Below are 57671 nucleotides of genomic sequence, written 5' to 3' on the forward strand. Positions count from 1 at the left end.
TCCGCCAAGTATCCGATGTATGTGGTGCGTGCTATGGGCGGGGTGCTCTACCTCACCGGTGCGATCATCATGTGCTACAACCTCGTCATGACCGTGCGTCGCAGCCCCGTGAAAGCGGTTGAGCCTGCTGCCGTGCCGGCCGAATAAGGGAGGGTTTCGACTATGGCTCTCATTGATAAGCATAAGATCATCGAAACCAACGGGACTCTTCTCATGGTTGGCGCCCTTCTGGTCGTCACCGTGGGCGGGATCGTCGAGATCGCTCCGCTGTTCTACCTGGAAAACACCATCGAGGATGTGGAGGGCGTGCGCCCCTACTCCCCGCTGGAGCTCACCGGTCGGGAAATCTACGTGCGTGAAGGCTGTTATGTCTGTCACTCGCAGATGATCCGCCCGATGCGCGACGAGGTGGAGCGTTACGGTCACTACTCGCTGGCAGCGGAATCGAAATACGATCACCCGTTCCAGTGGGGCTCCAAACGGACCGGTCCTGACCTTGCCCGTGTGGGCGGTCGTTATTCGGACGCGTGGCATGTGGATCACCTCACCAACCCGCAATCTGTTGTCCCGGAATCGGTTATGCCGAAATACGGGTTCCTCTCCGATCGTTACATCGATGCCGAATATATCGAGGATCTGATGTCGACTCACCGGATCGTGGGTGTGCCTTACACCGACGAGATGATCGAGGTCGCGAAAGAAGACTTTGCAGCGCAGGCTGACCCGTGGGCCGACACCGATGGCCTTATGGAACGCTACCCCGGCGCTGTCGTGTCCAACTTCGACGGTCAAGACGGTATCACCGAGATGGATGCCCTCATCGCCTATATGCAGATGCTCGGAACGCTGGTCGACTTCTCGACCTTTACGCCCGACGCGTCTCGCTGAGGAGACACGAGATGGATTATCACATCCTTCGCGAATTTGCCGACAGCTGGGTGCTCTTGGCCATGTTCCTGTTCTTTGTGGGCGTCGTGTTCTGGGCGTTTCGCCCGGGCTCCCGCAAAGAACATCGTGACACGGCCGACATCATCTTCCGGCATGAAGACAAACCCGCCGAAAAGGAGGCGAGGACATGAGCAATAAGAAAGACGTGGAAACCACGGGCCACTCGTGGGACGGGATCGAAGAACTGAACAACCCGCTTCCCCGTTGGTGGCTTTACACCTTCTATCTCTGCATCATCTGGGGCATCGCCTACACCATCGCCATGCCCGCATGGCCGCTGGTCAAAGGCGCCACTGCCGGGATGCTCGGCTGGTCGACCCGCGCCGAGGTGGCCGGCAAGATCGCCTCTTTCGAGGAGATGAACGCAGCTGTGAACGCAGAGCTCGCAGCCGCCGACATCACCGCGATCGAGGTGGGCTCCGACGTACACAACTATGGTGTGAACATGGGCGCTGCCGTGTTCCGGGCCAACTGTTCGCAGTGTCACGGCTCCGGGGCTGCTGGCAACGTGGGCTACCCGAACCTGTTGGACAACGACTGGCTCTGGGGTGGCACCATCGACGAGGTTGCCTATACCGTTCAGCACGGCGTTCGTAACGAAACCGACGAAGCCCGCTACTCCGAGATGCCGAAATTCGGCGCCGACGAGTTGCTGACCGAAGAGGAAATCGATCAGGCCGTGGCCTTCGCCATGTCCCTGTCCGACCCCGAAGGCGACGGTACCAACCTCGTGGGCGGCACCTATGATGTCGACCTTGCGGCCGCTGGTGCAGAAGTCTTCGAGATCAACTGTTCCTCCTGCCACGGCGAAGACGGCACCGGCGACATCTACCAAGGTGCGCCGAACCTGACCGACGCCATCTGGCTCTATGGTGGCGATCATGACGCAGTCTATGAAACGGTCTTCAACGCCCGTTTCGGCGTGATGCCCGCTTGGGGTCAGCGTCTGACGCAAGCCGAAGTCAACGCAGCCGCACTCTACGTCCACCAGCTGGGCGGCGGTCAATAACACCGGCATCCGGGCGGCAACGTCCGGGTTGCGGCACCGGCCCTTGATCCTGTTCGCGCGTTTCTTCGGGGTCGGTGTCCACAAATTTTGAAAGCCGCGGCACGTCAGCGCCGCGGCTTTTTCTATCGATGTTCTGTTCGCGTCGGCAGGTGTGAGGCAGGATGTCGCATGAAAAAGGCGTGTTTTTAATGCATCTTTGTCCAAGGGTCACAAAAGTTTGATTCACATCAAGGCTCTGTACAGCCCTCGCCCGCAATAAGGTGCAAACGCGAACAGTGTGAAAAGGCAATGCTCCATGAGCTCTACCGACACCCCCCCCGAAGAAAAACTTTACGCCTCTCGCGAGCCGGTGTTCCCGCGTCGTGTGAAGGGTAAGTTTCGGAATCTCAAATGGATCATCATGGCGATCACGCTGGGAATTTATTACCTCTCGCCGTGGATCCGGTGGAACCGTGGGCCTGAGCTGCCGGATCAGGCGATCCTGATCGATCTGGCCAACCGTCGCTTTTTCTTCTTCTGGATCGAGATTTGGCCGCATGAATTCTATTTCATTGCCGGTCTGTTGATCATGGCGGGGCTTGGTCTTTTCCTGTTCACCTCCGCTGCCGGGCGTGTGTGGTGTGGCTATGCCTGCCCGCAAACCGTCTGGACGGACCTTTTCATTTTGGTTGAACGCTGGATCGAAGGCGACCGCAACGCGCGTTTGCGTCTGCATCGCCAAAAGAAATGGGATTTGCGCAAAGTCCGCCTGCGGGTGGTCAAGTATATAACTTGGATTCTCATCGGTCTGGCGACCGGCGGGGCTTGGGTGTTCTATTTCACCGATGCGCCGACGCTTTTGGTCGATTTGGTGACCGGAAATGCGCATCCGATCGCCTATTTGACCATGGCGATCCTGACCGCTACGACCGTCTTTTTCGGCGCTATCGCGCGCGAACAAATCTGTATCTATGCGTGCCCTTGGCCGCGGATTCAGGCTGCGATGATGGACGAAGACACACTCGTTGTTGGCTATCGTCACTGGCGAGGGGAGCCGCGCGGCAAACATCGCAAGGGCGCAGGCGCCGAGAACCTTGGCGATTGTATTGATTGTATGGCCTGTGTGAACGTTTGCCCGATGGGCATCGACATTCGCGACGGCCAGCAACTTGAGTGCATCACCTGCGCGCTCTGCATCGACGCTTGCGACGAGATGATGGACAAGATCGGCAAGCCGCGGGGTCTGATCGACTACATGGCGCTGACCGACGAGCCGCGCGAGATCGCCGGCCAAGAGCCGAAACCCGTCTGGAAGCACATCTTCCGCCCGCGCACCATTCTTTACACCGTGCTCTGGTCCGGCGTTGGCGTGGCGCTTTTGTTCGCGCTGTTCATCCGTGCCGATATTGATATGACCGTGGCGCCGGTGCGTAACCCGACCTACGTCCTGCAATCCGATGGTGCGATCCGCAACATTTACGACCTGCGTCTGCGCAACAAACATGGCGAAACCCGCGAGTTCCGTGTTAGTGTCACCGGCAACGACGCTCTGACGGTGACGTTGCAGGATTCCGACACGGATGCCGGCGATACCATCCCGGTGAACGCCGACGAAATGCGGATCGTGCGCGCCTATGTCGAAGCACCCGCAGGGTCAAAACCCGCGATGTCTGACCGCACGGAGTTCACCTTCTGGGTCGAAGACGACGTGTCCAACGAGCGCGTTTCCGTGGACTCGGTATTCAATGGGCGAGGACAGTAAAACATGGCACGCGAAATCACTGGAAAAGAGATTACTGGCAAACACGTCCTCATCATCACTGTATCGGCCTTTGCCGTCATCATTGGTGTGAACATCTTCATGGCCGTGCAGGCCGTGAAGACCTTTCCGGGCCTCGAGACCGCAAACTCTTATGGCGTCTCCCAGACCTTCAATCGTGACAAAGAGGCACAGGAATCCCTGGGGTGGACCGTCGAAGCGGTGGACGATCAGGAGAACCTGTTCGTCTATATCCGCGATGCGGAGGGCAACCCTGTCGAAGTCGCTGAAATCAGCGGCACCTTGGGGCGCGCGACCACCGTGGTGGACGATCAAGATCCAGAGTTCGTGTTCAACGGCGAGGCATATGTGGCCAAAACGGGCATGCTGGCCGAGGGCAACTGGAACTACCGCATGGTCGCCAAGGCGGCTGATGGCACGCATTTCACCCAGCGCGTCGTCATTCATGTGAAGCGCTGAGCGCGGGAGACCAAGCATGTCTGAGGTCCAAATCTCGGCCTGTCCGGCCTGTGTCGCCGCTCCCGCCGCCGAAGAGGCGGCGCATGCGCGCGATGTGCGTGACACGCGTTTCGTTCTGTCCCTGCCTGCGATCTACTGCGCGGCCTGTATTTCGGGCGTCGAGCGCGAGTTGACGAAACAGCCGGGGGTGCGCGCCGCGCGGGTCAACCTGACCCTGAAACGCGCGCAGATCGAAGCTGACGAAGACGTCTCCGTCGACACATTGATAGGCGCGCTGACCCGCGCGGGCTATGAGGCCTATGAACTGGACGCGGGCGCGATTTCGGCGACCGAGACGGACAAGAAAGGCCGCGCCATCCTGACCCGCATCGCAGTCTCCGGCTTTGCGATGATGAATGTGATGCTTCTATCCGTCGCGGTCTGGTCCGGTGCCTCCGATGTCACCCGCGACCTGTTCCACTGGATTTCCGCAGCCATTGCGTTGCCCGCTATTGCCTATGCCGCGCAACCGTTCTTCGGCTCGGCCTGGACCGCGCTGCGGGCCAAGCGCCTCAATATGGATGTGCCGATTTCACTCGCGATCCTTTTGGCGGGTGGCATGTCTCTCTTCGAGACGATGGAATCCGGGCGTCACGCCTATTTCGATGCGGCGCTTTCGCTGACGTTCTTCCTTTTGGCCGGGCGCTATCTCGATTACCGCACCCGCTCCGTGGCCCGCTCCGCTGCCGAAGAACTTGCCGCCCTCGAAGTGCCCCGCGCCACCTTGGCCGATGGCACGGTGGTGTCGATCACCGATCTGGCCAAGGGCGCTTTGGTGCGTGTCGTGCCCGGCGCTCGCGTGCCGGTGGACGGCATCGTCGTCGAAGGCGCCTCCGAGCTGGACCGTTCCCTTTTGACCGGCGAAAGCCTTCCGGTTGAGGCGGGCGTCGATACCATCGTCTCGGCAGGTGAGGTGAATTTGACCGGCCCTCTAGTGGTGAAAGTGACCGCCGCAGGCGAAGATAGTTCACTGCACCGCATGGCCGATCTCGTCGCCATGGCGGAAACCTCGCGCAACAGATACACCTCTCTCGCCGACCGCGCGGCGCAGATTTATGCGCCTGTCGTGCATCTCTTGGCGCTGTTTGCTTTTGTCGGCTGGATGATCGGCACCGGTGATGTGCGTCATTCTTTGAACATCGCGGTTGCGGTTCTCATCATCACCTGTCCCTGTGCCTTGGGTCTCGCTGTGCCTGCTGTGACCACAGCTGCCTCAGGGCGTCTGTTCCGGTCCGGTATGTTGATCAAATCCGCCACAGCGCTTGAGCGTCTCGCCGAGGTGGACACGGTGGTTTTCGACAAGACCGGCACTCTGACCGAGGGCAAGCCGGAGCTGTCGAACCTCTCCGAAATCCCGCCGCTCGCACGCGGCGTGGCGATGGCCTTGGCTGCGGGATCTGCGCATCCTTTGTCCGCGGCGCTTTATGATGCCACACGTGCCGCCGACGTGACCCCGGCCAACGTGACCAATATCGTTGAGGTGCCGGGGCAGGGTGTCGAGGGCAAATTGAACGGCGAAACTGTGCGCCTTGGCCGTGCAGCTTGGCTCGGCGCTGCGGCGCTGTCGCAGACCGCCACCTACCTCAAGATCGGCGAGGACGCGCCCGTTGCCTTTGCCTTCGTCGATCACCTGCGTGATGGCGCCGCCGAGGCGGTCGCCGCGTTGAAACGTCAGGGCAAGGATGTGGTCCTGCTCTCTGGCGATGCGCCCGCTGCCGTGGCCGACATTGCCCGGCGGATCGGGATCGAAGCCTGGGATGCGGAATGCCTGCCGGAGACCAAAGCGCTGCGGGTGGGCGAATTGACCCGCTCCGGCCGCAAGGTTCTGATGGTTGGCGATGGCCTCAACGACACCGCAGCACTTGCCGCCGCCCATGTGTCGATCTCGCCGGCCTCTGCTTTGGAGGCGACGCGGGTCGTCTCCGACATGGTGCTTCTGGGCAAAACGCTTGAACCTCTGGGCGAGGCCACGCAGGTCGCTGTCTCCGCCACCAAGCGGATCAAGGAAAACTTCAACATCGCGACGCTCTACAACCTGATCGCTGTGCCGATTGCTCTGGCCGGTTTCGCTACGCCTCTGGCGGCGGCCTTGGCCATGTCGTTCAGTTCGATCACCGTGTCGCTCAACGCACTTCGCCTCAGAGGAAAATCATGAACGTACTCGTCTATCTCATCCCGATTTCGATCTTTCTCGGCGGGCTTGGGCTTGCGGGGTTTTTCTGGTCGATCCGCTCGCGCCAATATGACGACCCGGACGGCGATGCGAACCGCATCCTCACCGGCGATTATGACGATCACCCAAAGCCCTGAACGACCTCACTCTCGCGCCAGTTCGGCGAGTTCGGCAACCGTTGGGCCCATCGCCTCGACAATGACCGACACGCCTGTCGCATTCGGGTGGATGCCGTCCGGCTGCATATGGGTGTCGAGCACCTGTTCCCAAGGCGCCAAATCGGTCAGAGGTTTCAGAAACCCTTCGAAATGGAGGGTGCCGAACTCTTCGGCCAGCTCCGGATAGATTGCATCGAATTGTGCCTTATAGTCGGCGCCGTAATTGCCGGGGGCCTGCATGCCGACCAGAAGGACGGGAATGTCTTTCGCCTCTGCGGCCTGCAAAATTCCGGTGAGATTGGCGCGCGACAGCTCCGGCGACAGCCCGCGTAATAGGTCATTGCCGCCGAGGGCCACGATCATCCCGTCGATATCCGGCGTCAAACTCCAATCGACCCGGCTCAGTCCCCCCGCCGTCGTGTCGCCAGACACGCCCGCGTTAACGATGGTCGCCTCCGCCTCATGCGCATCAAGCCAACGTTGCAACTGCGCCGTGAACCCGTCTTGTTGAATGAGTCCGTAACCCTGTGTCAGACTGTCGCCGAGAGCCACGATGCGCACAGGTTCGGCGGCAGCCATCGCGGGCAGGCCAATCAAGACAATCTTGACCAAGATACGTGAGAGATGGTTGCCGAGGCGGCGTGTGGCCCCATATGTGTCACAGATCAATAAGATATCTCCTCAAGGACCCAACATGACAGAGCCGATCATCGCCACCCAAGACATCCAGCTGTCTCTGGATGGCAATGCGGGGCCAGTCGACATTTTGCGCGGCATTTCACTGGAGGTCAAACGTGGCGAGACGCTTGGGCTTGTTGGGCCGTCTGGGTCCGGCAAGTCATCGCTCCTCATGGTTTTGGGTGGGCTGGAACGGGCCAGCGGCGGTCGGGTGTCGGTGCTCGGGCGCGATCTGAGCGCGATGAACGAGGATCAACTGGCGCAGTTTCGCAGAGATCATATGGGGGTGGTGTTCCAGTCTTTCCACCTCATTCCGACGATGACGGCTTTGGAAAATGTGGCGATCCCGCTGGAGCTTGCGGGCGTGGCTGATGCCTTCGAGCGCGCGCGGGCGGAGTTGGAGGCCGTGGGGCTCGGTGCGCGGGCAGATCATTACCCGGCGCAAATGTCGGGCGGCGAACAGCAGCGTGTCGCCTTGGCGCGGGCCTCTGCGCCGCGTCCGGAATTGCTTTTGGCGGATGAGCCGACCGGCAATCTCGACGGCACGACGGGCGAGGCGATCATGGAGCTGTTGATGGGCTTGCGGGATCGTCATGGGGCAACCTTGGTCATGGTGACGCATTCCCCGGACCTCGCGGCGCGCTGTGACCGTGTTGTTCGGTTGCGCGACGGTCGGCTTGATGCGGAGCCACAGGCGTGAGCACGCGGCTGGCATGGACCATCGCCCGGCGCGAATTGCGTGCGGGCGTCAAAGGGTTTCGGGTTCTGATCCTCAGCCTTCTGTTAGGCGTTGCGGCAATCGCGGCGGTGACCTCCGTGCGCGACGGGATTTCCAGAGGCCTCGCACGCGAAGGGGCGGCGCTCTTGGGCGGCGATGCGGAGATGGAATTCACCTATCGCTTTGCCACCGAGGACGAGCGCGCCTGGATGGAAGATCACTCTCTGGCGCTTTCCGAGATTGCTGATTTCCGCTCGATGCTGGGCGCGGGGGAGGAACGCGCGCTGACGCAGGTGAAAGCCGTCGATGGCGCCTATCCCCTGATCGGCACGGTTGGGCTTTCGCCGGATATTCCGCTGTCTGAGGCGCTGGCCGGTCAGGACGGTGTGCCCGGCATTGTGCTGGATCGCATGTTATTCGAACGGCTGGGCCTTGAGATCGGCGACCGAGTGACCTTGGCCGATGTGCCCTTTGTCGTCATGGCCGAGCTGACCCGCGAACCGGATGGAGCGGGCGCGGGGTTCTCGCTTGGGCCGCGCAGCATCACCTCTTTGAGTTCCTTGCAAGGCTCTGGCCTTTTGGCGCCTGGCACCCTGTTCGAAAGCGCTTACCGGCTCGACCTGCCGGACAACACGGATCTCGATGCCCTCAAAGCCCGTGCCGAGGTCGAGGTTGCTTCCGGCGGTTTTCGGTGGCGCGATTCCCGCAACGGTGCCCCCGGCGTGAACCGATTCGTGGATCGGCTCGGCTCCTTTCTGGTGCTCGTCGGTCTGGCGGGGTTGGCGGTCGGCGGCGTCGGTGTTTCTGCCGCTGTGCGCGCCTATCTGGATCGCAAAATCTCGGTCATCGCCACGTTGAAAACCCTTGGCGCCGAGCGGCGCACCATTTTTCTCACCTATGCGTTTCAGATCGGCACATTGTCGGGGTTTGCCATTCTGGGCGGGCTCATCATAGGTGCGTTACTTCCGCTGATCGCTTTCCCGATCATCCGCACGCTTCTGCCGGTGCCGGTCGAGGCGACGCCGCATCTCATGCCTCTCGTTGAGGCCGCGCTCTACGGCCTCTTCGCCAGCGCGATTTTTGTGCTATGGCCTTTGGCACGGGCCGAACGTATTCGTCCGGCGGCCCTCTATCGCGATGCGTTTTTCGGCCTGAAGGGCTGGCCGCGTTGGCCTTATCTTGTGGCGATTGTCCTGCTGATTGCCTCACTCGTAGGTGTGGCCGTCAGTTTTTCCGACAGCAAAAGTCTTGTGCTCTGGGCCTTCGCTGGGCTGGCCGTCGCCTTCGTGTTTCTCGTGTTGGCGGGCCGTGCCCTAACCGCGATTGCGCGCCGTCTGTCTCGTTGGCGTGGTGCGCCTTTGCCCCTGCGTCTCGCTCTCGGTTCCATCGGCGGACCTGGGGGCGAAGCGGTGTCTGTCGTGCTCTCTCTTGGGCTCGGGCTCACGGTGCTCTCCGCCATCGGTCAGATCGACGCCAATATGCGCGGCGCCATTGCGCAGGAATTGCCGGAACGCGCGCCGTCCTATTATGTCGTCGATATTCAACCGGATCAGATCGACGGCCTCACCGCGCGGGTCACAGGTGATCCCGGCGTCACCCGGTTCGAAAGTGCGCCGATGCTCAGAGGTCTGATCACCCAGATCAACGGTCGCGATGCCCAAGAGGTCGCAGGTCCTCACTGGGTGCTGCGCGGAGATCGGGGCATCACCTATGCTGAGACACCGCCCGACAACACCGAGGTGACCGACGGTGCATGGTGGCGCGCAGAAGACAGCACGCCGCAGATCAGTTTTGCTGCCGAAGAAGCTGCAGAAATGGGATTGAAGCTCGGCGATGAGATGACGGTCAACATCCTCGGGCGCGACATCACCGGGACGATCACCTCGTTTCGGAATGTGGACTTTTCCGGCGCGGGCATGGGCTTTGTCTTGACCATGAATCCTGTCGCCCTCGCCGGTGCGCCGCACACATGGATCGCGACGATCTATGCCGAAGAGGAAGCCGAAGCGCCGCTGATCCGCGATCTTGCGCGCGCCTATCCGAACATCACCACGATCCGTGTGCGCGATGCCATCGACCGTGTGGTCTCTGTGCTTCAAAGCATCGCGAGCGCCACGACCTTGGGGGCAATCGCGACGCTGGTGACCGGTGCCGTGGTCTTGATCGGCACGGCTGCGGCGGGCGAAGAGCGTCGGCGCTATGAGGCGGCGGTGTTGAAAACCCTAGGCGCACGGCGGGCGCGGATTTTGACAAGTTTTGCGTTGCGCGCGTTGATCCTTGGTTTGGGTGCTGGTTTGGTTGCCTTGGTCTCTGGCGCGACGGCGGCTTGGGCGGTGCTTCATTTCGTGATGGAGGCCGGTTTCACCCTGTCTCTTGGTGCGGCGCTTTGGATCATAATCGGCGGCATTTTTGTGACGTCTTTGACGTCGCTCTTGTTCTCATGGCGCGCCATGCGGGTGCGCCCCGCACGTGTGTTGCGGAGTGCAGAGAGTTAAACCACGGGCTTAATGCGCGGGGACAAGCGCCTTGGCCACGGCATTGGCGATCACCTGTTCCTCGTCCGTTGGCATAACGAAGACAGGCGTGGCGCCTTTGGAAATCAGGGTGGCGTTTCGGGCGTTGGCTTCGACATCGGGTTCGATGCCCAAAAAGCCTAGCCGGTCGATGATCTGGAGGCGAATATTGGGAGAATTTTCTCCGATGCCGCCACAGAAGACGAGCGCATCAATGCCCGAAAGCGTCGCCGCCATGGCGCCAATCTCGCGCCGCACGCGGTAGACGAAATACTCGACTGCATCCTTGGCGCCCTGTTCGTCCGAGGCTTCGAGAACCTGCATGTCATGGCTGATGCCCGACAGGCCCAAGAGCCCGGATTCGTAATAAAGCATGTGGGTCAACTCATTTGCCGTCATCCCCTCTGTCTCCATGAGATACAAAAGGATGCCGGGGTCGAGGTGGCCCGAGCGGGTGGACATCGGGATGCCATCCAGGGGCGAAAACCCCATGGATGACGAGATCGACACCCCGTTGTTGACCGCGCAAATTGACGCGCCACTGCCAAGGTGACACATGATGATCCGCTTGCCGTGCAATTCGGGATGGTCGCGGACAAGTTGATGCGAGACGTAATCGTAGCTCAGCCCGTGAAAACCGTAGCGTTTCACGCCCTGTTGGTAATATTTGCGCGGGATGGCGTAGATGTCGTTTTCCCAAGGGTGGTTGCGGTGAAAGGCCGTGTCGAAACAGCCGATTTGCAGCGCATAGGGAAAGGCCTCTTTGGCCGCATCGACCGCCGACAGGTTGTGCGGTTGGTGTAGAGGGGCCAGCGGATTGAAGGTCGCGAGATCAGCCAGCACGTCTTGGGTCAATTCCGTGGGGGTGGCGCGCAGGGGGCCGCCATGGACGATCCGGTGCCCGACGCCCGCGACGTCTTGGCCATCGAGCAGAGGTGTGATTTCGGCCAAAATGACCTCAAGTGCTTGGGTTTGATCCCCCGCATCAATGAGTTTCGTTTCCGTCGGCCCGCCGGATTTGAATTTGAAACTGGGGGTCGATCCGATGCCCTGCACCAGACCTTGCGCCAGACAATCCGGCGTTTCGCCAGAGGTGTAGAGCGCGAATTTAACCGAAGAAGAGCCCGCGTTGATCGTGAGAATGCGTTGACCCATCAGGTGATCTCCCGCGCACGTTTCGCGTGAAGGGCAGCGACGGCACAGGAGGCCAGTCGCGATTTGTCGCTGTCGGAGCGCGAGTTCAACACGATTGGACACCGCGCGCCGATCACCACACCGGCAGCTTCGGCGTGCGCGATGAATGTCAATTCTTTGGCGAGCATATTGCCGCTTTCAAGGTTCGGCACGACGAGGATTTCGGCATGTCCTGCGACAACACCTCTGAGCCCTTTGGTCTTGGCTGCGGTCAGGCTGACTGCATTGTCCATGGCGAGCGGGCCGTCCACGATCCCGCCTTTGATCTGGTCACGATCCGCCATTTTCGAGAGCGCCGCCGCATCCAAGGTGGATGGGATTTTAGGATTGACGGTTTCGACGGCGGAAAGGACGCCCACTTTCGGGGTGTCGATGCCGAGGCTGATCGCCAGATCGATCGCGTTTTGCACAATGTCGACTTTGGTCGGCAGGTCCGGCGCGATGTTGATGGCGGCGTCCGAGACCATCAGAAGATGATCGAGACCGGGCACATCCATCACGAAAATATGGCTGAGCCGACGCCCGGTTTTGAGGCCGCCATTCGAACTGAGGATGGGGCGCAAGAGATCGTCGGTGTGCAGGTGGCCTTTCATGATCGCGCTGGCGCGGGCTGCGCGCACCATGGTGACGGCCAGTTGCGCTGCCTCGCGATGTGTTGTGCAATGGATCAATTCGATGCCATCGAGAGACAGCCCAAGTTCTTTGGCTGTGCTGCGGATCTTATCCTGGTCGCCCAAGAGGATAGGGGTGATCAGCTTGTGGTCCGCCGCCATCATGGCGCCACGCAGCGAGTTCGGTTCTTCCGGGGCGACCACGGCCATACGCGTGGCGGGGAGATCAGCGGTCATTTCAAGCAATTTGTCGAAATGACGATGGCTTTCGACCGTTAGCCCCGGGACATCATGAATATCGAAACTTTCATGTGTTTCGGGGGCGATCACCTCGGCTTCGCCTTCGACCAAGAGGGTGCCGTCGGCGAGAGAGACCGTGGTTTCGAAAATCGCACTTCGCGCATCGCCCTTGTGGATCAGTTTGACCCGAGCGATCAACTCATCGCCTGCATGCGCGCGTCCAAGAAATTTAAGATTTTGCGATTTGTAGAGGGTTCCAGGGCCAGGCAGGTTGTTGCCCAGCACTGCGGAAATGAGAGAGCCGACCCAGAAAGACGGTGCGACGGCTTCAGGTTTGCCATCTTTGTCGCCATCTTCGCGTGGCAGGTGCATCGGGTTCAGGTTGCCGGAGGCATGGGCGAATACGTAGAGATCATCCGCGGCGCAAAGGCGTCGGACTTCGGCCTCCATTCCGACCTGAAGCTGATCGAAGGGGACATTCTGGAATACGGTCACGTGCAATCCTTGCTGTGCTGGAATGATCGGTTAGGGCTAAATGCATCCATACGACCCTTATCTTCCTTGAGGCATATCAAGGTTTTACCAGTTTTTATGGCCACATGACATATCTTGATTTTCCTTGTCGCATCTGAACTCGCCTGGGGGCAAAAGGTGGGCATCTGCGTAGTTTGGCATCACCTTTTGCCCCGGGTAAGATCATGATGCCAAAGACACAGGCGCTTCTGCATTATCCACGAGCGATTGCTCGTCGGAGGTGTCGCTTAAAACAAACTGCGCAACAATGTCGTTGAGGGTAGACGCCTCATTTGCAAGCGAGAAACTGGCAGCAGTGGTCTGCTCGAACATGGCTGCATTTTGTTGTGTGGTTTGATCGAGATTGGCGACGGCGCTGTTGATCTCGGAAATCCCCGCAGATTGCTGTTCCGCAGAGGTGGCGATTTCCGCCATATGTGTCGAAATGACGGACACATCCTGAACAATGGAACGCAGCGCTTCGCCCGTTTGGTCGACAAGTGTGACGCCACGACCGACTTCCTGACCGGAGACAGAAATCAGGGAATTGATCTCTCGGGCCGCTTCTGAAGAGCGTTGCGCCACTGCGCGGACCTCAGAGGCCACGACTGCAAAACCCCGACCGGCATCTCCTGCGCGCGCCGCTTCGACCCCGGCATTGAGCGCCAGAAGGTTCGTTTGGAACGCGATATCGTCGATTACTGAGATGATTTTCGAGATCTTCTCGGAGGAATCCGAGATTGCGTCCATCGCGGAGATTGCTTGCTGCACGACAGAGCTTGCGTTTTGTGCATTTGCCTTTGCGCCGCTCACCGTGTCGTTGGCGGAGGCTGCACCATCGGCGGCGGATTTGACGGCGGCGGTCAACTCTGTCAGCGCCGACGCTGTTTCTCCCAACATGGAGGCGGCGCGTTCGGTCCGTTGGGACAGATCATTCGCAGCATTCGAAATTTCGCTTGAGTTGGTGTGGATCGTCTGTGACGTCCCCGATAGTTGTTCGACCACAGAGCGCAGGGACAGGACGGCAGCATTGTAGTCCTGACGCAGCTGCTCATAGCCATCGGGGAAGACATGATCGATCGTCAGGCGCACGTCCCCCTTTGACAGGCGGCGCAGGCCATCCGCCAAGGCATCGACCACCATGGTTTGTTCGGCATGACGGGCTTTGCGCTCTGCTTCGGCGGCGTCTTCAAGCTTCCGGCGATCGGCTTCTGAACGGGCTTCCTGCTCTCTTTCTCGGCGCTCTTGTTCGAGTGCGCGTTGTTGTTCCGCCGCTTCGCGCGCACGTTCGTCTTCGGCGGCTCGGGCCTTTGCTTCGACTTCTTTTTGTTTGCGTTGGGCGGTTTCTGCCTCCATGCGCTCTTTCTCAACCAAATTGTTACGGAACACGCTTAAGGCGGAGAACAGTCGAGCAATCTCACCGTAGCGACCTCCAACCCGTTTTATTTCGGTCATTTCCCCGACGGCAAGGCGTTCGGTGCTCGTCGTCACCGCGCTTAGCGGTCGCATGATGAAGAGATAGGTCAGAATAGGGGCGGCCAGAACGACCGCAATGGCAAAGGCGGTGATGCCGCTCATGGTGTTCGAGGCATTTTGCGCGGTGGACATCAACACTTGGCTTGCGTTTGAGATGTCCGCAATCGAGTCGCCGGAAATCTGGACTACGATGTCGGAAATGTTCAGAAGATCCTCTGACACGGCGGAGGTGGCCAGAAATCCTTCGCTTCGGGCCGTCAGAGTTCTGAGGCGGGTGGCAAGGAGTCCGGTTTCTGGATCTACCTGCGTCAATATCGAAGACAAGATGCCATGAAGTTCTTTTGGAAGCTCGGCGATATCCGCCTCGAGCTTTGGCGTGATTTCATCGATTTCGAACTGAAGCGCCTGAATATAGCCGCTGTTGTTGGAGGCTGCCCCTTGCATGGCCTTGATCAGAACGGTTTTGATGGTCGTGTCAAAGCGCGCCAAATCGGTGATGCGGCGCACGTCGGTGTCCAAAAGACCCTTGAGCACCGCCTCATTTGTGTTCAACGCATCGGCACTTTCCTTGTCCAAGGTGGCCAATGTTTGCTCGACAATGCGAGACACTTCGGCATCGAGATCGTTTTGTGCCGCGTGCAATAGTCGAGCACGTATTTTCATCTCGGATGGAGAAAGGCTCAGAAATTCTGTGGGGAAAGCCATCGCATCGCGTAGCGTGCCGACATAGGCCTTCGCCACTTTGTTGTCCGCCATCTCATTCAAAATCGTGTCGATCCGCGCCTGTCCTGCAAGGGCCTTTTCATGAAGTTCGGAGCGCAAACCGACATCATTGGTCTCGAGCAAGGACTGCGTCAAACCGACAGACAGATTGAGCTCGGCTTTCATCATCAGAGCGAGTTTGAGCGCATCGACATCGCGTTTGAGCAGTTGGCTCAGGTTGCGGCTTGATTTCGAGGTCGCGGTGTTGCCCGCAAGGAGGAGCGAAAACGACGCGCTCTCGATCCGGCTCTGCAAATCGTCACCGAGGGTGCGCGCATCCTGGCTCAATTGTGCGAGTGCCTGCATGTTCAGTTTCTGCGCCGCAAGCTCCTGTTCGCGCGCCTGTTCTAGAGTGGTGAGGTTGGTCACGAGCGTTGTCATCTCGTCCTCAAGCCCCGGATATTTCGTGTGATCAACCTCTTCCATGTGACGCTGGAGATGTGCGTTGGCTTCGTTGACCTCATCCAATGCGCCCTGAATTGCTAAATGGGAGTTCGTGATCAGCAAGGTGTTCACGGTGTCCTTGAGAGACGAGACGGAATTGGAAATTTCAGAGGCGGTTTCCAGCGGCGGCAAGGATGACGTCACCAGAGTTTCGGCCTCGTCATTGATCGTGGAAATCAAAGATCCAGAGACGAGTATGGCCGCCAGGGTCGTGCCCACCAAGGCAAATAGAATCCCGAAAATTTTCGCGGCGACAGAGCCGAAAATGTTGCCAATACGATTTTTCAAGTCATGCGTTGTCGTCATCTGATCCAACACTTTCCAGTCGTTATGTTCATTTTGGTTGGCGGTCCGGGCATCGAACCAAGCGTGTGGAGGATGGCAGCAAGCTCCTAATTTTGTGTTTAGAGCTGCTTTGCGCGCTTAAATCGCAGGCAGAGGCTGGGATTCGCACCATTGCGCCACGCGGCGTGGGCTTTTGGTGGCGCGCATCAAAGCGTCAATGGGGCGCTTTGAGTGGCTAAAAAATGAGCACATTATGCTGTGGGTGCATTTGCGACCTGTTCGCTTGTATACAGTCTTGTGTGCGCGTTTGAACCAACTCCAGACTTCATGTGCGGCGCGTGATGAGCCTCCGGCCTCAGGGTTTCAGATGGATCACCACACGTTGCGGGGACATGTGCGAAAGGCTCTCTGGCCTGAGCACAGAAGATGTAAATCTTTAACGCTGCATAAGGGGGCTGTTGGCGTTTTATCCATAAAAAACAAAAAGATGGATATCTCATTCGTGAGGGGCGCTACAGCTCTGCGGCTTCCAACAAGGGAACATGGAAGTGAAAACTCAACTCAAAGCCACACTGGCCTCTGCTCTGTTTGCAAGCACCGCAATTGCCTCTGGGGCCATGGCCGCCGACTGCCCAGTGAAAGTGGGCGTGCTGCACTCGCTGTCGGGCACGATGGCCATTTCGGAAACCACCTTGAAAGACACCATGCTGATGCTCGTCGAGCAACAGAACGCCAAAGGTGGTGTTTTGGGCTGTGAGATCGAAGCCGTCGTGGTCGACCCGGCCTCCGACTGGCCGTTGTTCGCGGAGAAGGCGCGTGAGCTGCTGACCGTGCATGACGTCGATGTCATGTTTGGCAACTGGACCTCCGTGTCGCGCAAATCCGTCCTGCCGGTTATCGAAGAACTGAACGGCCTTCTGTTCTACCCGGTGCAGTACGAAGGTGAGGAATCGTCGAAGAACGTGTTCTACACCGGCGCCGCGCCGAACCAGCAGGCGATCCCTGCCACCGACTATTTCCTCGATGAGCTTGGTGTTGAGAAGTTCGCTCTGCTCGGCACGGACTACGTTTATCCGCGCACCACGAACAACATCCTCGAAGCCTATCTGAAAGACAAAGGCATCGCGGAAGAAGATATCTTCGTGAACTACACCCCCTTCGGCCATTCCGACTGGTCCAAGATCGTGGCCGACGTCGTGGCACTTGGCGCCGATGGTAAAAAGGTGGGTGTGATCTCAACCATCAACGGTGACGCGAACATCGGTTTCTACAAAGAACTCGCCGCTGCGGGCGTTTCTGCGGATGATATTCCGGTTGTGGCCTTCTCCGTGGGCGAAGAGGAACTCTCCGGTCTCGACACTTCCAACCTCGTCGGTCACCTCGCCGCTTGGAACTATTTCATGTCCGCCGACACCGAAGAGAATGCCTCCTTCATCGAGGCTTGGCATGCGTTCATTGGGGATGACGCCCGTGTGACCAACGACCCGATGGAAGCCCACTACATCGGCTTCAACATGTGGGTGAATGCCGTCGAAGCCGCCGGTTCCACCGATGTCGATGCCGTGCGCGCCGAGATGTATGGTCAGGAATTCCCGAACCTCACGGGCGGCACCGCCATCATGAACGTGAACCATCACCTCTCGAAACCGGTGCTGATCGGTGAGATTCTCGAAGACGGTCAGTTCGACATCATTTCCCAGACCGAAGAGGTACCGGGCGATGCATGGACCGATTACCTGCCGGAAAGCGCTGTGCTGGTCTCCGATTGGAAAGACCTCGGTTGCGGCATGTACAACACCGAGACAGAAACCTGCGTTCAGCTCAAATCCAACTACTAAGCTGACCTGAACGATCCGGAAGGGCGGCCTGCGCCGCCCTTCTTCCTCCCTCTTGGGCTTCTCAGCTCTCTTTCGAAAGACGTTTCATGCTTCGCAGCTTTCTCGCAGCTTGCCTGCTGTTGCTGTCCTGTCTCTCCTCCGCTCAGGCACAGGACCGAACCATTCAAGATGTGCTGCAAGAGCACGCCGAAATCATTGCTCAATCCTCACGCCGCACCATCGGTCCGGCAATTGATGCCATCGCGGGCTCCGGTCTGCCCGCGGCGCAGGATGTGCTGCAAGCGTGGCAAGCCAAGGACATGTGGCAACGGGAAAGCGACGGGCTGTTCTTCAAGGCCGAGAGGATCGACAGCTCGACCTATGATCTCATCGATTTTGCCACGGGCGAAAGCGTGGGCAGTGCCAGTAAAGACGATCTCGAGCAGCTGAAGCCGAACTCCGGCATCCGCGCCATGATCGGCGCGGCTTTGGTACAGTTCCAACTGAACGACCCCGATCCCGAGCGCCGCCGCGAGGCGCTTTTGGCCATTCAGCGCGACGGCGAGGCCTCTCACCTCCCTCCGCTGCGGGCCTCGATTGAGGGCGAGACCGATCCTGAGATCAAAGCGCTCAAGGAAACCACCGAGCGGCTTTTGACCATTTCCTACGACTCGAATGAGACCGCGCGGGTTCAGGCCATCGAAGGCTTCAAAGGCTCGCTTTCACTGGATGCGCGGGCGGCCCTCAATCCGGTTCTGACGACGAAAATCGTCTCTGCAGATGGTCTCTCGGAGAGTGCCAATATCAAACGTGAACTCCGAGCCGGGTCGCGTGATCTGTCTGTCGAAGAGGCTTATGACCTCTTGGTGTCTGCCGGTCTAATTGAAACTCAGCCCAGTTTGGCTGAGCGCAAATCCGCGCTGGAGAGCAATATTGAAAACGGCGCTGTTGCAGGCGTGCCGCTGGCCGAATTGAGCACACAAGCGGCTCGCGACCGTGCCTACGCGAGTCTGGCGCAAGAGGGCGTTGTGCCTGCGTTCGATCCGAATTTCACGATGGAAGAGGCCGTCACGGGCGCGCGCTTTGCTGAGGTCTACGACGAGCCCTCAGAGGCCGTCACCGATGCAGCTGAGGCGACGCTCACCTCAATCAACCGTGCTGTCGGGCTGAACCAGTTTTTCGATCTGTCTCTCGATGGTCTGTCTCTCGCCTCGATCTATTTCCTCGCCGCTATCGGCTTGGCGATCACCTTCGGCGTCATGGGCGTGATCAACATGGCGCATGGCGAATTCATCATGATGGGTGCCTACACTGGCTATGTCGTGCAGCAGATCGTGCCGGATTATACCGTCTCCATCATCCTCGCGATCCCATTGGCCTTTGCCGTCACCTTTGCCGCAGGTGTGGCGATGGAACGGCTGATCATTCGCTGGCTTTATAACCGGCCTTTGGAGACGCTTTTGGCGACCTTCGGCGTCTCAATCGCGCTGCAACAACTTGCCAAGAACATCTTCGGCACGCAGGCCCGCCCTCTGACCTCTCCCGGTTGGCTCGACGGTGCGCTGTCCTTCAACGACGTTGTGTCGATCTCCTATATCCGCATCGCGATCTTCATCCTCGCGCTGATCTTCTTGGGCGTTTTCCTCTTCATCATGAAAAAAACCCGCCTCGGTCTTGAGACCCGCGCAGTGACACAAAACCCGCGTATGGCGGCCTCAATGGGGATCAACCCCGACAAGGTGAACATGCTGACCTTCGGCCTCGGGTCGGGCATCGCCGGCATCGCTGGGGTGGCGATCGGGCTCTATGCGAAAGTGACCTCCGAGCTGGGCTCCGACTATATCGTCCAAAGCTTCATGACCGTGGTCGTCGGTGGCGTTGGCAACATCTGGGGCACGCTCTTGGGCGCCACCATGATCGGCTTCCTGCAAAAGGGCATCGAATGGTTCAACCCGTCGAACACACTGGCGGCGCAGACCTACATGATCGTCTTCATCATCATTTTCATTCAGTTCCGACCCAAGGGCATCATCGCCCTCAAGGGCCGGGCCGCCGGCGATTAAGAGGGATTGATCCATGGAAATCTTCAAGAAAAACCCCTCCCTCCCGGTGTTCATCGCGGCTCTCGCAATCTTCACGCTCGCGGTCACCTTCATGTCGGAGGCCTACGGCACCGGCGCGCTCTCGACCTCTTTCGTCAAGACATTGGGCAAGACGCTTTGCCTCGCTCTGGTGGCTATCGCGATGGATCTGGTCTGGGGCTACACGGGCATCCTCTCCTTGGGCCATTTCGCGTTTTTCGGGCTGGGCGGCTATATGATCGGCATGTGGCTGATGTATGCACGCACCGAGATCATCGTGATCGAAAGCATGGCCAATGCGCCCATTCCACCAACGCCGTCGGAAATCTCGGACGCCATCGGGACGCAGATTTTCGGTGTCGTCGGCTCTTCGGATTTTCCGCTGATTTGGACGTTTGCGCATAGTTTCTGGGCGCAGATCGCTTTGGTCGTGTTGGTTCCCGGCATCCTCGCGCTGGTCTTCGGCTGGCTGGCCTTCCGCTCGCGGGTCACGGGCGTCTACCTGTCGATCCTGACCCAGGCGATGACCCTCGCTTTGTCGCTCTACCTCTTCCAGAACGACAGCGGCTTGCGCGGCAACAACGGCTTGTCCGGCCTGCAAAACCTGCCCGGCGCGGATGCGATCTCGCAGGACAATATTTCGATCTGGTTCTTCTGGGCCTCGGCCTTCGCGCTTCTGCTCACCTATCTGATCGCCGCCTTCATTGTGTCCGGTAAGTTCGGCTCCGTCATTCGCGGTATCCGAGATGACGAGGCACGGGTGCGGTTCTTGGGCTACTCGGTCGAAGGCTTCAAACTCTTCGTCTTTACCCTCACCGCCGTGATCGCGGCCATCGGCGGCGCGCTCTATTATCCGCAAGCGGGCATCATCAACCCCGCCGAGATCGCGCCCATCGCCTCCATCTATCTCGCGGTCTGGGTCGCCATCGGCGGGCGTGGCCGCATCTACGGCGCGGTGATCGGCGCCGGGTTCGTATCGCTCGTCTCGACCTATTTCACAGGCGGGCAAGCGCCCGACATCAACCTCGGGTTCTATACGATCAAATGGGTTGATTGGTGGCTGGTGCTTCTGGGCCTGTCCTTCGTTTTGGTCACCCTGTTCGCACCGAAAGGCATCGGCGGGTTGTTCGACCTGATCACGCATCGCATGTCGCCGACCCGGCACGGCCTGCCGCTTGGTCCGGATAAAGGCAGCTTGCGCGAAGAGGAGGCAGAGAAATGAGCAATACAGGCACACTTCTGGAAGTCTCCGGCATTTCCGTCTCTTTCGATGGGTTTAAGGCGATCAACAATCTGTCCTTCGAGATCGGTCCCGCAGAAATGCGCGCCATCATCGGACCCAACGGGGCGGGCAAGACGACCTTTATGGACATCGTGACCGGCAAGACGAAACCTGATGAGGGCAAGGTCTTGTGGGGCGAGCTGTCGCGCAATCTCATCGGCATGAATGAGGCCAAGATCGCCCGCGCCGGGATCGGGCGGAAATTCCAGCGCCCGACGGTGTTCGAGGACCAGACCGTGTTCGAAAACCTGCTGATGGCGGTCAAGAACGACCGCAATCCGCTCAAGGTTCTGTTCTTTCGACCGAAGTTCAAGGATTTGGCAAAGGTCGAGGAACTGGCCGCCGAGATCGGTCTCTCCGATCAGTTGGAGCGCAAATCCGGCGAGCTGTCGCACGGGCAAAAGCAATGGCTGGAGATCGGCATGCTCTTAGCGCAGGATCCTAAGCTTTTGCTGGTCGATGAACCCGCCGCCGGGATGACCTTGGGCGAGCGCGAACACACGACTGACATCCTGAAAGAGGCCGCAAAAACCCGCGCCGTGGTGGTGGTCGAACACGATATGGAGTTCGTTCGGCGCCTCGACTGCAAGGTCACTGTGTTGCATGAGGGGTCGGTTCTGGCCGAAGGCTCTTTGGATCATGTGACGCAAAACCAAGACGTGATTGACGTCTATTTGGGTCGATAAGGAGAGAATACCATGCTTGATGTGAAAAACCTCTCTCTCCACTATGGCGGCTCGCAAATCCTTTATGACGTGGACATTTCGGCCGAGGCCGGAAAGGTCACATGTGTCATGGGCACAAACGGCGTTGGCAAAACTTCATTGCTCAAGGCAATCTCCGGCACCCATCCGCGGTCTGGTGGCTCGATGATGCTCGATGGCGAGGATGTCGGGCGCGCGCCTGCGCATGATCTGGCCAAGAAAGGCCTCGCGGTGGTGCCGCAGGGGCGGATGATCTTTCCGCTTTTGACCGTGCGGGAGAATCTTGAGAGCGGGTTCACCTGTTTGCCGAAGTCCGAACATTTCATCCCCGATGAAATCTTCGAGCTGTTTCCGATCCTCAAGGAGTTCATGAACCGGCGCGGCGGCGACCTTTCGGGCGGTCAGCAACAGCAGTTGGCCATTGCCCGCGCGTTGATCATCAAGCCAAAGCTATTGCTGCTCGATGAGCCGACTGAGGGGATTCAGCCCAATATCATCCAACAAATCGGCCGCGTGATCTCGCTTTTGCGGGACCGTGGCGACATGGCGATTGTGCTGGTCGAACAGTATTTCGAGTTCGCTTACGACCTTGCCGATAGCCTTGTTTTCATGGAGCGGGGGCGTGTGACCTCGACCCACGACAAGGCCGATATTTCTAAGGAAGAGGCCGCTAAAGTCTTCCGTATCGCCTGAAAAATCCCACTCCAATCAATGGTTTCCATTTTGGCGCTGCAGCAAATTTGCCGCAGCGCCAAAATGGACTAATTGATAAAAACGCATTGCCGAAACCGGTTTCGGGGTTTCTTGTGATGGAGAGGAGGCGAATCACGTGAGGTCAGACGTAAAACCGGATCGACGCTCCCGCGACAATGCGCGGGTGACGATTACCGATCTTTCTCAGGCGCTCAGCCTGACGAAGGGAACGGTCTCCCGTGCTTTGAACGGCTACCCGGATATTTCTGAAACCACCCGCATTCGCGTCATTCGTGCCGCTCAAGCTATGGGCTATCGCCCGATGAGCCAGGCGCAGGCGATCAAGACCGGGCGCAGCTGTTCTTTGGGTCTTGTGATCGAGCTTTCCGAACATGACGCCCATGCGCCGTTTCTAGCCGAATTCCTTGCAGGCCTGACCCAAGCCGCTTCCGCTGAGGGTTGGACGCTCACCATCGCGACCTCTGAGAGCGAAGGTGATACCTTGCGGATCATGCGCGACCTGATTTTGCACCGCAAAGCCGACGGGTTCATCTTGCCGCGTGTGCTGTGGGACGATCCGCGGATCGCCTTTCTGGATCGCGAAAATGCGCCTTATATTTGCTACGGGCGCAGCAAAAATCACGCTGATACTTCTTATTTTGATGCTCTAAGTGAGAAGTCCATGGCCGAGGCCGTGACCTGGTTGGCCCAATTGGGGCATGAGCGGATTGCTTACATCGGCTCCGCCAGCCATTACGCCTATTCGCATCTGCGCCGCGACGGCTATCGCGCCGGTCTGATACAAGAAGGCTTGGATTTTGATCCCGCCTTGATGATCGAAGAGGTGCTGGACCCGGAAGAAGCCGCCAAGGCCACGCGTCAGCTGTTGGCGATGGAGCAACCGCCCACCGCAATTCTCTGCGCCACCGACACTCTGGCGCGCGGGGTTTATGATGTCGCCCATGCGCTGGATCTCAAGATCGGGTCGGATCTGTCGATCATCGGCTATGACGGCTCGCCCGAGGCGCAGGCGATGTGGCCGCGTCTCGCAACCTTTGCTGTCGACAATCGAAAAGCCGGCGCGGCTTTGGGCGCGATGCTGATGGCGCGGGTGCGCGATCTCAACGCGCCGCTTCAACAAGACCTTATTGCCGCAGAATTTCGTCCGGGGGGCTCTACGGGCCGCCCGGACAAGACGTCAGAAGAACTGGCGCACCATGTGATCCGCCTGTCGGCCGATACCATTCGTAACGATTAAATGCATCAACTCAGGGAGAGAGCGATGACACTCAAGAAACACATCCTTCTGACAACGGCGGCGACCGCGCTCGCGTTGACCAGCTTTGCGGCGAGCGCCGACACGTTGCGGTTCTGGACCACCGAGGAACAGCCGGATCGTTTGGCGAAACAAGAAGAGATGGCCAAGGCGTTTGAAGAGCAAACTGGCACGGCTGTTGAGGTGATCCCGGTGACCGAGGCCGAGCTTGGCACGCGGGCCACCGCCGCCTTTGCTGCGGGTGATTTGCCGGATGTGATCTATCACACGTTGCAATATGCGCTGCCTTGGGCTGAGGCGGGGATCCTTGATATGGATGCCGCCACCGATGTGATCGAAGAGCTGGGTGTCGACACCTTCGCCCCTGGCGCTCTGGGCATGGCGGCGATGGATGATGGCTATGCCTCCGTGCCGGTCGATGGCTGGACCCAGATGATCGTCTATCGCAAGGACCTCTTCGACGAGGCAGGTCTTGAGGCACCGACCTCCTATGCCGCTGTCGAAGCCGCACTTGAAAAGCTCCACAACCCGCCGGAAATGTATGGCTTCGTTGCCGCGACCAAGGTGGACGAAAACTTTATGTCGCAGGTATTGGAACATGTTTTCCTCGCCAATGGTGTGAGCCCTGTGAACGAGGGCGGTTTTGCTCCGCTTGATGAAGCGAAAACCACCGAAGTGCTTGATTTCTATAAAGCTATAGCCGAAGCCTCGCCTCCGGGTGATCTCTATTGGGACCAGTCCCGCACGCTCTACTTCTCTGGCAATGCGGCGATGATCATCTGGTCGCCCTTTATCCTTGATGAGTTGGCCGGTCTACGCGACAGCGCTCCGCCCACGATCAACGATGATCCGACCTCCGGCGAACTGGCCTCGAAAACCGGCATTGTGACGACCTTCTCCGGTCCGTCCAACCCGGACGGCGCGGCCTGGGGCGACATCCGCTATTTCGGCATCACGTCGGATGCGGATACCGACGCTGCAGAGCAATTCGTGATGTATTCCATGGATGAGGGCTATACCCAGACGCTGTCCATCGCACCTGAGGGCAAGTTCCCGGTGCGTCGTGGCACGGCTGATGATCCTGAGCTGTTCTCAAAGGCATGGGCCGAGCTTCCCGCCGGCGTCGACCGCAAAGCGCCGCTGGGTGAGCTTTATGCGCAGGACATGATCGACGAGATCGTTGGTGGCCTTGACGTGGCGCAGCGTTGGGGTGTGACCGAAGGTCAACTGACGCTCGCGTCCAAGATGATCAACTCTCAGGTCATCAACCGCGTGGTGCGCGAATATATCGACGGTGAAATCGACGCGGCCGCTGCCGTGGCCGAGATGAACGCCGAACTGGGCGCGATCGAATAAGCGCTTATCGGGGGTGCGGCTCACGCACCCCCTCTCTTTCAGAACAGACAGGGAGTTTTCCATGTCGGACATCGGACCTCCGCGCGGGGCCGGGCCTTTGGCCCGTTCCGAAGCGCGCCTCGCTTGGGGGCTTTTGACCCCTACGATTTTAGCCGTTTCACTGGTCGTAATTCTGCCGCTTCTGGCGATCTTCTGGATTTCCGTGAAACCCGTCTCACTGTCGGATTTGCGGGCACCGGAAACGGTTGTGCGCGAAGACCTGCGTGGGCGCCCTGCGGCACCGGGCGACGAGGCGACGCTCCGATACCGGCTGCGCAACTCGTCTCCGAGTTCCGAAATCACTGGCGTGACCTTGGAAGACAGCTGGCCCGAGGGTCTCGCGCTCGCGGGTGAGTTGGACCCGCGTTGTCAGATCGCCGAGGGGATTTTGTCCTGTGATCTGGGCGATTGGGAGGGCGGCTATCGTGAGACGCTGAATATCCCTGTCGTGACCGAGCAGGCGTGGTTCGATACGGATGGCGATGTCGAGGACACGCCGGTTGAAGTCGATGGCAAAGCCTCTTTCGTGCTCACCAATGGTGAATTTACATTGAAGAATTTTGTGTCCGTATTTGACGGCGGCGAGTTCTTTAACGTCCTTGGAGTAACCCTATTTTACACGGTCTTCGGCACGGTGGGGGCGCTGGTCATGGGGCTTTTCGCCTCCATGTTGCTCAATCACTCCTTCAAGGGCCAAGGCATTCTGCGCGGGCTTTACCTTTTTCCCTATGTGGCGCCGGTGATTGCGGTGGCCTTCGCATGGATTTTGCTCTTCGATCCCTTCTCCGGCTCCGCCAACGCGCTTTTGGTGCAGATGGGGGTGACGGATCAGGCGATCAACTTCTTTGGCGAGCGGCCTTTGGCATTGATCATGGTGACGCTTTTCGAGATCTGGCGCTATTTCCCGCTGTCTTTCTTGTTCATCCTCGCCCGGATGCAGTCGATCTCGACCGATATGTATGAGGCGGCCGACATGGATGGTGCCTCGCCGTTCCAGCAATTCTGGTATCTCAGCATGCCGCAGCTTTTGGGTATTTTGTCGGTGCTCTTCCTGTTGCGCTTCATTTGGACGTTCAACAAATTCGACGACATTTTCCTTTTGACTGGCGGCAACGCGGGAACGCGAGTTTTGACCGTGAATGTCTATGAACAGGCCTTTGCAGTGTCGAACATCGGCGCGGGCGCTGCGGTGGCCGTGGTGATATTCGCCTGTCTGCTTTTGTTCTCCGTGTTCTTCTTCAAATTCATGTCGAAGGAGGAAGGGCTATGAAGCACCTCCGTTTTGGATATCTCACCGGCCCCGCCTTGGGCGTTTTGTGGACCTTCGTCATCGCGGTGACCGTCGCCGTGGCGATGAGTTTCGCCACCGGCGAGGCGTTCCGGCCCTCTCTGACATGGTCTGTTATCTTTGGGATTCCCACTGGATTGGCGCTTGTCTGGGGCGGGACGACTTTGGTCGCCTCTGCCGTGCTCTCCGTGGTCTATTTTATTGCCCTGTCGCTTGGGATCGGTCCGGTTTTGACTGGCAACGTGTCCTCTGTGGCGCGCGTCGCGGCGGCTGTGTTCATGGGCATCGGCATCGGTTGGCCTCTCAAGGTCTTCGTCGAGGAATTGACCATGGGCGCGCTGACGCGCCATGAGTTCGAGGAAGCGGTGATCCGCACGCTCAAGGGGTTTGGCTATATCTTCTTCACCGCCATCGTGGTCATTCCGTTCTATGTGATGGTGATGACCAGCCTGAAAAATCAGGCGCAACTGATGCAGAACCCCTTGGATTTCTCCATTGATCTGTCACAGGGCTGGGGTCTGTTCCGGTCCTATGTCGAACTGATCACGGAGTTCAATTTCGGCTCCTATATGTGGACGTCGTTCTACATTTCTGTGCTGACCGTGTTCATCACGCTGTTGTTCGCGATCCCCGGCGCTTATGCCGTCGCGCGGCTGAGGTTCCGAGGGCAGGCGGCGTTTTCGCGGTCTATCCTCTTGATCTACATGGTGCCGATGATCGTTCTGGCGCTGCCGATCTACATCGCCTTTTCGATGATGGGACTGCGCAATTCGATCACCGGCATCGTCATGATCTACCCGGTGACAACGATCCCTGTGGCTTTGTATATGCTGCAAGGCTACTTCCGCGGCCTGCCCGCAGAAATCGAGGAGGCGGGGTTGATGGACGGGCTCTCGCGGCTACAGGTGATCTTGAAGATTACCCTACCGCTCAGCTTGCCCGCGCTCGCCTCCGTGTCGCTTTACGTTTTCATGATCGCATGGAACGAGTTCCTCTTGGCCTTCATGCTCTTGGATGATCCGTCGAAATTCACCCTGACGCGCGGCATCGCCTCGCTCAACTCGTCGGAAATTCCACGGCAACACCTCATGGCTGGTTCGGTGATCGCCACCGTGCCGATCATGGCGCTGTTCTTGGGGCTGGAAAAATTCATGACCAAGGGCCTGACGGCGGGGAGTGTGAAAGGATGACGTTTCAAAACCCCATCGACCAAGCCGCCCGCGATGTCCTCTTGGGCAATGATCGCGGCGGCTATACCATCCCGACCGCACGGCTTTATCCCTATCAGTGGAACTGGGACAGCATGTTCTCGGCCTGGGGCTATGCCACATTCGACTTGGCGCGGGCTTGGCAGGAGGTGCATCTGCTGTTCGCCTCGCAATGGGACACCGGCATGGTGCCGCATATCATTTTCCACAAGGTCGACCCGGATTACTTTCCGGGGCCGAAGGTCTGGGGCGCGACCCATGAGCCGCCGACCTCGGGCATTTCGCAGCCGCCTGTGGCCGCGACGCTCATTCGGAAAATCTACGAGAAGAACCCTGAGGCGGGGCTGTCGCATGTCAAAACCCTCTATCCGAAACTGGTCGCTTGGCACGATTGGTGGATCAGGGAGCGCTGCAAAGACGGGCCTGTTGCGATCATCCATCCGTGGGAGAGCGGGCGGGACAATTGTCCGGATTGGGACCTCGGCATGGAGGCCATCGCGATCAACGAGGATGACCCCTATTTGCGCCGCGACACCACCCACGTGAAGGTGGAGGAGCGCCCGCAGAAATGGGATTACGACCGCTATCTGGCGATCCTGGCCTTTGGCCGTTCCGTGAATTGGGACGACCGCGAGATGGTCGAAAACGGGCCCTTCCTCATGGCCGATCCTGGGATCACTTTTGTGCTCCTGCGGGCGTTTTCCGATCTCATCGCTTTGGGCCGCATCTTGAGTGAGGACGTTACCACATTGCAGGCGCAAGAGGCGCAGCTTCGCGAGGGGCTCGACAAGATGTGGAACGCCGAAAAGGGCTGGTTCGATGCTTATGACATGCGGACCGGCAAGTTCGCGAATGTCTTGGGGTCGGGCGCGTTTCTGTCCTATCTCGCGGGCGTCTCGCGCCCGGCCTTGGACGCCCATTTCGCGCGGATTTGGGATAAGGTCACTTACGGCATCCCCTCCGCCGACCCGGACAGTGAACGGTTCGAGCCACGGCGCTATTGGCGTGGGCCGACATGGCCGGTGGTCAATTCGCTCATCGCCATGGGGCTCAAGGACATGGGCCGCACAGAGGCCGAAGCACGACTGCGCGACGAGACCGCCCGGCTGATCGAGGGCGGTGGCTTTTGGGAATATTACGATCCGATGGATGGCACGCCCTGCGGCGGGGCCTCCTTTGGCTGGACGGCTGCCGTCTGGCTCACTTGGTGCGGTCTGAACCGCACTCCGGTAACGGCAGAGAAGGAGTAAGCTATGTCGAGCATTGAGCTACAGGCCGTCGAGAAATGGTTCGGCGATGTGCAGGTGATCAAGGGCGTCGATCTGAAGATCGACGAGGGCGAATTCATCATTTTCGTGGGGCCGTCCGGGTGCGGTAAATCTACGCTTTTGCGGATGATCGCGGGCCTCGAAGAGACCTCACGCGGCAAGATTTTCGTGGGTGAGCGTGACGCCACCGCCGAACCACCGTCGAAGCGGGGACTGGCGATGGTGTTCCAAAGCTACGCGCTCTACCCGCATATGTCGGTGCGCGACAATGTGGGCTTTGCGCTCAAAGCCGCCGGTGAGCCGAAGGATGTGATCAAGCAAAAGGTCGACGAGGCCGCGCGGGTTTTGAAGCTCGATGACTACCTCGATCGCCGTCCGAAAGACCTTTCTGGGGGGCAACGGCAACGTGTCGCCATTGGCCGCTCCATCGTGCGCGATCCGACGGCGTTTCTCTTTGACGAACCGCTCTCGAATTTGGACGCTGCGCTGCGGGTCGAGATGCGCTACGAGCTTGCGAAACTGCACCGCTCGCTGAAATCCACGATGATCTATGTGACCCACGATCAGGTCGAGGCGATGACGCTCGCCGACCGTATCGTTGTGTTGGAAGCGGGCAAGATTGCACAGGTCGGCACACCGAAAGAGCTTTACGAACGCCCCGGCAACCTCTTCGTGGCGCAGTTCATTGGCTCGCCCAAGATGAACGTCATTCCGGCGACCTCATTGGGTCTGGGCGACAAGGGTAAGGACTTGGGCATTCGCCCGGAACATATCGCCATCGTTGCCCCCGGCGAGGGCGATCTCGATGGCACGGTGGATGTGGTCGAATACTTGGGCGCCGACACCTACATCATCGTTGATGCAGAGAATGGCGCGGGTCAGATGACCATTCGTGATCTGGGCGATGCGCCGCATCAGCCGGGTGAAAAGGTCGGGCTGAAATTCGGTGAGGGCCGCACGCATCTGTTTGACGAGGCTGGTCTGGCGATCCGCTAAGAGGATACATAACAAATGAAAAACGGCAGGCTGTTGTGGCCTGCCGTTTTTGTGTCTGCGATGCCCGAGATCAGAAATCCCAGTCTTCGTCCTCGGTCGCGACCGCCTTGCCGATCACGTAGCTGGAGCCAGACCCGGAGAAGAAGTCGTGGTTCTCGCTGTCGGGGCTCAGCGCGGCGAGAATGGCGGCGTTCACCTCGGAAACCTCCGGCGGGAACAGCGCCTCGAAGCCAAGGTTTTGCAGCGCCTTGTTGGCGTTGTAATGCAGGAAGGTTTTGACGTCCTCGGTCAGGCCGATCTCGTCATAAAGCTCTTCGGTATATTGGTTTTCGATCTCATAAAGCTCGAACAACAGGCTATAGGCATAGTCCTTGAGCGCCTGTTGCTCGGCCTCCGGCAGCTTCTCCATGCCGCGCTGGAATTTATAGCCGATGTAATAGCCATGCACCGCCTCGTCGCGGATGATCAGCCGGATGAGGTCGGCGGTGTTCGTCAGCTTCGCGCGCGACGACCAATACATCGGCAGGTAGAAGCCCGAATAGAACAGGAAGCTTTCGAGGAACACGGAGGCGATCTTGCGTTTCAGCGGATCGTTTCCGGGTGCGTAGGTCTCCAAAATGGCCCGCGCCTTGGCTTGCAGATGCGGGTTCTCTTCGGACCAGCGGAAGGCCTCGTCCACCTCTTTCGTCGAGCATAGCGTCGAGAAGATCGAGGAATAGGATCGCGCGTGCACCGCTTCCATGAAGGCGACGTTGGTCAGAACGGCCTCTTCATGCGGCGTCACCGCATCGGGCATCAGAGACGGCGCGCCGACGGTGTTCTGGATCGTGTCCAACAGCGTGAGGCCGGTAAACACTCGGATCGTCAGGGTTTTCTCGAAATCCTTGAGCGTCGCCCAGCTCGGAATGTCGTTCGACAGTGGCACTTTCTCCGGCAGCCAGAAGTTTACCGTCAGACGGTTCCAGACCTCGAGGTCCTTGTCGTCTTCCAAGCGGTTCCAGTTGATGGCGCGCGGGATGCGCAGATCGGTCATATCTTTCATAGTCTTGGCTCCCCTTACAGCGTGCAGGACACGCAGCCTTGCACCTCGGTGCCCTCAAGGGCGGCCTGACGCAAGCGGATGTAATAGATGGTCTTGATGCCTTTTTTCCACGCGTAAATCTGCGCTTTGTTGATGTCGCGCGTGGTGGCCTCTGCCGGGAAGAACAGCGTCAGGGACAGGCCCTGATCGACGTGTTCCGTGGCGGCCGCATAGGTGTCGATCAGGGCTTCCGGCCCGATCTCATAGGCATCGCGGTAGTATTCGAGGTTTTCGTTGTTCATGAAGGCGGCCGGGTAATAGACGCGACCGATCTTGCCCTCTTTACGAATCTCAACTTTCGACACAATCGGATGGATCGAAGAGGTCGAATTGTTGATATAGGAGATAGACCCCGTCGGCGGCACGGCTTGAAGGTTGCGGTTGTAGAGCCCGTCCTTCATCACCGCTTCTTTGAGGTTCGCCCAGTCTTCGCGGGTCGGCAGGTCCATGCCTTCGAAGAGCGCTTTTACGGTGTCGCTTTCCGGCAACCAATCGCGGTCGGTGTATTTGTCGAAGAAGCTGCCATTGGCGTAATCACTGTCGGCAAAGCCTTTGAAGCTCTCACCATGTTCGCGCGCCAAAGCGTTGCTCTCGCGGATCGCGTGATAGGCGACAGCGGCGAAATAGACGGAGGTGAATTCGACGCCTTCGGGGCTGCCGTAATGGATGTGCTCGCGGGCCAAAAAGCCGTGCAGGTTCATCTGGCCGAGGCCGATGGCATGGCTTTCGTCATTGCCGCGACGGATCGACGGCACAGAGTCAATCGCGGACATTTCCGACACGGCGGTCAGGGCACGCACTGCGGTGCCGACGCTCTGGCCCAGATCCTTGCCATCCATGGTTTTCGCGATGTTGAGCGAGCCGAGGTTGCACGAAATATCGGTGCCGAGGTGGCTGTAGGACAGGTCGTCGTTGAACTCAGAGGCCTCGTTGACCTGCAAAATCTCGGAACAGAGGTTCGACATATTGATCCGGCCCGCGATCGGATTCATCCGGTTCACGGTGTCTTCGAACATGATGTAGGGATAGCCGCTCTCGAACTGAATCTCTGCAATGGTCTGGAAGAAGGCCCGCGCGTTGATCTTTTTCTTGTGGATGCGTTTGTCGTCCACCATCTCCTCGTATTTCTCGGTCACTGAGATTTCAGAGAAGGGCACGCCGTAAACCTTTTCCACGTCATGCGGGGAGAAGAGATACATATCGGCGTTTTTCTTGGCGAGTTCAAAGGTGATGTCGGGGATTACCACGCCGAGAGACAGCGTCTTGATGCGGATTTTCTCGTCGGCGTTTTCGCGTTTGGTGTCCAAAAATCGCATGATGTCCGGGTGGTGCGCGTTCAGGTAAACGGCACCGGCACCCTGACGTGCACCCAACTGGTTGGCGTAGGAAAAGCTGTCTTCGAGGAGCTTCATCACCGGAATGACGCCCGAAGACTGGTTCTCGATGCCTTTGATCGGCGCGCCATGTTCACGGATGTTGGTCAGCAAAAGCGCCACACCGCCACCGCGTTTCGACAGTTGCAGCGCGGAGTTGATGCCGCGACCGATGCTTTCCATGTTGTCTTCGAGACGCAAAAGGAAGCAGGAGATCAGCTCGCCACGGGATTTCTTGCCGGCGTTCAGGAACGTGGGCGTCGCGGGCTGGAACCGACCGGACAGCATTTCGTCCATGAAGGACAAAGCCAGCGCTTCGTCGCCGCGCGCCAGAGCCAGCGCGGTCATCACCACGCGGTCCTCGTAGCGCTCAAGAAACCGCTGTCCGTCGCGGGTTTTCAGCGTGTAAGACGTGTAATATTTGAAAGCGCCCAAGAAGGTCGGGAAGCGGAATTTCTTGGCATAGGCCTCGTCCCAGATCTTGCGCATGAAGTTCTTGGAATATTGGTCCAGAACCTCCGCCTCGTAATACCCTTCCTCGACGAGATAGCCGAGTTTCTCGTCGAGCGAGTGAAAGAACACGGTGTTCTGGTTCACATGCTGCAGGAAATACTGACGTGCCGCCATGCGGTCGGCTTCAAAGCGGATATGCCCGTTCTCGTCGTAGAGATTGAGCATCGCGTTGAGCGCGTGATAATCCGTGGTGCCGTTTAGGCCGCTCTTCAAGCCATCGTCGAGCATGGCGCATCCCCCATTTGTGCGAGGCCGAGGTTCCGGCCCATTTTTTCCAATCCGGCGCGAACCCGCGCGATGTCGTTGTCAAATCCCGCCAGCTCGAATTTGTACAAGAGCGGGACATTGCATTTCCGGGCGATCACATCGCCCGCGCTGGCAAACAAAGTGCCGAAATTTCGATTTCCGGCCCCGATAACGCCACGCAGCAGTGCGCGGGTGTCGGGATCGTTCAAGAGGCGGATCACCTGTTTCGGAACCGCGCCGCGCCCCTCGCCATCCGCATAGGTCGGACAGATCAGGACGAAAGGCCGGTCAATCACCGGCCTTGTGTCTTTTGGAGAGATCGGAATGCGTTTCGCCGGAAGGCCAAGCCTATCAATGAACCGCACCGTATTGCCCGAGCTCGAGGAGTAATAGACGATATCCGGAAAGCAGCTTGGCAGCGCCGGTTCTGGACACACGTCTGACATCGGATCAACTCAGGACAGGCGTGCGATCATGTCGGGGCGGAAGCCGGACCAGTGATCGTCACCGGCGACGACAACAGGCGCCTGACGGTAGCCGAGGCCGGTCACATGGGACATGGCGTCGTCGTCTTGGGTCAGGTCGATCACATCGTAGCTGATGCCTTTGGCGTCAAGTGCGCGCGTCGTGGCGGTGCATTGCACACAGGCGGGTTTGGAATAGACGATGATGGTGTCGGTTGCGGTTTCAACGGTCATTGCTCTCTGTCCTCTGTCTTAGTGCCGAGGACAGCGGAAAACCCCGCGCCCCCGAACCCTCCGTTCGTGGTTCTGTTCCGCTTTGGCAGGTCTCCTGACTTCGCGGATCATGGCTTGACTGGCCTTCCCAGGAACCCTTTCAAAGGGCGGCCCCAGTGGCGTTTTCAGCCTCGCTCACCGCTTACAGTTACGGGGGTAGCGCCGGATTTTCACCGATCTTCCCTCTTAGCCACCAACGCGAGTCGATGGAACCGAAGCAACATCATATAGCTTCCTGAGGTGGTCTGGTGTCAATATATAGATAGCGCTTGACAGGGAATTAATCGGGGACAAATCACCGACGCAGCTCTTGGGTGATCTCTTGTGCCAAATTTTGCAGCGCTTGGCCCGAGGCGCGGGCGATGCCTGCCGGGCTGGCATCCGGCATCGGCACCGTGATGTCGAACCGTCTGATCCGTTCTCGCACAACATGGTCATAAGAGGAAATCGCAAACTGGCCTTTCAGGTCAAATTGTCCGGATGTGCGCGCCACCATATCGGAGACCTGCACATGCACGGCGGCCTGCGCAGGCGTTTCAAGCGGCCAGGGTTCGGCCGCGACAGTGGCAGACCCGCCACGCGAAATGGCTTCCGCCAGACGTAGGGTCACGGCGCGGCGTGGCTCGTCTGCCCATAGCGCGTTGTCCAAGGGCGTCAATGCACCATCCGCGCCCTCGATCAAAATCTGCGACTCTTCGGCATAAGCGGGCAGGGAGACCTCGCGGATCTCCAGCGTCGCCACCTGCATCTGCACCTGCGCGGTCTCGGCGGGCGCGCTGTCGATCAAATAGCGCGGTTCGGTGCCGCCACAGGCGGTGAGGGCCAGAAAAGCGAGGGGAAGAAAACGAACCATAGTGATCACCGTCCAAACAAGAGGGAATTGGGATTGCGCTCGATGGCGCGGGCGAGTTTGCTGAGCGCTTCTGCTGCGGCGCGCACTTCGCGCAGCGATGAAATTGTCTCGCGGTTGAAGCTGGATTGCGCGCCGTACTCGGACAGGGTGCGCTCCGCCTCGGCCACAAGCGCCTCGATCCGCCGCGACAACTCCGGCAGGTTCGCCGTTGCATCCTCGACCGCCGAGGCCGCTTCGCGCGCAGACGCCAGCGTCGCATTGGTGTTCTCGATCAATCCGCCCTCGCGCAGTTCTGCCAAAGCCTCTCGGGCCTCATCCAGAGCGCCAGTCAGGCTGGCCGGAAGGGCGCGCATGTCCGGCGTGTCGATCAGGCGATCCGCCCCCTCGAGAAACGCGGAAGCGGCGGCCAAGAATTGTTCAACCTCAAGCGCATTGGCTTTTTGGGTAAGTGCCTGCAAATCCTCAATCAGAGCGGGCAGGGCTTCTGTCGCTGTGTCGATATTGGCCGCGACATCCGTGACAGAGGTTGCGGCCTCCTCGGCGGCATCAAGGGCTGCGACAAGGCGGTTCACCGCATCGGCTTGGCGCAACTGTTCGGCCACGGCACGCAGTTCCGAGACGGCGGTGTTCAATTCTGCAGGCAACGCTTGGGTCTCCGGGCTTCCGATTAAACCGCGAGCGTCATCCAGAAGCGCGACAAAGGCGTCGGGCGCAGCGCGCAGGTTTTCGTCACCCGCAAGGCTTTCCACAGCTGCCAATGTCGCGATGGTCTGATCCAAAAGCTCTTCAACCGGCAGATCGTTCACGCGTTGCAACAACCCTTCGGCGGTGGCGCCCACGTCCGGCAGGTCGGAGGCCACAGAAGGCAAAAGTGGCGCGGTTTCCGCGAAAATGCCCAAAGTGTCTGGTGCGGCGTCGGGCAGTTCTACCAGTTCGACTACGAGGGAGCGGCTAAAAATACTCTGCGTCGCCAAACGCGCCCGCAGACCGTTTTTGACCGCATTAGAGAAAAAGGCGATCACCTCGGCTGCGGGGGCGTCGGCCTTGAGGCCCAAACGCTGCGGATCGATCGAGATCACCGAGCGCAATACGACCTCTTGCGTGTCGTTGCGTTCTTCGATGAAGGCGCCAAGGAAGGACACGGTCCCGATTTTTACGCCCTTGTAGACCACCGAGGAGCCTGCGGTCAGGCCGCTGACGGATTCGTCGAACTCGACGGTCAAATCGACCGGGTTCTCGATGTCCTCGCGGAACACACTGGCACGCGCGCTGTCTTCGTCGTCATACAGGTCGAAAATCTGGCCGGTGCGGACCGGTTCGCTGCCGGAGACCACCGTGTCAAAGGCGATGCCGCCACGCAGGAGGCTGGCGATGGAGCCAACGGAAAGGTTTAGCCCGCTAGGGCCGATGTTGACGGAAAAGCCGGAGACCTGCCAAAACCGAGTCGCGTTCGTCAGGCGGAGGTCATAGGGCGCGTTGATGAACGCATCTACGATGACTCCCTCGCCGCCATCCATCAGGCGCGGGGTTTCGATTTTGCCGACCTCGATGCCTTGGTGAAAGATCGGGGCACCGGGGATGAGCTGAGTGCCGGATTCGGTGCGGAGCGTCACTTTCGTGCCGCGCATTCCGGGCAGGATCAGGGGCGTCTCCTCAAGGCCCGTGAACCGCGTCGCTTTCGCTTCGGGCGCAGGATCAAAGGCGGCTTGGATGTAGGCACCCGAAAGCACGGTGGAGAGGCCGGTGATGCCGCTCGCGGAAACCTCGGGCTGAACGATCCAAAACCGCGCATCTTCGGGCAGCGACGCGGCGACCGTGCGGTCGATCCGCGCGCCAACGACGACAGAGGCCAGATCGGGGGCAAAGGTCACATCCTCGACGATACCGATTTCGACGTCGCGATAGCGCAGGGTGGTTTCGTCTGCGGTGATGCCGGCTGCGTTCTCAAACAGAATCTCGATCCGCTGCCCGCGCTCCGCCCAGCTTTGCCAAGCGATGAACAGCGTCACCACGAGGGCCGCGAAGGGCACGAGCCAGACATAAGAGAGATTGCGCCAAAAGCTGCGTTTGGGGGGCGAGATCACCATATCGGACGGGCCGTTTGGCGGGGTGTTTTCAGTCTCTTGGCTCATTCTCACTCGCATCCCAAATCAGGCGTTCATCAAAACTCAGCGCCGCAATCATCGTAAAGGCCACGGACAGTGCAAAGCTGACCGCGGCAATCCCCGGCGTGATCGTCGCGGCAAAATCCAGCCTTACCAGAGAGGAGAGGATGGCGACAACAAACACGTCGATCATCGACCATCGCCCGATGAATTCAACCACTTCGAACAGAATATGACGGCGATGCGCGGACATTTTCACGCGGCGGGTCACGGTCAGAGCGAGAAAGCCGATGGCGATGAACTTGGCCACAGGAATGACGATGGAGGCGACAAAGACGATCACAGCCACCCCGTAGGAACCATGATTCATCAACTCTATCACGCCGCCCAGAATGGTGTTTTCCGTGGTGTGGCCAAGGCTCGCGGTGGAGAGCATCGGGTAAAGATTGGCGGGGATATAGACAACGAGCCCGGCGATGAGCCAGGCCCAGACCTTTTGCAGATCGGAAATGGCGCGTCGGTGCAGAGCAGCCCCACAGCGCGTGCACTCCACCACACCGGGCAGATGCACCTTGCCGCATTGCGTGCAGCCGACAAGACCCGCGTCGCGCGCGGTCAGGATGGGCGACGGGCTTCCAGCGTTTTCCAAACGGTCACTCTGCTCATAAAATTGTCTTTCAATACGGTCACGATCACGAGGGCCACGAAGGCCCAAAACGCAGGCCCCAAAGAGACATGCGCCAGCCCCGCCACTTTCACCAATGCGACGGCGACGCCAACGATGAACACCTCCGCCATGGCCCAAGGACGCAGGGTTTCGGCCAGTCGAAAGGCCCCTGACGCATGACGTGCAGGGTGCCATCCAAAGGCCATTGGTCCCAAGACATATAGGAGGGCAAGAAACCGTGTCACGGGGAGGATGACGATCAGTGCAGCCATAGCGATGGTCAGAGGCGCCGTCAGTCCGGTGGCAAAGGCCATCACCGTGTCCAATAGGGAACTGCGCCGCACCATGCCCGCAGCCCCCAGTTCCAGAAACGGAAAGAACACGGCGGCGATCATCAGAATCAGGGCGGCCAGCGCCAGCATGATGATCCGGGTCATTGCCAAGGGACGCGGCGCCTCAATCACCGTATGACAACGCGGACAGGTGGCGGTGTCCCCCATCGCCACATCCCGGTCGACGAGCAAGGCATCGCAGGCCGGGCAGGCGATCATCCTGTCGGGGTCGATGTCACGGGAGAGGGGCGCGGGCGCAGACATGAGGGGATGTTACCCGCAATGCGGTGCGACGAAAAGCGGGGAGGTGAACATGCCCGATTTCAGAGACCGTGAGAGGTTCATGTGTCTCGGATCAGGATGCCCGTCGGGTAAACTTTTGCAGCAGGGAAAAGAAATTCATGACCTGCGGCTTGCGATTGTCGAGGCGGGCGTGTGCGGTCAGGCGCGTGCCGGGGTTGTGGCCTTCGTAGGGGCGATAGGTGACGCCGGAGCGCGGCGAGTGCGACACGCTCTCGGGCACCACGGCCAGACCGACGCCTACCGCGACGAGAGAGATCGCGGTCTGATAGTCCTGCGCGAAGATCTGATCTTTGGGGGAAAATCCTTCCTCGGCGCAGGTACGGAGAATGAAGTCCGCAAAAGACGGGCGCGGGCGGCGCGGGTAGAGCACAAAGGTCTCGTCTTTTAGCATGCTCAGCCGAACGGGTTTGGGGCTACGGGCATGGGCGGAGCCGTCGGGCAGGGCCAGTATGAGAGGTTCTGAAAAAAGCTCGGTGGAGCGTAGATCTTCTGCGCTTGCCAGATGCGGGCGGGCCACGGCGATGTCGATGTCGCGTTGGATCAATGCACGTTCTAGCTCGGCGTTGTTCATCGAGGAGAGCGAAAGATCGACGTCCGGATAATGAGAGCGGTAGGATTTGATCAGAGTCGGTAGCGGGCCGTGGGTCGCGGAGCCGACAAAGGCAATTCTGAGCCGCCCGGCGCCGCCTTGGCCGATCAGGGTGGCCTCGCGGTAAGCGCTGTCGAGATTGGCGAGGATGTTGCGGGCGCGATCCAAAAGCACTTCGCCCGCTTCGGTCAGGCGCACCTGATTGCGGCTGCGATCAAAGAGTTTGACGCCCAGCTGATCCTCGAGTGCCGCCACCTGGCGCGACAGCGGCGGCTGCGCCATTCCGAGGCGTGTCGCGGCGCGGCCGAAGTGAAGTTCTTCGGCCACGGCGATAAAGTATTTCAGACGTTTGAATTCCAAGAGAGGCCCTCTAAGGCCACCTTATCCCATTTTCGCGAGGGCTTCGACGAAATGCGGGCGGAAGGTGGCGGGGTTTTCGCTCATCGGAAAATGCCCGATCCCCTCCATCACGGCAAGGGTCGCGCCGGGGATCTGATCCGCCGTGCGTTTGGCATCCTCTGGTGTGCAGGTCATGTCGTAGGTGCCGACCATGATGTGCACGGGTTTCTCTGAGGTGTCGATGCCGCCCAGTTTGCCAACGAGACTGTCGTCTTTGGTGTAGAAATTCAGATCACCGCGGAACACGCCGGGACCCGATTGCATGAACATCCACTGGGTGTTCCAGCGCTCGGCCTTCGGACCCTGTGGCGCGATATTGGCGGACACCAGAGCGGCGCCCATTTCGCCACCATGCGCATCGGGGCGGTGGAACCAGTCGATGTCATACCAGGCCGGTTGGAAATCCGAAGCCTCGATGGCGATGAACCCTTTGAACGGTTCCGGATTGTTGAGCGCCAGTTGCAGTGCAATGCGCCCGCCCATGGAGCAGCCCGCGTAGATCGGGTTTTCCAGCGCCAACGCTTCGACCAGTTTCAACACGGTCTCGACATAGACCTCGGTGGTCAAAAGATATTCCTCTTCCTCGAACCCCTCGGGCGGCAGGCTTTTGCCATGCCACGGCATGTCAGGCGCGATGAAGCGGTAATTGGCGGTCAGCTCCGCATCGTTCATGATGTGGCGCCACTGGCGGCTGTCGGCGCCGGCGGTGTGAAAACAGATCACCGGCTGGCCTTGGCCCGCCTCTTCGACAAAAACGCGGTAGCTGCGGCCTTGGACCTCGATGGTCACATAGCGGCCGATGATCGGTTCATATGCAGGTTGCGCGCTCATGCTGCGGCCTCCTCTGGGCGACCAAGCGCCATGAATTCTTTGAAGAAACGCAGGTTTTTCACCAGCACGAGAATGTCGCCTTCGATCCGTCCACGCCCGGTTTTGACAAAGCCGAAGATGTCATGAAACGACGGCTCAGGGATCGGCTGCCAGAATTTGTCGAGTGCCTCGGCGTCGGTGCGGATCGCAAACCGCCACGGAGTCTGGCGGCTCGGCCCTTCGGTCACGCGCTCCAGGTCTCCACGGTGAAAGGCGAGGTAATATTCGTTGCCGTCGATCTCGATCAGGACGGTTTCGGAAAACAGCGCACCGAGCCGCTTCAGATGCGGTTTCTCGGCCAGTTTCCGGCCCATGTCCTCAAAGCGGACACGCAGATCATGTGTCATGTTTGGTCCTCAGTCTTTGCGGGCGTATTTTTCGATCAGGTCGAGATCGGGCGTCACGCCCAGCCCCGGACCTTCCGGCAAATGCACCTCGAAATTCTCGTATTTAAGCGCGTTGCGGCAGAGATCTTCGATCAGGATTTTCGGCCCGAAATGCTCGGTGCCCCATTCGAGTGCCGGCAAGGTGGCAAAGGCATGCAAATGCGCCGCCGCTCCGACCGAGCTTTCCAAAAGACAGCCCCCGTAGAGCTGTACGCCCGCCGCCTGTGCGATGCCCGCGACTTGTTTGAGTTGATGCACGCCGCCGTGTTTGCAGAGTTTCAGCGACAGGACGGAGCCAGCGGCGCGGGCGCAGCCGTCGATGGCCTCTTCCAGCGTGAAGACGCCTTCATCCATCATGATCGGGATCGGAGAGCGCTCGGAAATCCGCGCCATGGCGGCCATTTGACCGGCGGGCAGGGGTTGCTCCACCAGGCTCACGCCAAGGTCGGCGAGGCGCGGCAGGTAGCGGATGAAATCGGCCTCGGACCAGCCTTGGTTCACATCGGCGATGATGTCCGTGCCCGTCGGAAGAGCCTTTTGCAGCGCCGCCAAACGGTCCAGATCGGTTTGCGGATCGGCAAAGCCCAGCTTGATCTTGAAGCGGTTGAACCAACCCTTTTCGATCATGCCCTGCGCCTCTTCGACCTCTTGGGCCGCGTCACCAGAGGCGAGCGCCCAGATTGCAGAAAAGGACGTGCGCCGCGCGCCACCAAGAAGCACATGTGCGGGCACGCCAAGGGTTTTGCCGGTGGCATCCAAAAGCGCGGTGTCGAGCGCGGATTTCGCGGCGTAATTGCGTTTGCAGGCCTTGGCCATGTCACCGGCGGCGGCTTCCAGCAAGCAGGCCGGTTTGCCAATCAGCGCAGGTGCCAGATAGGTGTCGATGTTGGCCTTGATCGCCTCGACGCTTTCCTCGGCCCAGCGCGGACCGCCGAGCGTGGAGGCCTCGCCAAAGCCCTCGACACCGTTTTCGAGCGTGACGCGGACAAAGACATAGCCCTGATAGCTGATGGAGGTGTTCGACAGCTTGTGTTTGCGTCGGGTCGGGGCCTCGATGATCCAGGAGGTGACGGCGCGAATGCGCGTCGCCTCCATCAGGTCTCCCTGGGGGTGGCCGGTGAGCGGTTGTGCGGTGAGGGGCGTGTTCATGGCAATTCCCAGAAGTTCAATTGGGGGAACGGCACGGGGAAGCGTGCCGTTCCTGAGGAGGAAGGGCCGAAGCCCGTCCAAAGGTGTATCGGGTCACTCGGCAGCGACGCTTTCGACAAGCGCGTTGTCGCGGATCACGAAATTGAATGTCATGACCAGATCGGTGTCGGCGCCCTCTGGGGCTTTGACCATCTCGCCAATCAGATCCTCTTTCACGGCGAACACACTGTCGTTGTCGAGATACTCGGTCGTGCTGTCGTAGATCTGCGAAATCAGGGTTTTGTAGCCATCCTTCATGATCATGAAGTGCACGTGACCGGGACGCATCGGGTGGTGGCCCATGTATTTCAAAAGTTCACCGGCCGCACCGTCATAGGGGATCGGGTAGGGCACCGGACGAATGGCGACGAATTCATATTCGCCGTTCTCGTCGGTGAGGAAGCGGCCCCGCAGGTTGAAGTCCGGCTGATCCGGGTCCTGCTGTTCGTAGAGGCCATTGGGGGCATCTTCCCAGACGTCCATGGTTACGCCCGGCACCGGGTTGCCGTCGGTGTCGCGGATCGTGCCGGAGACGCGGACGGTTTCTTGGCCTTCGAAATCCTTCTGGATGATCGAGGCACCTTTCGGCAGAACCGGCGGGTTCTCGCGGTAGAACGGCCCGAGCACGGTCGAGATGGTCTCGTTGTGCGTCGGTTTCTTGTCGAGCATATCGGCCAGAACTTCGACGCCGATAATGTCGGAAATCAGGATGAATTCGTTGCGCGCGTCGCTGGAAATCTCTCCGGCGCGGCGCATCCATTCCATGGCTCCCAGCCATTCGTCATAGGTCAGATTGACCTCTTTCATGAACTCATGAACATGCTTGAGCGCTGCTTTCATGATTTCCATGTTGCGTGCAGGAATGTCCGTATCCATCGAGTTGATAACGGCGTCGGTGATGTTGTCGATCGTGATGTTTCGCATGGTGCTCCTCCCGTCAATAAATCTGGCGCGTAATCTGTCCCTGCGCCGCCATATTCTCAATGCCTCGCTGGATATGCGCTGATACCTGATTGGTATCGTCGTGTCCGGTGTTGAATCTCTTTGGGTAAGGCGCGTGCCGCAAACTGGCGAAAAAACTGCAGGCGGGTTTTAGGCGAAAGTGTTGGCTCCAAGCGCCACGACATGCGAAATCGCAGCGCTTTAGCAAGCGCTGTGCAGGTCACTATGATGGGGGATATGGTAGCGGAGGTCCGTCTTGGATGCATACCCCACCTAATGACGCTATGCAAATTCAAGGTTTCCAGGCTGAAGCGTTCACGTTGATTGCATTGGTCTGCGTTTGAAATAGCGGGAGTTTGCCCTGCGATCAGATGTTTTGACCCCGACGTGGGCGTTCAGGCGGGAAGCTGCCGTTCGCTGCGCTTGGGAAAAACATCAGAGATACTCTGGTCGTGAGCCCATATAGCAAAATATCGCAAAGCTACATGTATCAAACACGGACCTGGGTCAGAATTGTAACGCAGCTCGCCAATCCGCCCCCATATGAACGAATTAGCGAGCTGCGCTTACTCTGCGACGTTCTGAAAGTTCGGCTGGTATCGGTGAAAGCGAACATATGCTCTGATTGCATCTTCATCGACAAATGACAATTCGTTGCACACATCATCTGGGTTGTCGATGCGGGCATCGGCTGCTGCACGTTCTCTTGGGGAAAGCAGGTCGGCCTTGATTGACAAAACATCGGACCAATTGTCTGGTGTCCACTCCCAACTGATGGGTATTTTCAGTGGGGCGTCTTCCCTTTCACAACGCAATGTCGCGGTTACCATGGTCGATTCGTCGCCATATTTTGTCAAGAGGAGCGGCACAAACCGCACATTTCCGTCTATACGTACGTTTGCCATTGGGCATGCTCGCCCGATGCATTCAATGAGTTCGTTGGGTATTTTGGCCTTATCGAGTTCATTCGTTTTCGCGTTTGAATATGGAGCCAACGCCTCTCTGAACGCAGCTGCCAGTTTTCTATGAGCAGGTTCGTCTTCCATGCCCTCTGGAACGAGGTTGTCTCTGAGATCTTTGAAAAAGTAGTGCCCAGCATCAAGTGTAATTCTGCAGATGTCGCCGGGGGCGAGCTTTCTTAGCACAGCCACCAAATCATCCAACTGATCTTTGCGCTTTCCGGTGCCCGTGAAATCAAGCCAAACGATCAAGCGTTCAGCTCCCGCATCACCCACGATGGCGTCAAGCCGATCAGCGAGTTCGGTCGACTTGTGATGTCCAAATCGGATGTTAGGAAGGGGGCGATTGAACTCTTGACGCTTGACCACCCTTTCTTCACCGTCGAAGGCATAGAACGCCTGAATGCCTGACCTTCTGTATATGGCCTGAATGTCGACCAAGTGTTCACCAGCCATCGAAGCATAGACCCAGCCATTGCGACCATCCTGGGCAACGATTTGCGCTACAAGATCCGCAAACAATTCGCGATCAACATATTTGGCTGGGCGAAGTCGATAAGGAAGTCCGGCCCCACTCACTCGCTATCATAACGCCGCAGGGCGTCCCTCCAAACGGCTTCACCAATCTCGCTGGGCTTCGCTCCAGAATCTTCCAGAAGTTCCTCTCCCAGCCGCCGAGCTTCGTTCTGAGGACGTTCGAATCTTATCCAAACACTGTCGGATTTTCCCTGAGGTTTGGGAAGCTCAGGAACAAATCGCTTCGCTCCCGGCAAATTTCTAACGTTGGTTGCTTCTTTTCTTGACACCAACGTCGAAACGACGCTTCTCGCGTCCACTACAGGGGCATTGTCAATCTGCTCATTCAGCTTCTCTTCCTGTCGCTTCCACTTGTTTGTAAGGGTTATGAAAGTCTTGAGCCCTGTCATGGCTTCATTGCGCGCCGTATTATAGAGTGGCGTATGGGTGTCCAAATCTCTTTTAGTGGTCGAAATCGGAAGCAATGATGCATCATCGCTCTTGAAGCTGATTTGCCCTCCAATCGCTCGGAACTGAGGATGGTATTTGGGCACTCCGCCAACTCCCCACCCAGTAAGGTCGGTGGTGTCACTCACCAGGACCACGCGATCATTGCAGATGACAGTGATCCCAGATTTCTGAGCCTGCCTTTCTTCCCGCAGTGAGCGAGGGCCATCCACTTCGGTTTCATCTTGGATGTCAGATTCTTTCGCCAAACGTCGGAACACACCAACGGATACGTTGATTTGGACGTTGTTGACGTCTGCGGCAAATGCAAATGGGACGATATCTCCAGTGGCCGCGTTCTTCAAAAGAACGCTCTGCGGCACAACGTCAATGCCGTTAACCTTTATGCCAAAACCGAGCTCCATTATGTAGGCGAAATGTTGGCCCAGCTTCGAGCGTAGACCATTGAGTGCGGCCTCTTTGCCGAATTGATCAGCAACGTCAGGGAGGAGGTCCTCCACAGTGATTTGCACTCCATCAGGCTCATCGTCATGAGCAATTTCGGAGACATCGAGCTCCCATTTGTTTTTGGTGAACCATTCAGGCGGATAGCTGACACAACGTCTAAATCCGGGATGTCGAGTTTCTACGTTTCCGTTGCGCCCAATCTTGAAAATTGCACGCTTCATCCCAATTCCATAGACGCCTATCGTTGGAATGTCGCTGTCCAGATCAACGGAAGGTCGCCCGAGATGAAATGCGCCGTCGAAATATTGTTCGGGAATGCCTCCGCAGTTGTCAGATATACGAAAGCGTTGCTCGTCAATTTCAAGATGGCACCACATGTCTTTGTAGCGATCACCTTCGGGTGTTTGCTCACGGCGAGCTCGCCTCATCGCTCCGTCAACGCAGTTGTCGACGAGGTCGAGAATGGCATCGTCCAAATCGATGTCTCTCGGTAGCATTTCTACAAAAAAGCGTTTTGTCGGCGATCCGTCTAATATGGTGACATCAGCCATAAAATTTCTCCTCTTGATTGAAATTCTGACCGATATCGCGAGATCTTCAACCCCGAAAACGACGATCGACAGAGAAAATGATTCTCGCTATTCTGTATATTTGATAATAGAGGGTAGCCGCATGAACGCATGTGTTGATCTATTTTGTGGGTGTGGGGGCTTGAGCCTCGGCGCAGCGGCTGCAGGATTCGAGCCGCGGGTTGCTGTCGACGTGGACTCTGTTTTGTCGTCATCCTATCAACACAACCACCAGCACGGTAAGGTAGTTGTCGCCGACCTCTTTCAACTCGAGCCAAGCATCTTGCGCGATCATCTTGGAGAGGCACCTGTAGGTGTCTTCGGCGGACCTCCGTGCCAAGGTTTCAGTTCTATCGGTCGGCAGGTACCAAATGACCCGAGGAATGGCTTGATCCTCCGTTTTTTTCACTTTGTTTCAGAGCTTCGCCCCGCTTTTTTCGTCATGGAAAATGTTCCTGGGTTACTCAACGAACGCAACCGCGCACTCTTGGATGCTGGGCTGAGTAAGCTTTCAGGAGATTATGTCGTCCTGGAGCCCAAGATTGTCGATGCAAGCAAATTTGGAGCTGCGACACGCCGCCGTAGAGTATTCGTCGTGGGCGCGGATACATCGCAAATTGCGGCTTTTCCTTCTTCGCTTCTTGATCCGCCAGAAGTCGTCGAACGCTCGGTCCAAGATGCAATTGGAGGGCTTCCGTCCCCAGGCAAGGAAGACAGGCGCAAGATGGCGGCAGATGCTTTCGGCAAGCGTCTGGACGAGATGTTCGAACCACATGATCAACAGTATCGGAAGAAGGGCGTCTCAGGATTTCAGGACACGATACACCGAGCCGATATTCAGAGTCGTTTTTCGACAGTTCCTCAAGGAGGAAAGGACACCAAGAGCAGGTATCCGCGTTTAGCTTGGGATAAACCGGCACCAACATTGAGGGCTGGTACTGGGTCAGACCGAGGTTCGTTTCAAGCTGCTCGACCAATTCATCCTGATGAACCACGAGTAATATGCGTGCGAGAGGCTGCTCGCATTCAAGGCTTTCCCGACTGGTACGAGTTCCACCAGACTAAGTGGCACAGCCATAGGATGATTGGAAACAGTGTAAGCCCAATTGTCGCGCTGGCAATATTTTCCCGTATTGCCAAACACATTGGCGGGTGTTGACCATGAACGAGCGAGCGATTTTCAACTCACTTGCAGACTTTGCTTAATTGTCTAAACGAACACCGGCACAAGCCATTTCGAGAATGGCAGTTCTCCCCATCTGTTCGGGAGAGCGCAAAATGAAACAAGTAACGTCCCTTCAAATCTGGGAGCAGCCATTCGCATTACTTGCTGTGAAAGGCAGGCTTGGGGCGGTCGCAACAGTCTGTGAAAACGGCCCAGAGCTGCCTTTGGCCATTAGTAACATTCTGCAACGCGAATTCCCAGAAGCGGCAATTACTGTGTCACGAAGCAGAAATCAGCACTAGTAATCGCGCTCCGCGAACAAATCGCCGACTAGCGAATAAATCAAAGCTCGATTTGCAACGCATTTCTTATGCTAGCGCTTACTTCTTTATGGGTGAGAAGAGAGATGACTTTAAACCCTCCGTAAAACAGGTGCTCGATTGTGATAGAAGCATCAAGTCCAGCAGGGGCCATGATTTTGTATGAGTATACCTCTTCAGATATTTTGTCGGCGGCGTCTGCGTCCATTGCCCAAGAGTGTTCGGCTACAAGCTGGTCGAATTGCGCAATCCAATTTGAAACATACTTGTCGCGCGAGGTGTCGTCTGAAACAAAGTTGCAGAATTCATGTTGTATGCGAAAATCTTGCGTGGGTAGATTCTTCCCATACTTTCGAAATACTATAGCGTGGCAAATCCCATCCATAACGCTGTACATCCTCGACACGTCAACAAGATAAGCCCGTTTTCCTGGGCCGACGTTCTTCGAGTTTCTTGCAATCATCTCTCGAAATTTTGGACTCTTCTCGAAATGGGGCGCGATAGACTCAATGAACCGCTCACGCGCCAAGTTGCCCTCTCGTGACATATTCATTACGATTTGCGTCAAGAAATACTGGTCATCACCAGACTTTTTATTGTTGTGGTTTATGCACGAAGGGACTGTCCAGAGTTGGAGGTTTGCTCCTTTTGGGAAAAGCGCTTTAGGCGGGAAGTGTTCCCTAGTTTTTGCTTCAGAAGAGCACATATAACATTTCTTCATGGGGTACTTTCGAATCTCGGCGCAGAACTTACGAAACGTATTTAAATGCCATAGGTATAGATTTTAAAACCCGGGCCATCGTAATTCGACGTATTTGCTAAGGCAAAGTAAGTCACCCAGAGCGGACTTTCTTTGAACGTGCAGCGAAGGTCTCCTGTCCGCCCTTCATGCCAAAGCGTCGCAAGCGGCCCAGAGCAGACATTCTTTCAACGCATCGCAGATGACCGATCAGAGCCAACAGGTCTTTACGCTAGACAGGCGCGCCGGAGAAATCAGCAAATAATACGATTAGAACAATCAATTGAACTACAATACAGAGGCAGTATACGACATATGCCTTCGAACCTTTTTTGGGCCTTTCACCGCTCTCCGCACTTTTAAGGCGGGTGACTATTTCTTGCTCCAGAATATCCGGCGAAAGCGCTTCTGAAGAAAACGGCCCATGACGAGGTGTTGTGTGGCCCTCTAACTTCAGCCCCTCACCAGAAGGCACATTTGTGAACGCATCTCGGACGCGATCGGTCATCCCATATCGCTCTACATATTCAGCAAGCGCCGTTTCCAGCAGGTCAATTTGCCGCCAATTCAAATGTGCCTCTGAAGCCATGCGACTCTCCTTGTCTCTGCAAGGAATTTCTCAGGTATTTCTTAACAAATCGTAAATTCTCACAGATGAGGCGATTCAATTGGCACATCACTTTGATCGAAAGACGGAACAGACAGATCTTCTGGCACGATTGGCACGTGTCTCTCCTGCACGAAGAGAAAAGCTGATAGCAGAATATCGGGTGAGATCGGAGGCAGCCTTCGCTCCTGCAACGCTCCGAAATTATCGAATGATTGTACGTCTATTTACACAATGGTGCGAGGATAACGGATTTTCTGCAACGCCGCCAATTGACCCTCAGACGGTTGCGACTTGGGTTGATGCTATGGGTGGGCAACTGTCGGTGAACACAATTGAAACACGTCTATGGGGAATTGCTGAACTCCACCGATCAAACTTCCTACCCTCGCCAACAACACACCGCTTGGTTACTTTGGCCGTGAAGGGCGTGAAGCGGAAATATGGTGTCACGCAGCGGCAAGCCCCTCCATTGGGGAAGAAAGAAATTCTCAAGGCCATCGAGAAACTAGGCAACACAAGACGCGACCTACGCGATAAGGCACTTTTGTGGATTGCTACAGATAGTTGGTGCCGCGCATCTGAGATAGTCAGATTTTGCGTGCGTGACCTTATCCGACAAGATGATGGAACTAGTCTGCTGTTTGTAAGCCATTCCAAAACGGACCAGTTCGGGGAAGGAGCCTATGCGTACCTTTCTGCAGAGGGTACGCGCGCAGTCATTGAGTGGGTCGATCTCGCGGGACTTCGTTCAGATGAACCAATGATTACAAAATCTCAAAAAGGGGGAACCAGAACGCCACTCGATCCGGCCACCATTTCTCGCATTTTGCGACGGTGTACCGGCCGAAAAGATGTGTCTGCACACAGCACGAGGGTCGGCGGCGTACACGATGCCTTCCGAATAGGCTGTGATCTATCGTCTATTATGGTTGCCGGACGATGGACATCTCCGGAGATGCCTGCCCGCTACGGTCGTCGCATTCTTGCAAGTCAATCCGCAGCAGCCAAGGTATCGGACTACTACACGGGCAAAAATTGAACGTCTCCCATCGCGTAGTACTCCTTGATGCAAATATCGGTGAATTGAACGCTCCTGCGCGCAATAAAGCGACGCCAAAAGGATGCCTCATGTTGCGACCTTATTGCCAAATCGAAATACTAGATAACCGTAGCCGTCAACAGCTTCACCCTCTGAACTAACCACGTTCGATCCTGACCCAAAGTCGACCTTCATGTAGAGTACGGCGAAAGGTAAAAAAGGGAGGACACCTCCCTCCGGCCCCGGATACCATTATCCCAATGACCCAAGGGCCAAACATATATCAACAATCAAATTAGACCACTCGAGTAGGTCTGATCAGTGGGAGTATGCTATCGGGGGGCCGTCGTCAGAGTTTTTGGGCCCCTGGGCCCATGGGCGCTGACGTCAGGCAGCTATAGGGCAACGGTAGCGGCTATCCTACGAAGTCCAGTTTTGCTGGCAGCCCATTTCTCTGCGCCAAGCAATGATGAGATCAACTCACAGGCTGTACTGTTCTAACTGCTGAAAATCCCCAAACCAGCTCGCCTGAAGCCAGAAATCAAAGTCATGCGTCGCCTCACGTAACGCCGCGGCCTCTCCAGCACAGTTAGAAGACTTTTAGGTTGATTATTGAGTTTCGCACACTACGATAGGTAGAAAATGTGGAGCAAACAGATGGTTTATCAATGTGCTTTAACAGCAAAGGTTTGATATGGCCGGAGCAGGTACCAAAAGACTTGGAACTTCGGCTCCTTGACGCCCTAAGTAGCCGAAGCTGCAGCCAAGCGGACATTTGGGATGAGGTTAAAGACTGGCTAGAAGAAAATACAATCAAACCCTCAGAATTAATTGACCAGCAGTGTTCAGGCTCTCGACAAATGTCACCTGGCTGCACCAAATATTCTCCAAATACCTGAGATGGTAGTGAGCAGTGCTCATTTGAATTTCTCTTTAGATGGATCATAAGCCGATGATGCACTCACAATCAAACTGGAGCACTCAGGTGGGGCTGATCAGGATGAAGTAATCATTTTTGAGGAACGCATCGAGAGTATGACGTTCCTCTGAAAAATGGCACTTCGGCAGCCTAGGCTATCTTTCGAATTTTCGAGATCAGTGCGCATCCCCTCTTTTATGCTTGGCTAAAATGAGGAGGCCGAAATGCATAAACCTAGTCGCACGAAATCGTTGTCTTATCCTGAAAATGTCTCGAGCCTGCAAAAAAGACGCAGCCCATATTGGAATATTCTCGAGTACTGTCGACACATTGGCGTAGAGAAGTTGCCCGACGGGCGATGTCACTGGATGGCTCGAATTAGGCGCAAAGATGGCAAATACAGTCAAACCCGCTTGGGTAAAGTTGCACCTTTCCATAAAGATGGACTGAAATATGACGAAGCCATCGTGCTTGCGAAAAATTGGTTTGGGCAACCAGAAATTGCGGCCGCTGCTTCTGAGCCTTATGCCATTGGTGTTAACGTCAGGCTGAAGTACTCAAAAACTAGTGATCGCTTTACAGTAGGCGATGCGATGTTCGGGTTCGTCGAGTGGAAAAGAATAGCAGCGGCAAAGACGTACTTCGAGACGACGCTCTCTTTGATTAATCACCATATACTTCCGCGCCTCGGAGACCTGCCAGTTGATGATCTGACCCAATCTGTTTTCACGCAGTTCTGCATCGACGTGTTGGAGTCACCGCCCAAAAGAGGATCGGGGATACAAGATCCGAGACAGTCGATTCAAGAAATGGACCACGAGCGGCTCCGAAAACGAAAGAAGACACTTAACACCGTTATTGGCCTATTGCGTACCGCGATTGAAATGTCTTGGGAAAATGGCGACGTCGAAAGCGAGCGCGCTTGGCGTCGGCTACGGCGCGTTCCTCATGCTGATACACCAAGACAATTCTTTCTGACACGAGCTCAGGCGAAACGTCTGATTGCGGCCTGCAGGCCAGACCTAGCGCTATTGGTTCTCGGCGCTCTGTATTCAGGATGCCGCGTTTCAGAACTTGCCCAGCTGCGTGCCCGCGACATCGGCGGTCACGTTTTTGGTATCTACGTGGCTCCAATGAAAAGTCATCGCGGACGTTATGTAGTTCTCCCGGAAGAAGGAATGACCTTCTTCCTAGACCAAATCGAAGGACTGGGAGACGAAGATTTAGTTTTTAGCATGGCCTCTGGAAAGCCGTGGACAGGGTGTCACAAGCATCTCTTTAAAGAGGCCGTTCGCGCCACCCAACTACCAGAGAGTTTCGTATTTCATGGCCTACGTCACACATACGCAAGCCAATTGGTCCAAGCAGGGACACCACTTGCTATAGTGGCAAAACAACTCGGTCACTCAAACACAGACACAGTGAGCCGAACCTACGGCCACCTGTGCTGCGAAGCTATGGAGACGGAAATCTCGCAGCGCTTCGCTCCACTCCAACAAAAACGGTTAGACGCACGTCTTGAAGAGCTTCGGAATGCTTTGCAGAGCCGCAAACAGCCAAATTGGTCATGGCCTAGAAAGAACCATAGTCGTGCTAGTGGAGAGATCGTACATTTGTTGCGGTCAAAAGAGGATGATTTATCACGTGAATGACTGTTTAAAGCCGCCGTCGACATGATGAAACTAGTTTGATGTCGTCAGCCATTCCAAAACATATCAATTCGGAGAAGCCGACCTTTGTGTCGAGCGCGGCGAATGGCCGCTTTGGGCGGAAAGCGGCAGTTCGCCGCACACGAGATTGCACCGCACACCACTCGCAGAAGCGGACATATTGCCGCCGGGAAGTAGAGACTACTTTCTATGCCGCCCTGGATACTGAAAACATTGCCGCGTTGCTGACTTGAAATTAGTTCCCAGATAGTTAGCACGGCTCAGAAAGATCAGGCCGTGCGGGCTGCATTCTGTTTGCCTCACCGGTCCCAGACAACCTCTGTGGCAAGATACTCGCAGATCACTGTTCGCACGACGAACTGACCATTATCCATGACAGCGAAGCGATACACATTCGGTTGGACGATCACCCATCCGTCCGCTCGCATGTCCTCGCCGCTAACTAATCGCGACATCAGCCGACTCCCAACTTCAGGCCATCCCGGGCCATAGTCGATCATTTCGAACGATCTGACCGCCTCAGGCGTCAGGATTTGTAATGGCTCGATGGCGACGTGTGCAGGCTCGCCCCGAGCCGGTTGACCGTGCTCGAACAATACATGCCCGCGAGCGTTCTTGATAACAACATTGCGGATGCGTTCGATGTCGGGCACGAATGTCACCCGGTCATTCCCGTCGGAATCTTTTTCGCCCCGAAGCTGAGCCTCAATCTCATTTTGCAAGCGTAAGTTCTGGCTCAACGTCTTCTCTGCCCTTTCGACGACTTGGTGATCAGGGTCAGCGGTCCCTGCAAGCACAGATCCAAGGAACGCTATGAAATACTCCTCGTCGTTGGAAAAAGAGGTATTGCAGGATCGACAGATGCGGATCGTCGGCAAGTTTTCGGGGAATGGTCGGTCGAGAATGCTCTTCGATGGAACATGATCGAGGTTGGTTTCGACACTCGCCAACACCACGCCACAGTGGATGCACCAGGCTTTGTGGCGCTCGTCCACAAAATCAGGAAGGCTTTTCAATGGCGTTCCCCCACGAGGTAGCGGCAGATCGCGCTTGAAAGATGGACAACGAGCGTCGCGTCGTTGAGCGATGGCACATTCGTGGGGCTGACATGTCGCCCGAAGTTCGACGAGTAGCCCCAAAGCTTCGACAGCGCGCTATCAAGTGGCTTTGGAACACCAACTATGGCCACAACCTCGTTGAAGGGCTTCTCGCTGCCGCTGAGATACCTGGCCGTGGACTCGAGAGCACCGAGGGCATGATGAATAGCCCCTGTAAGATCCGGCTCAGGCCTTCGCGATATGTCATGAAGTGCCTCCCGGATTTCACCCTCGGCGACGCCGTAGCTCGCTTGGCTCAGCGAGGTTCGCGCGAGCTCTACGGCCTCTTCAAACTCGGCATCGCCCCGGAGAACTATTCCCTCACCGGGTCTTAGCTGCCATCCAGCACCAGTGTCGATGAAAAGGGCGTTAATCTGCGCCGTGTATTGCACCGCCGGCTCATAGCCTCGAGTGCCCTCAATGAACGCCACCAGTCCCTCGATTACATCGTAGACCTGATACCACTCGGCATCCTCAATAAGGCGCATTACCTCGTCGCGGATATTTGGAATCTCGCTCCAGTTTCCACGGTCGGGCGACGCACGCAAAACCCGGCACATACATGTCCGTATATGATCGTAACTCAGGTGATCGTATGCTGCCTGAATAACCCCAAACCTTAGGCCTTCCGGCGCATCATGCCGAAACAAAATTGGTGGAGCGCTCGAAAATCCATGTCGTTTGGAAAACATTCAAATTCCTGCCCATACTAAAGAAAGCGCATATTGCAATGGAAGGGCTTGTGTGCCAATGAAAAAATCCCCGTCGAAGCGGTAGCGCGCAAGCCACAGATGGGCGAATCAGAAGCTTCGAAGTCAGGCCTCGACACCTCTTCGCTCGCCACCCTGATCACGATCTTTACTCAGATCAAAGCAACCGTCTCTCAATCACCGATAGCGATCACCTTCCTACTTGCAATGCTCGATGACTCGCTCGATCCAGCGGTCATACCAGACCCAAGTGCCCTTGTATGTCCCTCACTTGCTGACCTTGATCTGCCAGACCATGCTGCACGATGCCACTGATGACCGGTTCAAGGAAGCTTCACTGCAGAGATAATCAACCTGGCGAAGGTCCATTGAGGGCCGTCTGTGAAGACGGCCCAAGCCTTCAGATTTCTACGGACTCTGCGATTGCCAAGGCGTCTTCAAGTTCGACGCCGAGGTAACGAACGGTGCTGTCCATTTTGGTGTGACCGAGCAAGAGCTGAACAGCGCGCAGGTTGCCGGTCTTGCGGTAGATCTGAGCCACCTTGGTTCGGCGCATAGAATGGGTTCCATACGCACTCGGTTCCAGCCCGATCGATTTCACCCAATCCCGGACCAGGCGTGCGTATTGCCGGGTCGAGATGTGCTGCCGCTCGTGAAACCGCCCCGGCCAAAGGAATTCGGAACCGATCATCAACGGTTCGTCCATCCACCGCAGGAGTGATTTCCGCGTTCCCTCGGTGATCTCGAAGCGGACAGGTTTCTGTGTCTTGCTCTGAATGATCGAGGCCCGCTCCTTGACCTGACCTGCAGCGAAGACATCAGCCACCTTCAGTTTGACCAGATCGCAGCCCCGGAGTTTGCTGTCGATGGCAAGATTGAACAGTGCTAGGTCACGATGGTTCTCGGCGATTTCAAGACGGACGCGAATTGCCCAGACATGTTTGGGCAGCAGTGGACGTTTCTGCCCAACAATGCGGCCTTTGTTCCAGGCAGGACGGCGCGCGCGAATGGCAGGCAAGTTTGCAATGGTCATGATGGTTCCTCCCATCCGCCACGATCCTCCACAGCGCCAACCTGACATTGGCAATTTAGGATAGCATGCTCGTGTGCGCGTGCGGAGAAGGTCGGGTGAGAGCCCATGTTGTCGAGTGAGCAGTTGCAGCAATTCGCTTCCGCAGAGAAACCGCGAGGGCAAGACGGCCCTCTTCGGACTTTGCCAACACACTCATTTGCCGCAGCGCGGCTTCCCCGAACCAGCCGTTCGTCCTTGGCGCAGTATTTTCGGAGGATGAAGGTCAGTAGATCGGAGCTTTCTGCCGTTTGCTGAGGGTGCCCACGTTCCAGCGAACCTGCGCGACCGCTTGGCAGAATTGAGCGGACACCAAGCCCAATCTGCAAGAGCGAGGCGATCAAGAAGGTCAAGCGGATAGGTTGGATCGTTCTGCCATTTTTTTGGCGCCTGATGATGCAGAGCACAATGTCGGTCGCGATCACGTGGATGTAGTCAGGTTTTCTAACACCGCATTTCTGCAGCGTCTGGCTTGGCGGTCAAGGCGGTACTATGCTGTAAATGAAGAGCAATAAGGCACCAAAGAAATGACCAAGTCAGTTTTTCCACCGGGACCGGAACCCCCCAGACTCAAAGAGAGCTTGGTTAAAGAGGCGCTCAAGAAGCTCCAATGGGAGACTTTAAGTCAGCATCTCGAAATGGTTCCATTCGACGATATTATCCTGTCGGAGCTGCTGGGCCACATTCGGCGCAGCACAGACTTCCTTTTGAAACGATCTAACACGGCCAGGGAGAAAAAGCGGAACACATTTATCGCTGCCCTTCGAGAACTGCTCGTCGAAAAGTTGGGACCGTCGGCGTCGGAGAAGTTGAACGCGTTGATAGAGGTCGTCAATCAAGTGGAGGCCGGATATGAAGAAATCTCTCGAACACAGAGCAACACGGTCGCCGCCAAGCTGCTGCCAGAAACTCAGGCTTCTGCCGCACTGGCGCGAGCAGCCGCGAACTATAATGATCTAATGGACTCCTTTGCCTCAACGATGCGCAAGGCAAAGGTTCTGAACCTCCAATCGGTGCGCATCGAGGACCCCGATGGGCAGTCTTACTCGCCTGACGGTGTAGTGACGAACATAGTCGACACAACCAGCATGACGATGCTGCTGCTCGGCCATCGTTTCCGGTGGTTTGATGACGAGCGGTTTCTGATCCTTCCTGAGCTCCCCGAGGCCAGTGACGACGATATCTACAAAGCTGGCCTCACCGAAGCCTTGGCAGCATCATGGCGCCAGTGGGAGCGCATGGAGCAAAGATGCCGCTATTTTGAAGGTGACCTTGAGATATCTGTTCCGCCAGATCTTCCTCAATGGGTTCCGGAAAAAACAGAGAGAGTTATCTCGTACGATCATCTAACAGATCCGGAAATTCTCGATCAGGTTGCGAACGATCGGCTGGCCGACCGCCTCATCCAAACGTTTCAGGAGATGTCGCTTCAGACAAACATGATGTCCAAGGCTTCGGGCATAGAGGGTGCAGCCGACCTGCCGCCTGGCGTATTCGTGTCCCCACAAGAGGCCCATGCGGGCGTCGCTCTGTCCGAGATCCTCGGTTACTCGATAGTAGACGATGACGAACGCCCAGCAGGTCTCCGGCTGATCGAATGGGTGCGAGGATATTCAACACTCCAAGTTCTGGCGCAGCAGCGATATGACGACCTCGGCACCATCGGGCTCTACTTCACCATCCCGCGGGCCGAGTTGCTGGGCATCCTTGAGCGCGTAGGAATGAAGAACGGTGCCGCAGCGACGTTCATTGATCGCGCCTCGCTGAAGGTAAACAGCAGGGACCTGTTTGATCACCCGCTCATCAGGACCAGCGAAGATAGGCTTATTGTTTTCGGCCCAGGCCTGCTGACAGCGGATCCGGCGCGCGTCACACTGTCAGCATTGGGAAACGAGAGCGAACAACTTAGCCGCAAGGGAAGGGCCTTCGAGAAGCAGATGCTTGCGTTCTTCAAGGATCAAAACTTGGTGGCGAAGTCGCTCAAGTTCAAAAAAGGCGAAATGGAGTACGAGTACGACGTCATCGTCGAGTGGGACGACTATCTGTTCCTGTTCGAGTGCAAGAATAGGTCGCTGTCTGGCTATCATCCTGTCGCGGCGTATTACTTCGCGTTGGAAGTCGACTCGGCCGTGAAGCAGGTGAAGCGGCTGGTCAGCGGACTGCTGGACTCGCCTGAGCTTATCTTGGAGCGCACTGGCATAGACATCTCGAATAAGAGGATTGTTCCTTGCGTCCTTAACTCGCTCCCATATGCGCAGTGCGGTGAGAACGACGGCGTTTTCGTCGCCGATGCCTCTGGCGTTAAGCGCTTCTTTGAAGAACGCTACTTCAACGTGAACCGCCCGCATCATCTGGAAGGCAACAACGCAGCTATTTTGCACCGAACGGCCATCAAGGATTTTTGGGAGGCCGAGAACCCGACGCCTGAGGGGCTCGTCCGTTACCTGACCGACCCATTTCAGATAGAACTGCTAATTGGCCACACGACGACCCGGCACCACTTGTTCGGGCTTGGTGAGCGCACGGTAGTGAGTGTTCTTGACATGGTGCGTACTGAAATATCACCCGCAAGCATCGCAATGATGTTCGGTGCGGATCCTGATGCCGTGGCCCGCGAGCAGGAACTGGTCACGAAGAGCATCAGGGCGGCGGTGAGCCGACAGAACGCCAAAGCAGTTCGCGACGCCGATCGCGCTTGGCGCTTGCGATCAAGGAATGAGCCCGAATGACTGCATCGCTGTCCAGTTCGGCTTCTATTTGCAGAGTGCCGCTCCCGTTCATTGCGGCGCTCGCGCCGACGCAA

49 protein-coding genes and 1 riboswitch (1 of these 50 cut by a window edge) are annotated in these 57671 nt (G+C 57.4%); of the genes, 25 read left to right on the forward strand and 24 right to left on the reverse strand.

Translation table 11 applies throughout. The annotated features are described in order from the left end of the window. The 8 genes from ccoN to ccoS form a co-directional block, all read left to right on the forward strand. Nucleotides 1–147, forward strand: partial view of a cytochrome-c oxidase, cbb3-type subunit I gene (ccoN, locus tag J5Y17_RS09765; protein ID WP_219785054.1) — the 3' portion only. Its footprint begins 1449 nt before the window's first position; 147 of the gene's 1596 nt are visible here — the last part of the coding sequence; the start codon falls outside the window, past its left edge; its stop codon occupies nucleotides 145–147. Between the two features lie 15 nt (nucleotides 148–162). Further along, the gene (gene ccoO / locus J5Y17_RS09770) at nucleotides 163–888 is read left to right on the forward strand and encodes a cytochrome-c oxidase, cbb3-type subunit II (protein WP_219785055.1); all 726 of its coding nucleotides are present in this window, start codon (nucleotides 163–165) and stop codon (nucleotides 886–888) included. An 11-nt stretch (nucleotides 889–899) separates the two neighbouring features. Further along, nucleotides 900–1079, forward strand: a complete 180-nt coding sequence (locus J5Y17_RS09775; protein ID WP_219785056.1) for a cbb3-type cytochrome c oxidase subunit 3 — start codon at nucleotides 900–902, stop codon at nucleotides 1077–1079. Then, nucleotides 1076–1957 (forward strand): cytochrome-c oxidase, cbb3-type subunit III, encoded by an 882-nt coding sequence (gene ccoP / locus J5Y17_RS09780; RefSeq protein ID WP_219785057.1) that lies wholly within the window; start codon nucleotides 1076–1078, stop codon nucleotides 1955–1957. The genes J5Y17_RS09775 and ccoP overlap by 4 nt, the downstream gene beginning before the upstream one ends. Before the next feature lie 295 nt (nucleotides 1958–2252). Continuing rightward, entirely contained in the window at nucleotides 2253–3698 is a 1446-nt protein-coding gene (gene ccoG, locus J5Y17_RS09785) for a cytochrome c oxidase accessory protein CcoG (RefSeq protein WP_219785058.1), read from the forward strand. Between the two features lie 3 nt (nucleotides 3699–3701). Next, entirely contained in the window at nucleotides 3702–4175 is a 474-nt protein-coding gene (locus tag J5Y17_RS09790) for a FixH family protein (protein WP_219785059.1), read from the forward strand. A gap of 16 nt (nucleotides 4176–4191) precedes the next feature. Continuing rightward, nucleotides 4192–6369, forward strand: coding sequence for a heavy metal translocating P-type ATPase (locus J5Y17_RS09795; protein WP_219785060.1), 2178 nt, complete (start codon nucleotides 4192–4194; stop codon nucleotides 6367–6369). Next, a complete protein-coding gene (gene ccoS / locus J5Y17_RS09800; RefSeq protein WP_167602613.1) occupies nucleotides 6366–6524 on the forward strand; it encodes a cbb3-type cytochrome oxidase assembly protein CcoS in 159 nt (52 codons plus the stop codon). The genes J5Y17_RS09795 and ccoS overlap by 4 nt, the downstream gene beginning before the upstream one ends. Nucleotides 6525–6530: 6 nt before the next feature. On the opposite strand, the gene J5Y17_RS09805 is transcribed toward ccoS, so the two are convergent. Continuing rightward, complete coding sequence (locus J5Y17_RS09805) at nucleotides 6531–7124, reverse strand: arylesterase (RefSeq protein ID WP_219785131.1); 594 nt, start codon at nucleotides 7122–7124, stop codon at nucleotides 6531–6533. A 115-nt stretch (nucleotides 7125–7239) separates the two neighbouring features. Here J5Y17_RS09805 and J5Y17_RS09810 point away from each other — a divergent pair, with 115 nt between their 5' ends. Next, on the forward strand, nucleotides 7240–7923 hold the full coding sequence (locus J5Y17_RS09810) for an ABC transporter ATP-binding protein (RefSeq protein ID WP_219785061.1): 684 nt from the start codon (nucleotides 7240–7242) through the stop codon (nucleotides 7921–7923). Continuing rightward, nucleotides 7920–10436: an FtsX-like permease family protein gene (locus J5Y17_RS09815; RefSeq protein ID WP_219785062.1), complete on the forward strand. Its 2517-nt coding sequence runs from the start codon at nucleotides 7920–7922 to the stop codon at nucleotides 10434–10436. The genes J5Y17_RS09810 and J5Y17_RS09815 overlap by 4 nt, the downstream gene beginning before the upstream one ends. 9 nt (nucleotides 10437–10445) lie before the next feature. Here the strand turns inward: J5Y17_RS09815 and J5Y17_RS09820 are convergent, their stop codons facing one another. The 3 genes from J5Y17_RS09820 to J5Y17_RS09830 all read right to left on the reverse strand — a co-directional run bounded on the left by J5Y17_RS09820 (nucleotide 10446) and on the right by J5Y17_RS09830 (nucleotide 16000). Beyond that, complete coding sequence (locus J5Y17_RS09820; protein ID WP_219785063.1) at nucleotides 10446–11609, reverse strand: acetate/propionate family kinase; 1164 nt, start codon at nucleotides 11607–11609, stop codon at nucleotides 10446–10448. Beyond that, nucleotides 11609–13000, reverse strand: a complete 1392-nt coding sequence (locus J5Y17_RS09825) for a bifunctional enoyl-CoA hydratase/phosphate acetyltransferase (protein WP_219785064.1) — start codon at nucleotides 12998–13000, stop codon at nucleotides 11609–11611. The genes J5Y17_RS09820 and J5Y17_RS09825 overlap by 1 nt, the downstream gene beginning before the upstream one ends. 195 nt (nucleotides 13001–13195) lie before the next feature. Then, nucleotides 13196–16000: a methyl-accepting chemotaxis protein gene (locus tag J5Y17_RS09830; protein WP_255572000.1), complete on the reverse strand. Its 2805-nt coding sequence runs from the start codon at nucleotides 15998–16000 to the stop codon at nucleotides 13196–13198. Nucleotides 16001–16521: 521 nt separating this feature from the next. Between J5Y17_RS09830 and urtA the strand changes: the two genes are divergently transcribed. The 11 genes from urtA (at nucleotide 16522) to J5Y17_RS09885 (ending at nucleotide 29987) form a co-directional block, all read left to right on the forward strand. Beyond that, nucleotides 16522–17817 (forward strand): urea ABC transporter substrate-binding protein, encoded by a 1296-nt coding sequence (gene urtA / locus J5Y17_RS09835; RefSeq protein ID WP_219785065.1) that lies wholly within the window; start codon nucleotides 16522–16524, stop codon nucleotides 17815–17817. 86 nt (nucleotides 17818–17903) lie between these two features. Further along, nucleotides 17904–19859 carry an urea ABC transporter permease subunit UrtB gene (gene urtB, locus J5Y17_RS09840; RefSeq protein ID WP_219785066.1) on the forward strand — a complete coding sequence of 652 codons (1956 nt, stop codon included), beginning with the start codon at nucleotides 17904–17906 and terminating at the stop codon, nucleotides 19857–19859. A 13-nt stretch (nucleotides 19860–19872) separates the two neighbouring features. Further along, nucleotides 19873–21099, forward strand: a complete 1227-nt coding sequence (urtC, locus tag J5Y17_RS09845) for an urea ABC transporter permease subunit UrtC (RefSeq protein ID WP_219785067.1) — start codon at nucleotides 19873–19875, stop codon at nucleotides 21097–21099. After that, nucleotides 21096–21845 carry an urea ABC transporter ATP-binding protein UrtD gene (urtD, locus tag J5Y17_RS09850; protein ID WP_219785068.1) on the forward strand — a complete coding sequence of 250 codons (750 nt, stop codon included), beginning with the start codon at nucleotides 21096–21098 and terminating at the stop codon, nucleotides 21843–21845. The genes urtC and urtD overlap by 4 nt, the downstream gene beginning before the upstream one ends. A 12-nt stretch (nucleotides 21846–21857) precedes the next feature. Beyond that, entirely contained in the window at nucleotides 21858–22556 is a 699-nt protein-coding gene (gene urtE, locus J5Y17_RS09855; protein ID WP_219785069.1) for an urea ABC transporter ATP-binding subunit UrtE, read from the forward strand. A 136-nt stretch (nucleotides 22557–22692) separates the two neighbouring features. Then, nucleotides 22693–23814: a LacI family DNA-binding transcriptional regulator gene (locus J5Y17_RS09860; protein WP_219785070.1), complete on the forward strand. Its 1122-nt coding sequence runs from the start codon at nucleotides 22693–22695 to the stop codon at nucleotides 23812–23814. A 24-nt stretch (nucleotides 23815–23838) separates the two neighbouring features. After that, nucleotides 23839–25188 carry an ABC transporter substrate-binding protein gene (locus J5Y17_RS09865; RefSeq protein ID WP_219785071.1) on the forward strand — a complete coding sequence of 450 codons (1350 nt, stop codon included), beginning with the start codon at nucleotides 23839–23841 and terminating at the stop codon, nucleotides 25186–25188. A 61-nt stretch (nucleotides 25189–25249) separates the two neighbouring features. Next, entirely contained in the window at nucleotides 25250–26497 is a 1248-nt protein-coding gene (locus tag J5Y17_RS09870) for a carbohydrate ABC transporter permease (protein WP_219785072.1), read from the forward strand. Then, nucleotides 26494–27705 carry an ABC transporter permease subunit gene (locus J5Y17_RS09875; RefSeq protein WP_219785073.1) on the forward strand — a complete coding sequence of 404 codons (1212 nt, stop codon included), beginning with the start codon at nucleotides 26494–26496 and terminating at the stop codon, nucleotides 27703–27705. The genes J5Y17_RS09870 and J5Y17_RS09875 overlap by 4 nt, the downstream gene beginning before the upstream one ends. Continuing rightward, nucleotides 27702–28973, forward strand: a complete 1272-nt coding sequence (locus J5Y17_RS09880; protein ID WP_219785074.1) for a hypothetical protein — start codon at nucleotides 27702–27704, stop codon at nucleotides 28971–28973. The genes J5Y17_RS09875 and J5Y17_RS09880 overlap by 4 nt, the downstream gene beginning before the upstream one ends. Before the next feature lie 3 nt (nucleotides 28974–28976). Then, entirely contained in the window at nucleotides 28977–29987 is a 1011-nt protein-coding gene (locus J5Y17_RS09885; protein ID WP_219785075.1) for an ABC transporter ATP-binding protein, read from the forward strand. A 70-nt stretch (nucleotides 29988–30057) separates the two neighbouring features. Here the strand turns inward: J5Y17_RS09885 and nrdF are convergent, their stop codons facing one another. From nrdF to J5Y17_RS09960, 15 genes are all read right to left on the reverse strand, one after another. After that, entirely contained in the window at nucleotides 30058–31029 is a 972-nt protein-coding gene (gene nrdF, locus J5Y17_RS09890) for a class 1b ribonucleoside-diphosphate reductase subunit beta (RefSeq protein WP_219785076.1), read from the reverse strand. A gap of 14 nt (nucleotides 31030–31043) precedes the next feature. Further along, nucleotides 31044–33182 carry a class 1b ribonucleoside-diphosphate reductase subunit alpha gene (nrdE, locus tag J5Y17_RS09895; RefSeq protein WP_219785077.1) on the reverse strand — a complete coding sequence of 713 codons (2139 nt, stop codon included), beginning with the start codon at nucleotides 33180–33182 and terminating at the stop codon, nucleotides 31044–31046. Continuing rightward, a complete protein-coding gene (gene nrdI, locus J5Y17_RS09900; RefSeq protein ID WP_219785078.1) occupies nucleotides 33164–33646 on the reverse strand; it encodes a class Ib ribonucleoside-diphosphate reductase assembly flavoprotein NrdI in 483 nt (160 codons plus the stop codon). The genes nrdE and nrdI overlap by 19 nt, the downstream gene beginning before the upstream one ends. A gap of 9 nt (nucleotides 33647–33655) precedes the next feature. Further along, nucleotides 33656–33898 carry a glutaredoxin-like protein NrdH gene (gene nrdH / locus J5Y17_RS09905; RefSeq protein WP_219785079.1) on the reverse strand — a complete coding sequence of 81 codons (243 nt, stop codon included), beginning with the start codon at nucleotides 33896–33898 and terminating at the stop codon, nucleotides 33656–33658. 66 nt (nucleotides 33899–33964) lie between these two features. Further along, nucleotides 33965–34169: riboswitch (cobalamin riboswitch) on the reverse strand. A gap of 63 nt (nucleotides 34170–34232) precedes the next feature. Next, the gene (locus tag J5Y17_RS09910; RefSeq protein ID WP_219785080.1) at nucleotides 34233–34790 is read right to left on the reverse strand and encodes a membrane integrity-associated transporter subunit PqiC; all 558 of its coding nucleotides are present in this window, start codon (nucleotides 34788–34790) and stop codon (nucleotides 34233–34235) included. Nucleotides 34791–34795: 5 nt separating this feature from the next. Then, entirely contained in the window at nucleotides 34796–36922 is a 2127-nt protein-coding gene (locus tag J5Y17_RS09915) for an MlaD family protein (RefSeq protein WP_255572001.1), read from the reverse strand. Then, nucleotides 36906–37544: a paraquat-inducible protein A gene (locus J5Y17_RS09920; RefSeq protein ID WP_219785081.1), complete on the reverse strand. Its 639-nt coding sequence runs from the start codon at nucleotides 37542–37544 to the stop codon at nucleotides 36906–36908. The genes J5Y17_RS09915 and J5Y17_RS09920 overlap by 17 nt, the downstream gene beginning before the upstream one ends. Further along, on the reverse strand, nucleotides 37511–38158 hold the full coding sequence (locus tag J5Y17_RS09925; protein WP_219785082.1) for a paraquat-inducible protein A: 648 nt from the start codon (nucleotides 38156–38158) through the stop codon (nucleotides 37511–37513). Before J5Y17_RS09925 ends, J5Y17_RS09920 begins: the two co-directional genes overlap by 34 nt. 91 nt (nucleotides 38159–38249) lie before the next feature. After that, nucleotides 38250–39146 carry a LysR substrate-binding domain-containing protein gene (locus tag J5Y17_RS09930; protein WP_219785083.1) on the reverse strand — a complete coding sequence of 299 codons (897 nt, stop codon included), beginning with the start codon at nucleotides 39144–39146 and terminating at the stop codon, nucleotides 38250–38252. A gap of 21 nt (nucleotides 39147–39167) precedes the next feature. Then, nucleotides 39168–40016, reverse strand: a complete 849-nt coding sequence (locus J5Y17_RS09935) for an alpha/beta fold hydrolase (RefSeq protein WP_219785084.1) — start codon at nucleotides 40014–40016, stop codon at nucleotides 39168–39170. Further along, nucleotides 40013–40402, reverse strand: a complete 390-nt coding sequence (locus tag J5Y17_RS09940; RefSeq protein WP_219785085.1) for a hypothetical protein — start codon at nucleotides 40400–40402, stop codon at nucleotides 40013–40015. The genes J5Y17_RS09935 and J5Y17_RS09940 overlap by 4 nt, the downstream gene beginning before the upstream one ends. Before the next feature lie 9 nt (nucleotides 40403–40411). After that, nucleotides 40412–41590, reverse strand: coding sequence for a muconate/chloromuconate family cycloisomerase (locus J5Y17_RS09945; RefSeq protein WP_219785086.1), 1179 nt, complete (start codon nucleotides 41588–41590; stop codon nucleotides 40412–40414). A gap of 93 nt (nucleotides 41591–41683) precedes the next feature. Next, on the reverse strand, nucleotides 41684–42553 hold the full coding sequence (locus tag J5Y17_RS09950) for a dioxygenase (protein WP_219785087.1): 870 nt from the start codon (nucleotides 42551–42553) through the stop codon (nucleotides 41684–41686). 584 nt (nucleotides 42554–43137) lie between these two features. After that, complete coding sequence (locus J5Y17_RS09955) at nucleotides 43138–44109, reverse strand: O-methyltransferase (protein WP_219785088.1); 972 nt, start codon at nucleotides 44107–44109, stop codon at nucleotides 43138–43140. Next, nucleotides 44106–45437 (reverse strand): ATP-binding protein, encoded by a 1332-nt coding sequence (locus J5Y17_RS09960; RefSeq protein WP_219785089.1) that lies wholly within the window; start codon nucleotides 45435–45437, stop codon nucleotides 44106–44108. Before J5Y17_RS09960 ends, J5Y17_RS09955 begins: the two co-directional genes overlap by 4 nt. On the opposite strand from J5Y17_RS09960, the gene J5Y17_RS09965 reads away from it, so the two are divergent. Next, nucleotides 45424–46689 carry a DNA cytosine methyltransferase gene (locus J5Y17_RS09965; protein ID WP_219785090.1) on the forward strand — a complete coding sequence of 422 codons (1266 nt, stop codon included), beginning with the start codon at nucleotides 45424–45426 and terminating at the stop codon, nucleotides 46687–46689. The two genes, J5Y17_RS09960 and J5Y17_RS09965, sit on opposite strands and share 14 nt — an antisense overlap. Before the next feature lie 348 nt (nucleotides 46690–47037). Here J5Y17_RS09965 and J5Y17_RS09970 read toward each other — a convergent pair whose 3' ends face one another. Both J5Y17_RS09970 and J5Y17_RS09975 read right to left on the reverse strand, forming a co-directional pair. Continuing rightward, entirely contained in the window at nucleotides 47038–47721 is a 684-nt protein-coding gene (locus tag J5Y17_RS09970; RefSeq protein WP_219785091.1) for a hypothetical protein, read from the reverse strand. Nucleotides 47722–47986: 265 nt separating this feature from the next. Further along, entirely contained in the window at nucleotides 47987–48343 is a 357-nt protein-coding gene (locus J5Y17_RS09975; RefSeq protein ID WP_219785092.1) for a hypothetical protein, read from the reverse strand. Nucleotides 48344–48422: 79 nt separating this feature from the next. Here J5Y17_RS09975 and J5Y17_RS09980 point away from each other — a divergent pair, with 79 nt between their 5' ends. Beyond that, entirely contained in the window at nucleotides 48423–49403 is a 981-nt protein-coding gene (locus J5Y17_RS09980) for a site-specific integrase (protein WP_219785093.1), read from the forward strand. 1143 nt (nucleotides 49404–50546) lie between these two features. Next, complete coding sequence (locus J5Y17_RS09985; protein ID WP_219785094.1) at nucleotides 50547–51974, forward strand: site-specific integrase; 1428 nt, start codon at nucleotides 50547–50549, stop codon at nucleotides 51972–51974. A gap of 317 nt (nucleotides 51975–52291) precedes the next feature. Here J5Y17_RS09985 and J5Y17_RS09990 read toward each other — a convergent pair whose 3' ends face one another. From J5Y17_RS09990 to J5Y17_RS10000, 3 genes are all read right to left on the reverse strand, one after another. Further along, entirely contained in the window at nucleotides 52292–53008 is a 717-nt protein-coding gene (locus tag J5Y17_RS09990) for an HNH endonuclease (protein WP_219785095.1), read from the reverse strand. Continuing rightward, nucleotides 53005–53781 (reverse strand): AbiJ-NTD4 domain-containing protein, encoded by a 777-nt coding sequence (locus tag J5Y17_RS09995; protein ID WP_219785096.1) that lies wholly within the window; start codon nucleotides 53779–53781, stop codon nucleotides 53005–53007. The genes J5Y17_RS09990 and J5Y17_RS09995 overlap by 4 nt, the downstream gene beginning before the upstream one ends. A 418-nt stretch (nucleotides 53782–54199) precedes the next feature. Next, complete coding sequence (locus J5Y17_RS10000) at nucleotides 54200–54832, reverse strand: tyrosine-type recombinase/integrase (RefSeq protein ID WP_219785097.1); 633 nt, start codon at nucleotides 54830–54832, stop codon at nucleotides 54200–54202. A gap of 563 nt (nucleotides 54833–55395) precedes the next feature. Here J5Y17_RS10000 and J5Y17_RS10005 point away from each other — a divergent pair. Continuing rightward, nucleotides 55396–57597 (forward strand): nuclease-related domain-containing protein, encoded by a 2202-nt coding sequence (locus tag J5Y17_RS10005; RefSeq protein WP_219785098.1) that lies wholly within the window; start codon nucleotides 55396–55398, stop codon nucleotides 57595–57597. The last annotated feature ends 74 nt before the right edge of the window (nucleotides 57598–57671 follow it).

Source organism: Celeribacter sp. PS-C1, from assembly GCF_019429625.1.
Lineage (GTDB): Bacteria > Pseudomonadota > Alphaproteobacteria > Rhodobacterales > Rhodobacteraceae > Celeribacter.

Coding starts and splice junctions, on each gene's coding strand:
- ccoO (WP_219785055.1), top strand. CDS start 163: ATGGCTCTCATTGATAAGCATAAGATCATCGAAACCAACGGGACTCTT.
- J5Y17_RS09775 (WP_219785056.1), top strand. CDS start 900: ATGGATTATCACATCCTTCGCGAATTTGCCGACAGCTGGGTGCTCTTG.
- ccoP (WP_219785057.1), top strand. CDS start 1,076: ATGAGCAATAAGAAAGACGTGGAAACCACGGGCCACTCGTGGGACGGG.
- ccoG (WP_219785058.1), top strand. CDS start 2,253: ATGAGCTCTACCGACACCCCCCCCGAAGAAAAACTTTACGCCTCTCGC.
- J5Y17_RS09790 (WP_219785059.1), top strand. CDS start 3,702: ATGGCACGCGAAATCACTGGAAAAGAGATTACTGGCAAACACGTCCTC.
- J5Y17_RS09795 (WP_219785060.1), top strand. CDS start 4,192: ATGTCTGAGGTCCAAATCTCGGCCTGTCCGGCCTGTGTCGCCGCTCCC.
- ccoS (WP_167602613.1), top strand. CDS start 6,366: ATGAACGTACTCGTCTATCTCATCCCGATTTCGATCTTTCTCGGCGGG.
- J5Y17_RS09805 (WP_219785131.1), bottom strand. CDS start 7,124: ATGGCTGCCGCCGAACCTGTGCGCATCGTGGCTCTCGGCGACAGTCTG.
- J5Y17_RS09810 (WP_219785061.1), top strand. CDS start 7,240: ATGACAGAGCCGATCATCGCCACCCAAGACATCCAGCTGTCTCTGGAT.
- J5Y17_RS09820 (WP_219785063.1), bottom strand. CDS start 11,609: ATGGGTCAACGCATTCTCACGATCAACGCGGGCTCTTCTTCGGTTAAA.
- J5Y17_RS09830 (WP_255572000.1), bottom strand. CDS start 16,000: ATGACGACAACGCATGACTTGAAAAATCGTATTGGCAACATTTTCGGC.
- urtA (WP_219785065.1), top strand. CDS start 16,522: ATGGAAGTGAAAACTCAACTCAAAGCCACACTGGCCTCTGCTCTGTTT.
- urtB (WP_219785066.1), top strand. CDS start 17,904: ATGCTTCGCAGCTTTCTCGCAGCTTGCCTGCTGTTGCTGTCCTGTCTC.
- urtC (WP_219785067.1), top strand. CDS start 19,873: ATGGAAATCTTCAAGAAAAACCCCTCCCTCCCGGTGTTCATCGCGGCT.
- urtD (WP_219785068.1), top strand. CDS start 21,096: ATGAGCAATACAGGCACACTTCTGGAAGTCTCCGGCATTTCCGTCTCT.
- urtE (WP_219785069.1), top strand. CDS start 21,858: ATGCTTGATGTGAAAAACCTCTCTCTCCACTATGGCGGCTCGCAAATC.
- J5Y17_RS09865 (WP_219785071.1), top strand. CDS start 23,839: ATGACACTCAAGAAACACATCCTTCTGACAACGGCGGCGACCGCGCTC.
- J5Y17_RS09870 (WP_219785072.1), top strand. CDS start 25,250: ATGTCGGACATCGGACCTCCGCGCGGGGCCGGGCCTTTGGCCCGTTCC.
- J5Y17_RS09875 (WP_219785073.1), top strand. CDS start 26,494: ATGAAGCACCTCCGTTTTGGATATCTCACCGGCCCCGCCTTGGGCGTT.
- J5Y17_RS09880 (WP_219785074.1), top strand. CDS start 27,702: ATGACGTTTCAAAACCCCATCGACCAAGCCGCCCGCGATGTCCTCTTG.
- J5Y17_RS09885 (WP_219785075.1), top strand. CDS start 28,977: ATGTCGAGCATTGAGCTACAGGCCGTCGAGAAATGGTTCGGCGATGTG.
- nrdF (WP_219785076.1), bottom strand. CDS start 31,029: ATGAAAGATATGACCGATCTGCGCATCCCGCGCGCCATCAACTGGAAC.
- nrdE (WP_219785077.1), bottom strand. CDS start 33,182: ATGCTCGACGATGGCTTGAAGAGCGGCCTAAACGGCACCACGGATTAT.
- nrdI (WP_219785078.1), bottom strand. CDS start 33,646: ATGTCAGACGTGTGTCCAGAACCGGCGCTGCCAAGCTGCTTTCCGGAT.
- nrdH (WP_219785079.1), bottom strand. CDS start 33,898: ATGACCGTTGAAACCGCAACCGACACCATCATCGTCTATTCCAAACCC.
- J5Y17_RS09910 (WP_219785080.1), bottom strand. CDS start 34,790: ATGGTTCGTTTTCTTCCCCTCGCTTTTCTGGCCCTCACCGCCTGTGGC.
- J5Y17_RS09915 (WP_255572001.1), bottom strand. CDS start 36,922: ATGAGCCAAGAGACTGAAAACACCCCGCCAAACGGCCCGTCCGATATG.
- J5Y17_RS09925 (WP_219785082.1), bottom strand. CDS start 38,158: ATGTCTGCGCCCGCGCCCCTCTCCCGTGACATCGACCCCGACAGGATG.
- J5Y17_RS09935 (WP_219785084.1), bottom strand. CDS start 40,016: ATGAGCGCGCAACCTGCATATGAACCGATCATCGGCCGCTATGTGACC.
- J5Y17_RS09940 (WP_219785085.1), bottom strand. CDS start 40,402: ATGACACATGATCTGCGTGTCCGCTTTGAGGACATGGGCCGGAAACTG.
- J5Y17_RS09945 (WP_219785086.1), bottom strand. CDS start 41,590: ATGAACACGCCCCTCACCGCACAACCGCTCACCGGCCACCCCCAGGGA.
- J5Y17_RS09950 (WP_219785087.1), bottom strand. CDS start 42,553: ATGCGAAACATCACGATCGACAACATCACCGACGCCGTTATCAACTCG.
- J5Y17_RS09965 (WP_219785090.1), top strand. CDS start 45,424: ATGGCATCGTCCAAATCGATGTCTCTCGGTAGCATTTCTACAAAAAAG.
- J5Y17_RS09970 (WP_219785091.1), bottom strand. CDS start 47,721: ATGTGCTCTTCTGAAGCAAAAACTAGGGAACACTTCCCGCCTAAAGCG.
- J5Y17_RS09975 (WP_219785092.1), bottom strand. CDS start 48,343: ATGGCTTCAGAGGCACATTTGAATTGGCGGCAAATTGACCTGCTGGAA.
- J5Y17_RS09985 (WP_219785094.1), top strand. CDS start 50,547: ATGCATAAACCTAGTCGCACGAAATCGTTGTCTTATCCTGAAAATGTC.
- J5Y17_RS09995 (WP_219785096.1), bottom strand. CDS start 53,781: ATGTTTTCCAAACGACATGGATTTTCGAGCGCTCCACCAATTTTGTTT.
- J5Y17_RS10000 (WP_219785097.1), bottom strand. CDS start 54,832: ATGACCATTGCAAACTTGCCTGCCATTCGCGCGCGCCGTCCTGCCTGG.
- J5Y17_RS10005 (WP_219785098.1), top strand. CDS start 55,396: ATGACCAAGTCAGTTTTTCCACCGGGACCGGAACCCCCCAGACTCAAA.